Origin of the sequence: Nocardioides sp., from assembly GCF_030149505.1 — a bacterium.
In the GTDB taxonomy this organism is placed as follows: domain Bacteria; phylum Actinomycetota; class Actinomycetes; order Propionibacteriales; family Nocardioidaceae; genus Nocardioides.
In genome coordinates, this window is record NZ_JASBRN010000047.1 from 1 (window position 1) to 56,250 (window position 56,250).

Consider the following 56,250-nt stretch of genomic DNA (forward strand, 5'->3'; position numbering starts at 1 on the left):
GTGAAGACCTCGCCGAGATCGCCCGCGAGCTCAACAACAGGCCCCGCAAACGACTCGGCTTCTACACCCCAGCAGAGGTCTTCGCTAAGTTGCTCGCCGAAGACCAAACCCAGGGTGTTGCGACCGGCCCCTGAATCCGCCAGAGGGCACCAGCGAGTGGAGCCGGCGCCGGTTGCTCGGCATCCTTGCCGCCGCCGTCGCCGTGGCTGCGCTCCTGCTCGGCGGCCTCGTGTACGCGGTCTACCTGGCGGTCTCCGGTATCGGTGGCGAGGCCAGCGCGAACACCGGCGTGGCCACCGGAGAGACCGAGCGCTCGACGGTGGCCCGCGGTGCCGCGCATCGCGACGACATCGCGGCCGAGCCGATGCTGACCGTGCCCGAGAGCGCGGCCTTCCCGGCCGAGACCACCAGCGCCAAGGCCCCGGAGATCAAAATCCCGGCCGGTACCGGCGTCAACGGACCCGCTTTCGTGATGACTGGGTTCCCGCAGACCCCGGAGGGCGCGATCGGCCAACTGGCCCAGATCGACCTCGCGGTGCTGCAGTCGATGAGCCTGAGCACCGCCGAGGAGGTCTACAACGCCTGGGCGCTGCCCGGCGGGGTCCGGGCGGAGGACTGGTGGATCACCGCCAGCGTCCGCGCGTTCCTCTCCAGCACCGGGATGGGCGAGGTCAAGGACCCCAGCGCCTCGGTCTCCCTGGAGCCGGCCGCCGCGCTCGTCAAGGGCACCGACGGCCCCGACTGGGCCACGGTCTGCGTGCTGATGAAGGTCAGCGCCACCTACAAGTCCGAAGGCCAGATCGCCTTCGCGCACTGCGAGCGCATGCAGTGGGTCGGCGGCCGCTGGATGGTCGCCCCCGGCACCCCGCCGGCACCCGCGCCCGCGACCTGGCCCGGAACCCAGCTGGCACACGAGGCCGGCTGGCGCACCTGGTCCACCGACCACACCGAACCCACCAACCCCGGCGAGACCGAAGGGGAGCACTGAGATGAGCAACCGCATGAACGACTCGATGGGGGAGTCCCGCACCACCCTGCTGCGCGTGGGCGTCCTGGTGGCGATCGCCGCCCTCGTGGCGACCGCCGTCTGGCTCGGAGCGCGCGGCCGGACCGACGACAGCGGCGGCACCGACAACACCACCGGCGACTCCTCGAGCCAGACCGGGCAGCAGGGGCAGAACGCCTCCGTCGACCAGGTCGCCCCGGAGACCGCACCCGCAGACGGCGTCGTGATCCCGACCGGCGCCGAGGTGGTCGACGGCTACCCGACCCGGTTCCCCCAGACCGACCTGGGCGCGGTCGCGCTGCAAGTCGAGGTCGCCAAGGCGCAGGTCGGGTTCGACTACGACCAGGCCGCCGCCGTCGCCGGCCTGTACGCCAACCCCGAGGACAAGGCCGTCTTCGAGCAGCGCGCCCGCGACGCTGTCGCGCTGCGCCGCCAGCAGGCCGGCGTCCCGAAGGAGGGGGACGTCCCGCCGCCCGCGTCGTACGCCGTGACGCCGATCGCCTACACCCTCGAGGAGCTCGACACCGGCTACTACGCGGTGAACCTGCTCAGCTACGTCACCCTCACCACCGCCAACGGCAAGGTCAGCGATGGCCTCTACGCCGGCACCCAGCTCATGCGGTGGCTCGAGGTCGACGGCGTGGGCGACTGGCGCCTGGTCCAGGGCAGCGATGAGGACATCGAGCACCTGGTCTCCACCGGCCAGCCACAGGCGGTCGCGCCGGGCACCCCGGAGTACAAGCAGGCCGGCTGGATCCCGATCAACGGAGCACCCCAGTGACCGCCGGCGACCTCTTCCACCGGGTGACCAGGCTGGGCATCGGCGCCCTGGCGGTCCTGGTTCTCACCACGCTCCTCGGTGCCGCCACCGCGCTGCAGCCGCCCGCCGCGGCCGCGGCCGAGCCGGTGGCCCGCACGGCCGCTGCGACGGCCCAGTCCGCTCCGGTGGCGGCCACCGGCCAGCTGCCGGCCCGCGACGTCAAGATGGGCTGCCCCGGCCCGGACGCGCTGTGCGACCTCGGCGGCGACGCCGTCGACTGCGCCAAGGACCCGATCGACTGCGGCAAAGACGCAGCCGGCGGCGTCAAGGACGGAGCTGGCAACCTGATCAACGGCGCCGGAGACGTCCTCGACGGGGCCGCCGGGCTGCTCCCGGACGGCTGCGGCATCCTCGACGCGATCTGCGACGGCGGATTGCCTGGACTCCCGGGCCTGCCGGGTGTCCCCGGGATCCCCGGCATCCCTGGCCTCCCGAACGTCGGCGACCTGTTCGGCGGCGGCATCCCCGGCCTGGGTGACATCCCCAACCCGTTCGAGGCCATCGGCGACGTCATCGCCAAGGCCGCGGCCGATGCCTGGACCGCAGCCATGCTCGCGGTCTGGAACTCCGGCCTGTTCGTGTTGCGCATCGTGCTCACGTTCAGCGAGCTGTTCTTGACCCCCGACCTGCGCGCCGACGGACCGGGCAAGGACGTCTACGCCTTCACGCTCTGGCTCGCCCTCTCCCTGGTGGTCATCTTGGCGATGATCCAGCTGGGAGCTGCCGCCTTCAAGCGCGAAGGGAAGGGGCTCGCGCGGGCGTTCATCGGCGCCGGCCAGTTCGTCGTGGTGTGCGCATGCTGGTTCGGCTACTGCGTGATGATCGTCGCCGCGTGCGGCGCCATCACCAAGGCGCTGATGAAGTCGCTGCTCAAGGTGCAGACCTGGCCCGACTGGGACCCCCTGGGCGGTCTCGGCATCGACGACATCACCGACGCCGGCGTGGCCACCGCGCTCGCGTTCCTCGGGATCTTCCTCTGGCTGGCCGCGATCGGGCACGTCCTGGTCTACCTCGCGCGCGCCGCGTCGCTGCTGGTGCTGACCGCCACCGGCCCGCTGTCGGCGGCCGGGCTGGTCTCCGACTTCACCCGCTCCTGGTTCTGGAAGTCGCTGCGCTGGTTCCACGCCGCGGCGTTCACGCCGGTCCTGATGGTGATGGTGCTGGGCATCGGCGTGCAGTTCGCCAACGGTGTCGCCGCCCACCTCGCCGACGACACCGCCAAGGCGTTCGGCACCGCACTGCCGGCGGTGATGACGATCCTGATCAGCGTCGTGGCGCCGCTGGCGCTGTTCAAGCTCCTGGCGTTTGTCGACCCGGGCACCCCCAGCGGAGCGTCGTTCCGACAGGGCATGGCCATCCAGGGCGGCCTCCAGGGCCTGCTCGGCGGCGGTGCCGCCGGCGGCGGTTCATCGGCCGCGTCGACCACGGACGCCAACGGTCGGTCTTCGGGTGAGCAGAGCGCGGAGGCCTCGACCGGTGACCGGTTCAACAAGTCGACCCAGGGCCTCCTCGGCAGCTTCGGGCCGGTCGGACAGGCGCTGTCGACCGGCATGGGCTGGATCAACTCCGCCGGCGCCAAGGCGACCTCGCTGATGTCGGACGAGACCAACCAGGCCGGCGTCGGGCAGAGCACCTACGGCCCGGACTTCAGCGGCATGGGAGGCCGTCAGTCCGGCGACCAGAGCAGCGGAACGCACCCCGGTTCGCAGAGCGGTGGCGACGACGACCCGCAGATGCCGACTCCGCCCATGCCGCCGGCACCCCCGACCCCGCCGACGCTGCCCACCGGTGGCGCACCGGGCGGCGGCTCGGGTGGCGGCCAGAGCGGGTCCGGAGGAGCCGCAGCTACGCCCAAGACTCCCGCCGCCGGTGGCGGGGGAGCGGCCGGCGGCGCCGGTGGGGCTGGTGCGGCCGCCGGCGGGATCCCCCCGGTGGCGGTGTAGCGATGCGCCGCCCGATCCGCCTCACGCCCCTGCCGACCCACCCCGACCTCACTGACATCCAGATTGACCCGGAAGGAAGCCGACGATGACCATCTACGCCGACTACCAGCGCGACCGCATCGGCTGGTTCTTCGGCCTCTCCGGAGGCCAGCTGATGTTCCTGGCGCTGGCCAGCCTCCCGGCGTTCTGGGCGATCAGCCGCGGAGCGTGGTTCTCCGCGTTCCTGTTCGCCCTGGTCTGGCTGTTCCTGCTGGCCATCACCGTCATCCCGGTCCGGGGCCGCTCGGCCACCGGCTGGGTGTTCGCCTCGACGGCGTACGCCGTAGGTGGGCTGCTGGGCTGGACCTCGTTTAGGGCCAAGGCCACCCAGGGCCGCGGCGAGGACCTCGACACCCCGGACCTGCCCGGGGTGCTGCAGGGGGTCCAGATCCACGACGGCCCGCCGCACGGCTCGCAGCTGCAGCGCGTCGCGGTGATCCAGGACCACGCCACCAAGACGTGGGCGGTCACCGCCGCGATCGTGCACCCCGGCATCGGCATGAAGGACGTCGAGGAGCGCAACCGCTACGGCGAGGCGCTCGCCGGCCTGCTCGACGTCGCCGGCCGCACCGAGAAGGTCGACGAGATCCTCTTCATGGTCCGCACCGTCCCCGAGGACGGCGCCGAGCGCGATCTGTGGGTCACCAAGCACCGCCGCGCCAACGCCCCGGAGCTGGCCGAGGTGGTGAACAGCGACCTGGCCCACGGCCTCACCCAGGCGTCGGTGCGCACCGAGACGTTCGTGACGATCGTCGTCCCCGACACCCGGATCGCCCGGTCGGCCAAGGAGTCCGGCGGCGGCTTCGAGGGACGCTGCCGCGAGATCTACCTGCTCATGGCCGAGATCGAGGCACAGCTGCGCGGCCCGATGGGCATGACCTCCGTCCGGTGGCTCACCTCGCCCGAGCTCGCGCTGGCCTGCCGGACCGGCTTCGCCCCCGGCGATCGCGCCGGCATCGTCGAGGCCCTGGCCATGCGGGAGAAGGAGCCGGGCGTGAACGCCGACGTCCCGTGGGCGATGGCCGGCCCGTCCGGTGCCGACGCCACGGTGCGGCACTACAGCCACGACGCCTGGAACTCGATCAGCGCCACCATCAAGCTGCCCACCCGCGGCGTGGCGATGGGCGCACTCGCACCGATCCTCACCCCGAGCGAGTCCGGCGAGCGGCGCTCGTTCCTCGTCGCCTACCCGATCGTGTCCCAGTCCAAGGCCGACCGGCAGTCCGGCAACGCCGAGTGGGCCGCCGACCTGGCCGAGGGCATGAACGAGAAGCTCGGCCGCAAGACCCGCGCCAAGCAGCGCGACGAGGCCCACAAGGCCCGCGGACTGGACGCCAAGCTGGCCCGCGGCAACTCGCTGACCCGCCCCTACGCGGTGTGCACAGTCACCGTCCCCAAGACGCTGCGGATCACCGAGTTCGGCCGCCGCCTGGACGCATCGGTCCGCCGCGCCGGGTTCGCGCCGCTGCGCCTCGACCTCGCCCAGGACACGGGCTTCGCCGCCTCGACCATCCCGCTCGGAACGAGCCTGACCCGGAGCGGAGACGCCTGATGACCACCTCTCGCCGCAACCGCCGCGGCGGCCGCGACATGGCCGCCCTGCTGTCGGACTTCGGTCACGACCTGCCCACGATCCCCGCCCTCGAGCCCGAAGCTAAGGAGCCCCGGATCTTCAAGTACTCCCCGCGCCGCGGCGCAGCTCGTGGCGGCCGCGGCTGGGCGGCCGCCACGGCGCCGGCGTCGGCCTGGCGCATGACCAGCGACCAGGCGCCGGTGTTCTGGCCGTTCGTCTCCGCGCCCGCCCTGCCCCCGACCGGCGCACAGATGGGCGTCGACCAGCTCTCCGGCGGCTCGTTCTACTGCGACCCGTTCGGGTGGGTGCTGCGCGACGACGTGCCGGCGACTAACCCCAACATCTTCCAGTTCGCCAAGCCCGGCAGCGGCAAGTCCGGAACCACCAAGGCTTTCTGCACCCGGATGATGCCCTTCGGCTACCGCACCCTGGTCACCGGCGACGTCAAGGACGAGTACGAGTCCCTGTGCCGCGCGCTCGGGGTCGAGCCCTTCGTCATCGCCCCCGGCTTCTGGGCCCGGGTCAACCCGCTGGACATGGGCCCGCTCGGCGACGGCTGGAAGGACCTCTCCGCCGAGGAACAGCAGCGCCGCGCCACGATCATCTTCAAGCGCTGGCTAGTCCTGGTCCGCGGCCTCGTCGGATCCATGAAGATCGACGACGAGCACCGGGTCCCGTTCGGTCCCGACGAGAGCGACGTCGTCCGCAACGCACTGCAGATCCTCACCGGCTACGCCGCCGGCAACACCGTCCTCAAGGAGACCACCATCCCGCGTCTGTGGGACCTGCTGCGCAACCCCACCGAGGAGCTCGTCCGGGCCTGCGAGTACGCGAACACCCGCGTGTTCCTCGACGACACCCGGCTGCTGCGCAACGCACTCGGCGAGCTCGTCACCGGCACCCTGGCCGGCCTCTTCGACGACTTCACCAACATCGAGGTCGACTGGCGCGCCCCGATCCAGTCGTTCAGCCTCTCCCGGCTCGACGGCCTGGGCGATGAGGCGGTCGGCATCGCGCTGCTGTGCATGAACTCCTGGGGCCGCGGCCTGCGGGAGATCGCCGAGCCCGGCGACCTGCGCATCGTCGTGCGCGACGAGGTCTGGAAGCAGATGCGTCTCGGAACCGCTGCGGTGGCCAGCTTCGACGCCGACCTGCGGCTCTCCCGCGGCATGGCCGGCAAGGGCGGCGACATCCAGTTCTGCAACCTCCACAAGCCCTCCGACCTGCTCTCGGTCGGCGATGCCGACTCCCAGGCCGCGATGATCGCCAAGGACCTCCTCGAGCTGGCCGACATCAAGATCCTCGGCGCCCAGAAGCCGCGCGTCGCCCGCGAGCTCGACTCGATGCTCGGGCTCGGCCCGATCGCCCAGGACCTCGTCTCCGGGTGGGCGATGCAGGACAAGGGCCGCGCGCTGTGGTGCATCGGAGACGCCACCTACAAGGTCCAGACCGTGCTGCACCCGCTGGAGAAGAAGCTCTACTACACCAACGAGGCCATCGAGGCCGCGGCCTGAGCCGTCCGGGACTGACCTGTCGTGAAGAAGCTGCTGCTCGCCGGACTGCCGGTCCTGATCGTCTTCATGGGGCTGCCGTTCGTCGTGACCCTGATGGTCGTCATGACCACCACGGCGGCCGCCGAGTGCCGTACCCAGACCACCCAGTCAGCACCCACCCAGCTCGGCGACCTCGGTGCCATCGACGGCCCCGTGGGAGGCCCGGTCAAGGGCAAGATCACCATGGCCCAGGCCAACATCCCGCGCCGCTCCGGCCTCGACGGGTTCCGGGCCTCTATGCCCAAGGTGCTGTCCAAGAACCCCGACTTCGTCACCCTGAACGAGGCCGGCGGCTGGAGCCTCGCCCAGATCGAGGCCGCAGCCCCGGGCTACGACGCCTTCCGAGTGTCGACACCGTCGGAGTCCGGGGCCGGTGCCGAGCAGGCCATGGGCAACGTCGTGCTCTGGAAGCGGTCGACCTGGACCAAGGCCAACGGCGGCCGCGTCCAGCTCGTCGACGACGACAAGACCTACTACAAGGGCCGCCCGGTCACCTGGGACCGGTTCGCCACCTGGGTGATCCTCGAGCGCGCCGACGGCGCCGTGGTGTCGGTGATCGCGACTCACCTCATGACCAACCCGCACCGCTGGCCGAAGCAGCACGGCAACCCGCCGCTGACCCGCCCCCAGCAGTACGCCGCGGGGATGGACATCCTGCTGCAGCTGCGCAACTCGCTCGCCGCCCACGGCCCGGTATTGATCGGCGGCGACATGAACACCCAGGCCTCCTACACCAACCTGCCGTGGGCGGCGGCGGCGAAGATGAAGGCCGCCGGCTACGGCTGGCAGAACCAGGGCGTCGACTTCATCTTCTTCCCCCAGTACCAGGGCGTGCGCCTCGAGCAGGGGTGGGACGGCACGATGGTCTCCGACCACCGCTGGATCTCGGCCCGCATCGCCATGAACGGCGCGGGCCCGGAGAGCGCCCCCGGGCCCGCGGCTACCAGCGGTGGCGTGGTGAACGCCGCGGACACCGCCCGGCCCGCCGAGCCGCCGTCCGGCGACGTGCTCGCCCAGTTGATGCGACTGCGGTTCGCCTCGAGCTACCCGGCCATGACCGCCGAGCAGGCCCGCAACGCGATCACTATCGCCCAGGTCGCCCGCGATCTCCAGGTTCCCCGTTACGGGCTGCAGATCGCGATCGCCACCGCGATCCAAGAGTCCAAGCTGGTCAATCTCACCGGCGGCGACCGCGACTCCGGAGGCCTGTTCCAGCAGCGTCCCTCGACCGGCTGGGGGAGCCGGGCTGAGGTCACCACCCCGGTGCTCGCCGCGCGTGCCTTCTTCGGTGAAGCCCAGCACACCGGAAACCCCGGCCTGCTCGACATCCCCGGCTGGCAGAACATGACCCTCACCCAGGCCGCGCAGGCCGTGCAGCGCTCCGGCTACCCCGACGCCTACGCCCAGTGGGAGGACGTCTCCGGCGACATCACCGACCTGCTCGGCGGAGACCTGCCCGACCTGCCCGACGACGGCTCCACCACCAACGTCGCCAACTGCCAGGGCGACACCGTCAACCCGATCACCGTCGGCACCCTCAACCTGCTCGGCGCCGGCCACACCGACCAGCCCGGCGAGCGGCCGGGCTACGACACCTGGGACAAGCGACTGCCCGGCGCCATGCGGACCATCGAGAACGCCGGCGTCTCGATCGCCGGCCTCCAGGAGGTCCACCCGCCCCAGGCCAAGGCCCTGGCCAACCAGTACGCAGCCAAGTGGGGCATGTACCCGGCCACCGGGAAGGCCCAGAACCGGGTCATCTGGGACCGCAACGAGTGGAAGCAGACCGACGGCCGCCTCGTCGACATCCCCTACTTTGGCGGCAAGGACGTCGGCACGCCGCTGGTGCAGCTGACCTCTACGACCACCGGTCAGGTGATCTGGGTCTGGAGCATCCACAACCCGGCCGACACTCGCGGGAACGCCGCCGGGGATCGCAAAGAAGCGCTGCGGCGACAGCTGGCCACCATGACCGACCTCGCCGGCACCGGCACCCCGTCAGTCATCCTGGGCGACTTCAACGACGGCAAGGACGGCAACAACTCCTCGCACTGCGCCCTGACCCCTGAGCTGACCAACGCCTTCGGCGGATCGGCAGAGCCCTGCAAGAAGCCCAAGCAGGACGCGCCGATCGACCACATCTATGGCGCCAACCTCACCTGGGCCAGCGCCGAGGTCGACAGCAGCACCCAAGCCAGCAAGATTGCTGACCACCCGCTGGTCGTCGCGACCACCGCCGGCAGCAGCGCCGGCTGCGCGGTCGCGACCGAGACCAACTACAACCTCGGCCCGGTCAAGCCGCAACTGGCCAACCTGGTCAACATCCTCGGCCCGATGTTCGGCATCAAGACCATCGGCGGCTACCGCGAGAACGCCACCGACTCCAACGGCCACCCCGCCGGACTCGCGGCCGACTTCATGGTTGGCAACAGCCCCGCAGGCAAGGCCAAGGGCGACGCACTTGTGGCGTACGCACAGCAGAACGCCGAGGAGCTCGGCATCGACTACATCATCTGGCGCCAGCGCATCTGGTCCGTCGCCCGCGCAGACGAGGGGTGGCGTCGGATGGAGGACCGGGGGTCGGCAGTCGCGAACCACATGGACCACCCCCACATCAACGTGCTCCCCGCCGCACTCGCCAACCCCATCGGGACATCAAGCGACGCGGAGTGCGGCGAGGTCGTCTACCCTGTGCCTGCGCAGTACGCCGACAACGACGCCCGCAACTGGCGCGAGACCGGACCGTATTGGTCCAACTGGCACTCCGGCACGGACCTCGCCGCACCGTGCGGGACACCGGTGTACGCAGCCAACGCCGGCATGATTGAGATCGACACCAGCCAGACCTGGGCCGGACCTTGGCTCGTCAAGGTCACCAGTGGGCCGGGGGCGCTAACCACCTGGTACGCGCACATGCAGAAGGTCACCGTTGCCCGCGGCGAGACCGTGCAGCCCGGCCAGCAGATCGGCGTGGTAGGCAACGAGGGCAACTCCGGGGGCTGCCACCTCCACTTCGAGGTCCACCTCGAGAACGGCTCCATCTACGGACCCGACAACGTGGACCCCTCGACCTGGCTGGCTGAAAACGCCTCGAAGCCGAGTCAATCTGTGTGATCGCTGCCGAGCCCTCCCGACACATAGGTGACCAGCCAGAACTTCGACCACCCACGATTCCTGGAGGTGGAATCCAATGCAGCGAGAGCGACGACGCGACCCCTACCCCTGGACCTGGGAGATCCCTGTAGCCGTGGCCCTGGCGGCCCTGTTCGTCATCGTCATCGGCATCCAGCTGGGCCGCTCCGTCGCGAACCTGCTCGCCGGCGCCGGGTGGACCTGGCCGGACGCCAACGCCGGCGCGTTCCCCTCGCCGATCGGGACCGCCTTCTGGACCAGCCTCCCCGGCGTGGTCGGCGGGCACGCCGACGCCGGCCTGCCCACACCGACACCGGACGGCCTGGCTGGCCGCGGACTGGTGTGGGTCAGCCTCGCGATGACCGAGGTCGCGCTGCTGAGCGCCACCATCTGGGTCGGCGTCTGGGCCTACCAGCGGTGGGGCCCGGGACGCATGCGCGGCATGGCCACCGCCGCAGAGGCCGAGAAGATCCTGGGCGTCACTCGGCTGCGCAAGGTCGCCGGCATCGTCCGCCCCGACCTCTACGGCAAGCACGCCACCGCCGCGGCGGCACCCGTTCAGCGCACCGCCGGCGACCTCACCGAACAGACCGGGCCGCAGCTCGGCCACGGGCTCAGCCCCTGGCTCCTGAACGGCCGCCGGACGAAGGAGGAGCGATGAAGCTGAGGTTCAACCCGTGGGACGTGGGCTGGCGTATCGGGGACGCGCACGAGCCGCGTGGCGGCGAGCTGTGGGTGCCGTGGGACCGCACCGCCGGGGTGATCGGACCGCAGGGCTCCGGCAAGACCCTCGACCTGCTCACCCCGGCGCTGCTCAGTGCCCCGGGCGCTGCCCTGGTGACGTTGACGAAGGTCGAGGACCTGCTGCTCAGCCTTACCGAACGCTCCCGTGACGACCGGCCGTGCGTGGTGCTCGACCCGTTCGGGCTGGCCGAGGGCATCTGGGGCTATCGGGTCGACGAGCTGATCTGGGACCCGATCGCCGGCTGTGTGGACCCCAAGGTCGCCGAGCGTCGAGCCAAGGCCTTCACCGCCGGCACCGTCAAGGGTGCGATCACCGGCGGCACCGGCGACGATGCCGCCCGGTTCTACGCCGCGGAGTCGGCGAAGGTGCTGCAGGGCTACTTCCACGCCGCGGCCCTGACCGGGAAGACCCTCGAGGACGTGCTGCAGTGGGTCGCGAACCCGACCGCGGCCAGCCAGCCGATGGAGATCCTGCGCCGGCACCCGCACGCCGAGCCGTTCTGGCACGGCCTGCTTCACGGGGCGCTCAACGGCGACGACCGCACCGCCGGCAACACGATCACCACGGTGCAGCAGGCGGTGTCGTTGTTCTTCCAGGCCGACATCCGCCGCCGCTGCGTCCCCAGCCACGGGCACCCGGCTACCGACCTGGCCGACGTGATCCGTCGACGCGGCACCATCTACCTCCTGGGCCGCGAAGACCCCTACGCCTCGGCCAGCCCGCTGATGACCGCGGTGGCCGAGCACGTCTTGGACACCGGGCTGCTGCTGGCCAACAGCTCCCCGTGGGGCGGCCGGCTGTGCCCGCCCCTGGTCTCGGTGCTCGACGAGCTGCCCTCCACCGCACCGCTACCGACCCTGCGCACCCGGATGGCCAACGAGCGTGCCCTTGGTCTGTCGTTCATCTGGGCCGCCCAGACCCGCCCCCAGCTGACCAGCATCTTCGGTGAGCACGAGGCCCGGGCGCTGCTCGGGCTCACTAACGCCCTGGTGATGTTCGGCGGGTCCAAGGACGTCGCGTTCAACCAGGAGATCTCCGACCTGCTCGGAACGGTCCGAATCGGCCGAGTCACCCACTCCACCGGCGGGTTCAACGGCGGCGGCCGCAGCTTCTCCGGCGACGACATCCCGATCATGCGGCCCGAGGAGGTCCGCCAGCTACCCGAGCGGCAGGCCCTGGTGATCGCCGAGAACGGCAAGCCGATCATCGCCAAGCTCCACCGCTGCGTAGAAGGCAAGGCCGGCGAACGGCTGCTGGCCGACCAGCGAGCGCTGCGCGCGCGCCTCACCAACGACCGCCGCATGGTCATCACCCCCGAGGCCCGCGCCACCGCGGCACTCGTCGAGGCACGCCGTCTCGGCTTCGTCGACGACGACCACGCAAGGAGTGATGACCTGTGACCACCGAGCAGCAGACCCGCCGGGCGGCGCCCGCGCTGATGGTCTTCCCGTTCCCGATGCCCGGCGACCAGGTGCGGCTGGCCTATCGCGAGCTGCACATCGCCATCAACGGCACCGAGGAGGAGAAGAAGGCTCTCGGCAACCACGCGCTGTTGCCGCGGCCGTGGGAGCCGGCCTCCTGCCTGGACCCCGATCTTCGGCACGACCTGTGGGAGTGGCTCGAGGACGTCGTGATCTGGCTGAACCGCGAGTACACCTGGGACGTCTCCGGGCTCATTCCCAGCTGCTGGCCCCTACACCCGCACTTGGTCCACGAGATCGCGGTGCTGGCCGACCAGCGCCGCCGCGCCGGGCTGGCGATGACCAGCGACGCGCTTGAGGAGTGGCACCGCTACTGCCTGCCGGCGTTCACCGACCGCATGCGCAACAGGCTGCGGGCCCACTGCGACGACGAGCACAAGACGTGGCCGGCGAAGCCGAGACACAACGAGCACCTGGCCGAAGCCAGCCGCCAGCGGCGCGAGAACGCCTTCGCCCACGACGTCGACGCGCTGCCGGTCAACAGGCGGGCACACGCGCAGCCGTCGGCGCCGGCCGGCCCGCCGCGGCTCGGGCTCGTCGACCTCGACACCGGCGAGCTCCAGGACGACGAGCTCGACGGCCCGCAGCCGCGTACCCGCACCGAGAAGGGACCGAGGGAATGACAGAGGCACCGATGCAGATGAAGGAGCGCTCCGAGGCCATCCAGCGAGCCCAGCGCGCACTCAAGGCGCTCGGCGAGCACCCGCGCTCGAGCAAGAAGGAGCTCGGCCACGCGCGGGAGCACGTCAACGCCTGCTACTCCCACGCCTCCGGGGAGCACGTGTGGAACGCCGTGGCGCAGGTCGAGGCGATGGCTGAGCGCCGCTACGGCGTGCCGAGCACCGAGGAGCAGCGACAGCTCGTCGAGGCGAGCGAGGACCTCGAGGAGCCTGCGACAGCCTCCCGCGGCCGCGCGGCGGAGGACCGGGCGATCCCGGCCGCGGACGTGGACCGCGCTCCCGCTCCATCGCGATGAAGGGCGCGCGGAGGGCTCGAATCGGGCTCAGAACGCCGCTGGGCGACGCCGAACCACCGCTTGCGGGCACTCGGGCCCGTTCGGTTGTCAGGGAGCGATTCTGAGCGCTCTCCTCACCTCCAGCACCCCGGCGTAGAACGTGGCCGATCCCGTGACCTCAGCGCTCCTTGTCATCGTGGCGATCGCCTACCTCGCCGGCGCCTTCTTGGTGGTCACAGCGCTGGCGAAGGTCCTCGGCGCGTGGGCCACCAGCTGGCGCACGCGCCGACACCCTGAGCCGGTCGACGCCGGGCTGCAGCACCAGGCGGCCGCGGCGATGGCGGCCGTCGCAGCCCTGGTGAACGTCACACCTCCGGCCACCGACGTCGTCGCCTACCTCGGTGCGCCCACCGGAGACGACGCCCGGCCGGTTGGCGATGGTGGTCTCGCGGTGACCCGCTTCCGGGCCGGGCGGCCCACGGTGGTGTTCGCGCAGGCCGCCCTCACCGGCCTGAGCCCCGCCGCGGTGCAGAGCTTGGCCGCGCACGAGCTCGCGCACGTCATCCGACGTGAGCGCTCTTCGGCCGCGGCGCGCTACGGCTGGCTCGTCGGCTACCTGGCTCTTGTGCTGGCGGGTGCCGCGCTCACGGTCGCGGCACTGGTGGCCGCGCCCCGGCTGGCCGGGCCGGCGCTGCTGGCCACGATGAGCGCAGCGGTGGCGTTCCTCGCCCTCCAAGTCGCGTTCGACCGGCGCGAGGAGATCGCCGCCGACCGTTTTGCGGTAGACCTGACCCGCGACCTCGAGGCTGCCGCCGAGCTGATGCGGTTCTACGAGACGTACGTCGCGAAGCCCCTCCCGGCCGGCGCTCTCGCGCGCGTGTGGGCGCAGCTCGAGCTCCGCTGGTTCGCGACCCACCCGGACCCCCGGGCCCGGCTCGCAGCGATGCGCCGGCACCTGGTCGACGAGCCGAGCGACTAGCTCTCGGCCCTTCCGGCGGCCGCGGCCAGCGACCGCGGCTGGGTGCTGTAGGTCAGGACCCCGTCGTTCGCGAGCAGGCGGATGATCCGGGCCCGCAGCGCCGGCGACCAGCCGAGCTCGTCGCCCAGCTCGGTCCAGGTCGGTCCCGCACCAGTGCGCTCCCACACGCCGGCGACATAGGCCGCGGCCCGCTCTGCGTCCCGCGTGGCCGTGTCTCGAGCCGCGGCGGAGGCCTGCGCGCGCGTCTGCTGCTGCTCGCGCCGAGCGGCCTCGAAGACCGCCACGGCGGGCGCGGCCCACCCCGCGGACTGGGCAGTCAGGTGCACCGCCAGTCGGTGCCGGGGCAGCCCGGGCCGGCCCGCGGCGCTCACCAGGTCGACGTACTCAGTCACCAGGTCGTCCGGGGGAGTGCCCTCGTAGCCGGCGGCCGCGAGGAACTGCCGTACCTGGGCACGCGTCGCGCGCCGGGGCTGCTTCGTGTCGGGCATGGCACCTTGATCGGCCGGGGACGGGGCCGCCCAAGGCTAGCGACCGGACCGGGGATCGGGTCGATTTCAGCGGCGCGGAGTGCCGGGGCGCGGCGGCCGCGGACGGTTGACGTCCTGCCGGTCCCGTGCCGCACCCTGCGACGTGGTCGACGGCGGGCTGCCGGCGCCGGTGTCGTCGATCGCAAGCTCGAGGCGGGACATGACCCGGTAACGCAGGTCACGGGCGGGGCTGTCTCCCAGCGGCTTCTCGGCGACCAGGCCGCGCGTGGCGGCGTCGACGTCGTGACCCTGTTCGTGGGCCTGCTGCAGCATCGCCGCGGTGGCGGCCCAGTCGCCCTGCTCGAGCAGTCGCGGATCGAGTTCGCGAGCCAGTGGCGCCCAGCGCTCGGCCGGGGTCTGCTCGGCCGCGGCCGCGAGCCGTGCGCGGACCTCGCTGCTCTTGTGCAGCTCGGCCAGCGCCGCCTTCCGCGGGTCGGCATCCCAGCTCTTGACCGCGTCGCGCAGGTCCCGGCGGGCCTGCATTTGGGAGAGCTGCAGGCGAGTCCGCACCTGGTTCACGCCCGGCTCCCAAGCGCGGCTGGGCCGCGCCGACAGGATCCTCATGGCGGCCACCCGCGCCTGCTCGGGGGCGAGGTTGTCTAGCCGCTCGGTGAGCAGATGGTCTCCCAGCGATCGGAAGGCCGGCTGGCCGCTGGCCACTGCGGCGGTGAGCGCTGCGGGCCCGTGCTGGGCGAGCAGGTCGGCCGGGTCGAGGCCGTCAGGGAACCGGGCGTAGCCGGGGTCGAGGCCGTGCGGGGTGAGCATCCAGAAGTCCCGCTCGGCCGCGACCTGGCCGGCGAGGTCGGCGTCGGTGGCCACGATCGGGTCGCGGCCGACGGCGGCCAGCTGGGCGGCCTGCTCGTCGGTCAGCGACGTGCCCAGCGGGGCCACGCCGACGTAGAGGCCGGCGCTGGCGATCGTGACGGCCACTGCGTCCATCGGGCCCTCGACGATCACCGGTACGGCGCCCTCGGCGAGCAGCTCGTCGACGACGCCGAACAGCTGAGCGCCCTTGTGGAACAGCGGGGTGTCGGCGGTGTTGAGGTACTTCGGGCCGCCCTTGTCTGCGTCGGTGAGGTCGGGTCGGCGGCGGCCGACGAAGCCGAGCACCTCGCCCTGGTGGATCACGGGGAACATCACCCGGTCGCGGAACCGGTCGATGAGACGGCGGTTGCTGGCCTCGGTCGCCACCCCGGTGGCGATCATCTCGGTGTCGCTGACGCCGCGGCCGCGCAGGTGGTCGACCAGGTTGGTCCACCCCGCCGGCGCCTGCCCGGGCCGGAACCGCTCGTCGCCGGCGAGGTCGACGCCGAACCGGCCGGTGAGGTAGTCGCGACCCCACGAGTCGGCGAACCGGGCCTCGAAGAACGCCTGCGCCATGTCGTTGATCTCGACCATGCGCTCACGTGAGACGGGGGAGGACTGCCACTCCTCGGCCCGCTGGTACATGAGCCGGAGGTCGGCATCGGTGGGTTCCAGACGGGTGCCGCCCAGGTCGCGGATGTAGGCCGACAGGGTGAGGTCGGGTTCGACGTACTGGTCCTCGTCGGCCGCCTCGAGCGCGTTGACCTGGTGCTCGTCGTACTGGCCCTCGTCGACCGGCTCGTGCTCCGGGCCGGGGTCCTCCGTCAGCGGCCACGGGACGTCGTCGGGGTGGTCGACGAACGCCGCCGGGTCGGGATCCACGCCCTCCCACAGGTCGGCCGGCGGCTCGTCGAAGTGGACCTCGTGCCCGTGCTCGTCGGGTGCGGTCTCCAGCGCGATCGAGGTCCGCCAGACCAGCGCCTGGCACTCGTCGACGCCGTCCCAGCCGTCGCTCGGCATCGCCCGCCCGGCACCCAGCAGGGCGTCGACCTGCCAGCCGCGCTGAACGCCGTGGTCGACGTTCGAGACAAGAGCGGGCCACCAGGTGCTGGCCTGGATGCTTGCGGCGCGCTCGGGGCCGAACAGCTCCGCGAGTCGGGGAGTCCACTCGGTGGTGACGCTCTCGCCGTGGGAACCGTCGCCGATCTGGGCGGCGACGGCCGGGGTCAGCTGGCGGGCCATGCGCCACCACACGGCCGCTGCGGCGTGCTCGTCGGGCAGCGGGCCGGCCGGGTGGTCGGGGGCGGTGGCGGTGCGCAGCAGTTCGTGGGCGGTGACGCCTGCGCGGGACATCGCGGCGAGACGCTCGGCCAGGAGCGGGGTGAACTCGTCGTCGCGGACCTGCGGGGCCAGCGAGTAGAGCAGCTGGCGCCATTCCTTGAGTGCCGGGGTGTGGTCTCCGGTGACGGACTTGTTGAGTCGCCGCTGCCAGGTCGCGGAGATCTTCTGCAGCTGCGGCGCGCCGGTCGGGCGTCGGTCGTCGCCGGGGACCTGCATGGCGGCTCGCCAGACCTCGACGTCGGCGATGGTGGCGGTCTCGGGGCGGATGCCGTTCTGGGCCCAGACCGGCAGCGCGCCCTTGTCGGCCTGCTCGGTTGCGCGGGTGCTCACCTGGTCGGCGAGCTCGGTGACCAGGTGAGCACGCTGGGCGAGGTAGGCACCCCAGTGCGGGTCCTCGGCCAGGCGGGCCGGGACCGCGGGCATCCAGGGCAGCGGTCCGGTGCCGGCGTTGCGCAGGCCGGAGGCGTCCAGGCGCCAGTCCAGGACAGCGGCGCGGTCGTGCGCGGTCTCCAGCTCGCGGTCGCCGGCGGCGGCCCGGAGCGCGTCGACGGGGTTTTCTCCGGCGGCGCCGAGCAGCAGCAGGTGGGCGCGCAGGGTCGGCCACGCTGCCTCTTCCGAGAGCCCCGGGACGAGCGTCTCGACGGCGCTGTCGAGCGCGTCGACCACGTTGAGCGTCGTCCCGTCGGCCGCGGTGATGGTTTCGTGGCGCAGGAGGTCCTCGGCGGCGACGTAGAGGCTGTCGAGGTAGCGCTGGGCGGCCTCGCCGAGCCGGGTGGCCGGGTCGGCCTGCTCGCGGATCAGGCTGGTCGCGGACCGCTGGGCGTCGTCGCGGGCCAGCATCGACTCGAGGATGTCGGTGGGGGTGAGCGGTCGGACCAGCGTCGGGTGGATCACCGAGTGGGGGTCTCCGTCGCCCACGACCTCGAGGTAGACGTGGTTGGCGTGCGCGCCGCGGGTCATCATCGTGTAGAGCTGCTGGCGCGACTCGGTGCCGGTGGCCAGGCCGTGCATGGTGTCGGCGGTGACGCCCTGGGCGGTGTGGACGGTGCACGCGTAGCCGAGCTCGGTGGATCGGGCGACGTAGTCGGCGGGCAGCCGCACGGTGCGGCCGTGCTGGGTGTGCTGGACGGTCAGGTCGCCGCCATCGTGGATCTCCAGCACGTGCCAGCGATCGCCGTTCTTCACCCAGTCGGTGGCTGAGGTGCGCAGCCGACGGTCGTTCTCACGGGTGATGATCAGCTCGCCGATCGAGGCCTCGTTGCCGTCGCCCAGCCGGCGCACCGGTCCGAGGCTGGCGCGGTCGGCCGGGTCGATCCCGTCGAGCCGGTGGGCGCGGGCCTGCTGGTTCAGCTCGCTGACCAGGTCGCGGGTGGGGGCGAGCATGATCGAGTCCAGACCGGTCGCGCGGTCGGCCTGCCAGGCGGCGAAGACCTCCTCGGTCATCGACGCCAGGTCGCCGACGTGGACCCGGTCGCGGTCGAGGTAGAAGCCGAGCGCTTCGGCCTTGCCCTCGCGCAGCGCGAGCGAGGCGGCACCCTCGGCGGGGTCCTTGAACCGGACGAGCTCGGTCAGCTGCAGCGCCCCGTGGGTGGCGCGGATGTCGCGCAGCACGCCGCCGGCGCCGATCGCGGAGAGTTGCTGGTCGTCGCCGATCAGGCGCACGCTGCCGCCACGCTCGAGGATGTAGGACACCGCGGCGTCGAGGGAGAGGGTGTCGGCCATCCCGGCCTCGTCGATGACCACGAGCGTGGAGGAGTCGATGCCGGCAACCCACGCGGGCATCGCGGCGCCGGACTCGCGGGCCTCCTGCAGCGAGTGCGTGAGCTTGGCCAGGGTGTCGGTCTGGGTGTCGATCTGCGAGCGCAGCGCGTCCGCGGCCGCGGCCGACGGTGCGAGGCCGATGATCGTGCCGCCGCCGTCAGCCCACGCGCTGGCGAGCGCCCGCATCGCGGTGGTCTTGCCCGATCCGGCGGGCGCGATCGCGAGCTGGAGCCGTGCCCCGGAGGTGGCCATCTCCTTGACGAGGGTGGCCTGACCGGCGTTGAGGGTGATGCCGTTGGCGGTCGACTCGAGCAGCGCCAGGTCGACCGAGTCGGTCGAGACGGCGTACCCGTCGTGGCGGCCGGCGGCCGCGACCAGGCGCTCCTCGGCGCCCAGCACCTTGCTCGAGGTGAACATCTCGGCGCCGCTCTGGGTGTAGACCGAGGCGCCGTCGGCGCGGCACAGCTCGGCCGGCTCGCTGATGGTGTCCCACGGGCGGGCCATGCTCACCGAGCGTCCGTCGAGGACCTCGCTGACCAGCAGGTCGACCACCTGGGAGACCTGGTTGGTCGGCACGTTGGCGCCCCTGACCTGCCGCTGTGCCTCGGCGTAGACGTGCCAGTACTGCCAAGTGCTGCGGCCGCCCTCCATTGTCGACACGATTCGGTCGGTGGTCTTGGCGAACCACGCGGAGTCGGCCAGGGACCGGGCCGCTGCCTTCGGGTTGAGGGCGCCGTGGACCATCTGCTTGACCCGCTGCGGAGTGCCGAGGACCTCGACGGCCTCGCGGTTCCAGGTCTCGCGCTGCTCGGCCAGCGAGCGGGGCTCGTGCTTGGCCTCGCGGGTCTCCAGCGTTGCCTGCTGGGACAGCTGGATGGTCTCCACCGGCGTCGGCGGCCGCCCGTGGGTGGCCTGGAAGGCGGCCGCGAGGACCTTGCGGCGGTCCTCGACGCTGGCGCGGCGCTTGGAGAACCGGCGGTTCAGCTCGGGGTCGACGCCGACGATCTCGCGCACCGGCCGCTTGCGGGCGTCCTCGTTCGGGCGCTCCTCGAAACGCACGCCGAGGGCGTCGACCAGGTGCCGCTCGAGCGCGGTGTTGTAGGTCTCCGAGGCCGAGACGACCGCCTTGTGCAGCGGTCGCCCGTCGATGGCCAGCCACTTGCCGTCGAGGGTCTGGACCTTGTTCGCCACGGCCACATGGGTGTGCAGGTCGGGGTCGCCGGCGCGTGAGTCGCGGTGGGTGAACGCGGTGGCGATCAGGCCGCGGACGTCGACCTGACGTACGCCGTTGGTGCCCTGGCGGGTGAACAGGGCCTTGGACTCGATGAAGTCCAGGGCGTCCTTGATCGCCGCCTGGTGGGCTCGCTCGATCACCGCGGCGGTCTTCTGGTCGGAGATCGCCCACAGCACCGAGACGCTCTTGACCGGGGAGAAGGTCAGGTCGTAGCCGGCCACCGCGTTGGTCTTCGGGCGGGAATGCTTGGCGATCGTGGCGGCGAGCTCGCGGGCGTCGGCCGGGTCGCGGCCGTGCTCGGCACGGAAGAACTCCGCGGCCACCTCGGTGCGGATCTTGGCCCGGTCGGCCGCGGGGACCGGCCAGTCACCGGGCAGGCCGGCGGCCTCGTTGAGGGCCGCGATGCGCTTGGCGACCTCGATCCGGAACGGGCTGATGTCGTTGTCGTAGACCTTGTACGGGGTGCCGAGGCGGACCGCGGTCTTGTAGTCGGCCTCGGTCGGGCGGCCGGCTTCGTCGCGGCCGATGCGCAGGTCCAGCTCCTTGGTCCGCTGGGTGGCCAGCGGGTGGTGTCCGGAGCCGAACAGGCTCTGCATGTGGTCGGCGGTGACGATGTCGCCGGCGTCGAGTCCCTCGATGCCGTCCATGCCCGATCCGAGCCACACGCCGGGCGTCTCGCCCTTCTCGGTGTAGTAGCTCGCCAGCCCGGTGTGGCCCTTGTCGGTGGCGTCCATCGCTGCGACCTGGCGGGTCAGGTAGTCGTACCCCGACCCGGCCGTCAGCTTGTGGAGGCTCATCGTCACGGTCACCTACGTGCGCACGCGCGTGGCAGGCGATCACTTTCGGCCGGATTTCTGATGTGTTCTTTCTATTCGGCAAACCGAGAATGCAAGAGGTGTGTGGCACTTCGTCGGTCGCGAGAAATCGGGGGGACGCTGAGGGGAGTCGGTGACGGCTGGGGCGTCGGGTTCGGATCGGGCTGGCTGGACGGGTTCGGCTGGGTCGGTGGGGGAGCGGATTTCGAAGGATTCTGGGGTTCGGTGATCGCTCGGGGACCGGGAAATGTCGTAGGTGACTGTCAGAGTCCATGTCGACACGAGTGAGGACCGGATGAGTCAGCAGACGATCAAGCAGCAGGCGCGGCGTACGGCACGGGAGATGGCCGAGAAGCGGCGCAAGGAGCGCGAGGAGCGAGAGCGCCGGGTGATCGACCTGGCCGAGCAGGTCATGGTCGCAATCGGTGAGCGAGACGCGGCAGTGGCCGAGACCGAGAAGCGCGCCGGTGCTGCGCTGCGGGAGTTGACCGAGCGCGAGGGCCTGTCCCTGAGCGAGGCCGTCGAGTGGTGCGGCGAGACCGTGAGCGTCCGGGAGGCCACGCGGCTGCGGCGGCTCGCCAGTGAGTCCCAGGCCGAGGACGACGGCGAGCAGGACGGCGACGGCACGACCGCGCTCGCGACTGCCGGGAGCGGGGGAGCGGGTGCCGGTTCGGCGGCTTGATGACGCCGGCCTCGCGGCGGTCGCGGCAGCGATCGCCGATCCGGCGGTGCTCACGCGGTACCGGGCGAAGGTCGCCACGGTGCCGGGCAGTGAGTGCCTGTGGTGGACCGGCGCGGTGGCCGGTCGGTCCGAGCGCGAGCGCACGGACGGCGGCGGTCATGGCCGGTTCTGGTACGCGCCGGGGCGGGTGATCATCGCGCACCGGTTCGCGTACGCGGTCATGCACGGTGTGGACGCGCTCGCGGAGGCGCGGCTGCTCGGGCATCGCTGTCACAACCCGCTGTGCCAGCGGATCGCGCCCGATCACGTTGTGGTGTCGAGCGCGGCGCAGAACCGGCGCGAGTGGTCGGTGCAGCGACGGCTGCCCTACAGCCCGTTGGCCGACCCGCGCGGGCCACGTCGGCGGGCGCGGGAGCTGCGCGACCTGGCGCGTGAGGACCCGCAGCTCGTGGCCGACGACCTCGCGCGGCTGCAGGAACTGCTGGGCGAGCAACTGACCCTGTGGTGACCAGCCGGACGCAGAAGGCCGCCCGCACCGTCGATGGTGCGGGCGGCCTTGCGGTTGTTGGTCAGGCTGGCTCGCCGTCAAGGAGCCGACCGAGCGTCTCCCACAGGTCGAGGTAGCCGTCCGCGTCCTCGGGCGACTGCTCGCCCCACTTGGCGTGAAGAGCGCGGATGCGGTCGAGACGGTCGAGGCGGTCGGGCAGGGCGTCGCGGGCAGCGGCCATGAACTCCACGTCGGGCGCGTGCTCGGGAACGTCGCCCCCGCGCGGGTACTTCTTGATCCCGAGCCGCTGCCAGTGAGCACCGGCGTAGGCGACGAGGATGTTGTCCGGGAGCAGGGCGTCGGCAGCGGTGGCGCGGATCTTGTCGCCGTGAGGTGTCCACGGGCCTGGGGTGGCGCGGGCCTCAAGGGCGCGGAGCGTGGCGTCGTCGCTCATGCTGGCTGGTCCTCCCGGTCGGTCGAGCGGTCGAGCCTTGTGGACGCGGCCGCGACGACGACGCTGATGCGGGCAGCCAGCGCCCGCAACTCGGCAGGCGTGCCCTGGATCGCAACCACGTCGTCACCGGCGAGCGTCAGGACCGGCTGACGGTGCTCACCGGCTCCCACCCAGTCCTCGCCGGGAGTGAAGACCTGGAGGCTGGTCTCGCGGGCGGCCAGCCAGGCGGTGTGCGCGCTCACGGGGTCACCTCGGCGGGTGCGGCGCCGATCAGGCGGCGGAACGCCTCCACGTCGGCCTCGAGCGAGAACAAGCGGCGCCGGTGCTGGTCGTTCTCGGCGCCGACCTCGGCCAGGACTTCGGCGAGGCCGTCGAGGAACGCCACGACGGCACCGGCGGTGACCGTCTCGCCCATCGCGGTCCACGGCTTCGGGACGCGGCTGCTGGCGGCGTACGGCATCTTCATCATGGCGGCGAGGATGCGGCGCTGGCCGCGCTCGCTGATCACGGTGCCGGTCGGGTCCGGCTGGGTCTGCTCCGTCATCACTGCTCCTGTTCGGTGGTGCGGGTGGCGTACTCGGCGTGCAGGGCGTCCAGCCCCGTGGCGACGCTGGACAGGGCCGCGTCCAAGTGGGCGCGGGCGCTCTCGGGAGTCCACCGGCGCACGTCGCGCAGCCGGTGCTCGATGACGATCAGGTCGCAGGCCGTCTCGCTGAGGGTGTGCCGGTCCTTGGCCGCGCTGGCCGCGACGTCGGTGGGGGTGGCGGTCGGCTGGCTCATCGCAGGACGTCCTCGACTGCGCGGCGCTTGGCCTCGTCGAGCGTCGCGGTGCGCATCCCCCAGCGCTGCCCGTAGCCGCCGTCGATGTCGGCGTAGAAGCCCGGCGCGAGGTAGGTCGCGTGGTCGCCGGGGGTGATCCGGATCAGGTACGTCCGCCCGTGTGCGTGCACGCTGGCGGTGTGTGCGGTCCAGCGACCCGGCCAGCGGTCGTCGGCGTCCACGGCGTGCCACTCGACGGGCGCGGCCTGCGCCGTGGTGTGGGTGGTGGTGGTGTCGGTCATGGCTCCTCCTTCGGTTGGGCCGGTGGCGGGCCGGACTCGGGGGTCTCAGCCCGCCACCGGAGGAACTGGCGTGTCGGTCAGGCCGGGGCGAGCGCGGTCCAGGCGCGGCGCTTGATCCGGTCGGGGTCGTCGCTGGTGAGCACCCGCGCGGCCCGGGCGGTCTGCTCGTCGCCCTTGGTGCGGACCGGGGCGTAGTGGTCGACGTACTCGGCCACGGCCTGGTAGCCGGCCCACGCGGTGTCGCGGATGCCGGCCTGCGTCTCGGCGTCGGCGAAGAGCCAGTGCAGCCGGGAGCGGCGACGGCGCTCGGTCTCGCGGACTCGCTCGGTTGCGTTGGCCTCGGCCTTGCCGAACGTGGCGTCGATCAGGGCGTCGAACGCGGCGTCGGTCATGGTCTGCTGGATCAGCCGCTCGGCCTCGACCCGGAACGCGTCGACGTAGGTGAAGGTCAGCCCGAGCGCGTCGCGGGCGGCCTGCACAGCGGCCTTGGCGTTGCGGGTGTGCCGGATCGAGAACGACGACTCGTGGTTGCGCAGGGCCGCGCTCTGGGTGTTCGCGCACACGACGCGGACCGGGGTCACGAGGATGCGGAACGCGCTGGACCCGTCGTGGCTGTTGAGCGCGGCGATGTTCAGGTCGACGCGGTCGGTGCCGCCGACGGTGAGCGAGTCGGGCAGCTGCATCGTGATGAACACCTGCCGCCCGCCGCGCAGCGACCCGGCGGTGTCGAAGATCGCGCCCGACTCGTCGGCCAGCAGGTTCAGGAACTCGGCGTGGTCCTCGTTCTGCAGCGGGGTGTAGCCGCCACCCACGACGCCGAGCGCCTCGGGCTCGCCGGTGAACGGGTTGGTGCGCACCGTGGCGAAGCCGGGAACCTCGATCGCGGTGACGCCGCCCTCGCTCACCTCGGCGGTGGTGAGCGGCAGCTTGCGGACGTCCCAGCCCCCCAGGTGGCCGAGTCGCATGGCCTCTTCGGCGGTGAACGCGCGGTCGCGGACGGTGGTGCCCAGGCGGTGCCAGGCGTCCTTGCGGGCGAAGACGGCGGCGGCCTGCGAGCCGTGGGTCTCGATCTCGTGTGACATGTCGGGGGTCCTCCCGGGTAGCGGATCAAACGAACTGAGTTCAGTCTATGGTTTCTATTCCACTGAGGGCGGTTCTCCACAGGAAGAACCGCCCTCAGGTGGGGGAGTGGGGGCCGGTCAGGCGGCGCTGTCGCTGGCCTCGGCGTCGCTGGCCTCGTCCTCCGGCTCGTCGCTGCCGGTGCTCGACGGCGGCTCCTCGCCGAGCAGGATCCGCTCGACCTCGCTGGGCTGGTAGCCCCACTCCACGAGCGCGCCGAGCACGCGGGCATCCCACGCGGTCGGGTTGCGCCACGAGTGCTTGCCGGTCGTGGCCTCCCACGCGGCGATGACGGCGGCGAGCGTGGTCATGGTCGCGGCCTTCGGCGTGCTCGCCTTGGTCGCGATCTTGTGGCACTCGTCGTGCCCCGCGCCGTAGTAGCCGGTCGGACGGTCGACGCCCAGCAGCGTGAACAGCATCGGGTGCCGGTGGTCCATGGCCTTGCTCAGCGAGTGGTGTCCGGTGACGACGGCCTCGCAGATCAGCGCCTCGGCACCCTTCGGGGCGGTCTTGCGGGCGACGAACGTGGCCAGCCACTCGCGGCGCACCGTCTCCGCGCTCGCCCAGGCCTTGTTGTTGGCGATCACGCGGCGGCGCTCCTCGCGGCGGGCCTCGGCCTGCGCCTCGCTCTCGCCCTCGTCGCTGCTGTCGCCCGTGGTGCTGCCGGAAGCGCCGCGACGGCGCAGACCGGAGGCGGCGAGGTCGGTCACGACCCACACCGGCACGTACTGCTGGTGGGGCTCGGCGGGCACGTAGTCCTCGTCCTCCGACTCGTCGCCGTCCTCGCTCTCCTCGTCGTACTCGTCCTCGGGGTAGACCCACTCCTTCACGACGTGGACGCGAGCGCCCGGGACGCTCGGCCACTCCTCCTCGGGCAGCGGCTCGCCGTCCTCGGTGACCAGCCGCTCGATGCGCAGCACCTCGTCGGCCTCCTCGAACTCCTCGGCGCTCAGCACCGGCAGGCCCTCGGCGCGCAGCCGCTCGACCTCGGCGGCGTCGGCCTCGCGCTCTGCGGCCTCGTCGCGCAGCCGCTGGGCCTCGTGGGCGAGCGAGCGCCGCCACCGCTTGGCGGATTCCAGTCGCTCGACGGCCTCGGGGTCGTGCTCGAACTCGGCGAAGATCGCGGCCTCCTCCAAGGTCAGGTCGCCGGAGTCGAGCCGGTTGCGGCTCTGGTCGGCCTTGGTGACCGCCAGGGCGGCGTTCACGGTCGGGCGGTCGATGCTGGTGCGCTTGGCGATCTGCGCGGCGCTCACGCCGAGCAGGGCCAGCTGCTCCACGCCTGCGACGATCTCGGCCTCGCGCATCCCGGCGCGGTGGATGTTCTCGACCATCTGGTCACCGATCCGGTCGGCGTCGGCGGGCCGGGGTACGACACGGGCCGGGATCAGCCCGGTCGGGGTGCCGACCTCGGCGGCGGTCACGGTGCGGCGCTGGCCGCGCAGCAGGACGTACTGGCCGTCCTCGTTGCGGTAGACCGTGACTGCCTCCAGCACGCCGCGCTCCTTGATCGACTTGCGGAACTCCTTGTGGTCGGCGCGCAGGTCGGTCCGGACGTTGGTGCCGATGATGATGTCGGCGGGGTCGAGGTACAGGAACTCCTCGGCCTGGACGACCTCGGTGACCTCGTCGGCGGCGGTGTCGGCGGGGGCCTGGATGGTGTCGGTCATGCTGCTGTCCTCCATGAGTAGAATAGAAAGAACTGACATGACCTAGTCTCCCAACGGGGACCGACGTCTACCGGGCCGCAGGGCGAACCTGTGGAAAGGTGGGCACCCGGTGAGGGTGGGGATAACCCCGGCCTCTCCGGGCGCGGACTCCGCTGCGGCGGCGCGGCGCAGCTGCACCTCGTAGCTGGCTGGAACGGAAGGAATCGAGCGAGGGTGGGAACGGCTGCGCAGGGCCCGACCGGGAATGCAGCGGCGTTGGTGTTAGCCGCTGCAGCTCAACGCCGGCGGCCGAGGCCAGGGGAGTGATCCGGTGACGAGCCAGACCACGATCCCGGTCGGGATCTACTGGAAGCCCGGCGTGTGGGACCTCGCCCGATCGGCCTACATCGCCGACCTGGACAAAGACGCCGACTCGCCCGGCTCGTTCGTCGGATGGCTCGCCCAAGCGCTCGAGGTGCACGCCAAGCGCTCACCGCAGAAGCGGGCCGAGCTCGCGGCCGCCTGCGAGAACCATCCCGCCCTGGTCAGCGTGACCCGCAAGAGCTTCAACAAGAAGCACGACCTGCCCGCCTCGACCATCGAGGCGGTCGAAGACGCACTCGTGGCCGATCGCCAGGAGCTCGGCCGGATGCTCGCCCGCTCCGCGTTCGCCCAGGAGGCAGTCATCGCCGCGGCCGAGGAGGCCCGCCGGCGGCTGGGCCGAGACCTGCCCCCGCCACCGCAGAAGCTCAGCAACCGCCCGCCGCGGCGCCGGCCGGCACGGTAGCCGGCGAGGACGACGCCGGCAGTTTGGGTCGGCACCTGGTCCTAGCGCGCTTTCCCAGCGCCCCGATCCGGTACCCGAGAGCCGGTCGGGGCGCTTTCGTGCGCCGTGGGGATGACCGGGCGCACGCGAGCTCGAGCAACAAAGTTCGACAGATGTGATCGCTGCCGGACCCCGACGGGACCTAGGTGACTGCGGGACTCAACGTCCTCGCCGTCACCTAGGAGGAAGTCATGTCGACCACCGTCACCTTCGCCGGCAACCTGGCCGAGGCGCCAGAGCTGCTCTACACCCGCGAGAACAAGCCGTTCGTCAGCTGCCGGGTCCTGGTCAACCGCCGGACCCAGAACGACCAGGGGGAGTGGGTCAACGACGAGCCCACCGCCCACAACGTCAAGATCTTCGGCTCGGCCGCCACCCACGTGCACGACAGCTGCGGATCCGGCGACCCGATCTTCGTCCACGGCCTCGAGCGCACCGAGACGTGGCCGGACAAGGAGACCGGCGAGAAGCGCACCAAGGACGTCGTGGTCGTCGACAACCGCTTCGGCGAGGTCGGCCTGTCGCTCAAGTACGTCTCCGCGCGCATCGAGCGCGCCCCCCACACGGCCCAGGCCAGCTGAGGAGGTTCGCTCCGATGGATCTCGTCGTACAGTCCCCGGACGAGCTGCTGGCCGCGGTGCCGCACGTCCTCGGCTTCAAGCCGGAGGAGTCGATCGTGCTCGTGCCCTTCCGGCCCGGGCTCCCCATCACCCGCGTCGACCTGCCGAAGACGGCCGCAGACCGTGAGGAAGTGTGGGACGCCCTCAGCGGCCCGTACGGCCGCCACGCCCGCCCCGGAGCCCGCCTGGCGATCCTCTGCTTCACCGAGGACCGCCGCAGCGCTGAGCTGGCCAGCCAGCATCTGTCCAACCGCCTCGAGACCGTGGGCATCACCACCCACATCCGGCTGTGGGCCGACGGCGAGCGGTGGCGTGAGTTCAACACCGGCCAGACCGGGCTGCAGACCCAGGCGACCGCCGAGCGGATCGCGGCCGCCACGGTGCTCACCGGCGCCGCACAGCCGGCGGCCAACCGCGCCTCACTGGCGGCCTCCATGGTCGGTGACCGCGAGCCGATCGCCCAGCTGATCCCCGCAGCTCGAGCAGCAGCCGCCGCCAGCAGCCCCGCCGTTGAGCAGGACTGGGCACTGGACCGCCTCGAGCAGTTCCATGCCGACGGCAACCGGCTCTCCGACGTCGACGGGGCCCGGATGCTCGTCGCGCTGGAGACGATCAACACCCGCGACGCGCTCTGGGAGGACATGAACCGGGAGAACCACACCTCTCACATGGCGATCTGGAACGACCTCACTCGCCGCGCGCCGGACGAGGTCCGCGCGGCGCCGGCCTCCATGCTCGGCTTCGCCAGCTGGCTGCACGGCGACGGTGCCAAGGCCTGGTGCGCGCTGGACCAGGTACCCGCCGACCGGCCCTACTCCATGGCCGCCATCGTCGCCTCTGCCCTGCAGAACGGCATCCACCCGCGCGAGTGGGAGAGGTACCAGACGCAGATGCGCGACCTCGCCGGCGAGCTCGACGAGTCCTTCGTCCCTCAGCCTCCGAGCCAGCAGCGCGACCTACCGGGCACCCGGCCCGCCACCGACCGCCCCGTCCCGGGCCGCTGAGGAGGAAACCGCAATGAACCACGACGACACCGACCCGACCACTCAGGCCCAGCCCAGCGCCACTGAGCGCCAGCTGCGCCGCCTGGTGGTGCCCGAGCCCGCGGCCTACGCCCCAGACAAGCGCCTCGACGTCATCCACGAACCCGACCTCGAGCTGCTGTGGGGAGGCCAGGCATGAGCGGCGACGTCGATGAGGCCGACCGGCTCGCCAGAGTGACCCTGAGCCGGGTGATCGAGCCCGGCGACCTCCGCGTCACCGGCCTGGTCAGCGAGCTCGGCGCCGGCAAGGTCCTCGGCTACCTCGAGGCCGCGGCCGAGGTCGAGTCCCACTGGGGCTTCGCTCTTGCCCAGGAACTCGGCCGCGTCGACCCCGCCCAGGTGCTCGAGCAGGCAGCCGCCCGCGGCATCCGCTTCATCGTCCCCGGCGACGCCGAGTGGCCCACCCAGCTCGCCGCACTCGCCGGCGCCGGCGCCCTCCACGGCCGCGGCGGTGAACCCGTCGGCCTGTGGGTGTTCGGATCGCACGACCTGCGCCACCTCGCCGGCAACGCCGTCGCGGTCGTCGGCTCCCGAGCCGCGACCAGCTACGGCACCGAACAGGCCACCGAGCTGAGCCGCGACCTCGCGATGATGGGCCACACCGTCATCAGCGGCGCCGCGTTCGGCGTCGACCAGGCCGCACATCGTGGCGCTCTCCTCGCTGGCGGCCCGACCATCGCGGTCATGCCCGGCGGCGTGGACCGGCCCTACCCGGCCGCGCACGCCCAACTGCTCGAGGCGATCGCCGAACGCGGCCTGGTCGTCTCCGAAGCACCGCCGGGCGCCGGACCAACCCGGACCCGATTCCTGGCACGGAACCGGATCACCGCCGGCCTCGCCGAGGGCACCGTGGTCGTCGAGGGAGCCGTACGCAGCGGCGCGATGAACACCGCCCACTGGACCACCAACCTGCACCGGCCGCTCATGGGCGTCCCCGGCCCCGTCAGCAGCGTGGCGTCCACCGGCGTCAACCAGCTGACCCGGCTCGGCTCTGCCAGCGCGGTCGCCAACGCTCAGGACGTCGTCACCGACGTCATGACCCACGCCGCCCGGGCCGCCGGCGACGGCGCAAACCTGGTCGACGAGTCGTTCGTCCCCGGTCCGGTGCGGTCCGGCCCGCAGGCGGTCCCTGCGGGCGCATCACCGTCCGCCACACCGCGGCGATGACCCCTCCGCGGCCCCCTGTGGATAACCCGATTCGTGTCGGGATCCGCACCTACTCTGCTGAGAGTTCCTAGGCCCGGCCGGCCGACGTCGACCAGGACCGCACTCGGGAGGAAGAGACCATGAATCACCCACCGCACAACACGCCGCAGCGCGAAGCGACGTCGCGCGGATCCGCCGACCGGCCGGCCCCGTGGCTCCTCGATCTGGGCCTCGATGTCGCCTCTGGGCGGCGGCCGTGGCTGTCCCCGGTGGCCTTCGCGTTGTTCATGGGCACCGGGCCGTTCCTGATCAGGTGGCTCACCCAGGGCGCTCCCACGTCAGCAGACGCGCCGGCCGAGCTCGCCGCGATCACCGAGCGGTTGAACGGCGTGGTGGCGGTCGTCATGTGGGTTCTGGCGGGAGTCTCCCTGGCAGTCGGCGTGGGCTACTGGTTCGTCTGCCGGCGCGCCCACCGCGCCTGGCGCTCGCTGCCTGAGCACGAGCGCGAGGAGCTGACCCGCAAGCGCATCGACCGGCTGAACCAGGCGCTGGTGGCGCTGGGCGGGATCGCCCCTGACGCGCTGCCGATCAGGCTGGAGGACCTCGACGGACTCAACGACCGACACCGCCGCCTCCTGGAGGGTCTGCGGGCCAAGGCCGAGAAGACGACGTCGCCCATCTGCGGCGGCGCTCGAGCACGGACCGAGGACCTGGTCATGGCCGGCCGGCTCCACCGAGCGCTCTCCAACGACACCATCGTGCGACCGCCGCACACCGCCTCCGCCGCCACTGACCCCCGCGTGCTCGCCCTGGTCGAGCTCGACGACGAGATCCAGGCTGCAGCTGCAGCGATCGGCGAGGCGCTGGAAGCCGGCCGGTGCAACTGCGATCAGGACACCCACCGCCGCCTCATCCGCGCCGGCGATCGCGCCCATGCAGTCCTCCACGGCCTCGACCCCGAGACCCCGGAGCTGACACGGCCGCGGCCGCGCTGGATCGGTCGCCTGACCTGGACGGGCGTAGCGCTCTGCATCGCGGCGCTGCCGATCGGGCTGCTGACCGCCGTTCCCTCGGTCCTCATCAGCGCCGCCGGGATGACCGTCGCCGGCGTCGGGTTCATCGCCGCGAGCTGGCACAACCCCGGGAACCCGCACCCCATCAGCGCCTTGCGGCGCGGCCTGTTCGTCGCCGTCTGGATCGCCGTGCTGGCCGCCGCTGCCCTCGCGCTCCTGGCGTAGCTACACCGAACCCAAGCCCCAACGTCACAGGAAGGAACCACCCATGATCACCCTGACCACCCAGCCGCCGGCTGTCCGCGTCGACTGGATGTGGACCGTCAGCGTCGAGCGCGTCCTGGACGCAGCACCCGACCTGCTCACCTGGGCCGACGCACCTCGCACCGAGTGAGCCGACGATGCGCAGCGCCCACACCGAACGGTCGATGCTGGACCGGCTGACCGTCCGCTACTCGAGCCGCGTCACCAACGGCGGCTGGAGCGGCGTGAAGTACCTCCGCGCCGAGCACGTGCCGGCCGGGCTGCGGCTGCAGCGCCACCGCATCTGCGACTTCGTCGCCACCTCGATGCACTCCACGCCCTGGGCCCGCGAGCAGCCCGTCGCCTTCCCGCCGGTGTTCCACGGCCACGAGGTGAAGGTGTCACGCTCGGACTGGCTCGCCGAGCTGCGCGACCCGTCGAAGGCCGCCGCCTTCCGGCCCCACATGCACTACTGGTGGCTCGTCGCGGCCGCGCGAGACATCGTCCGTGACGACCTCCCCGACGGTTGGGGCCTCCTGGTGCCCCACGGGCCGCGAACGCTGCGCGTCGTCGTGCCCGCCGAGCTCAACCCCGAGCCCGAGCCCATGCCGCACACGCTGCAGGGAGCCCTACTGAGGGCAGTGGCCACCACCGAGGCGCGACTGGCCCAGGCCGAGCCGGCCACGCGGAGAGACGTCAGCTGATGGCGGCCCGGGCGGTGTGCGGGTGCGGCTGGTCGCGCCAGTACAAGACGAAGGAGAAGGCGAAGGCGGCCGCCACCGACCACGCGTGCGCCGCCGGCGTACGCCGGGCGACCCGCCGGCACCGATGCGCCCGCTGCGGCTTCCAGGCGGTCTACGAGAACGCCGGCGCCGCCGAGGCCCGCTACTGGTTCGCCCGGCACTCGTGCCGCAAGCAGGAAGAGGCGATGCTGCGCGCCGCCCTGGCCGAGGAGCGCGCCGCCGCGGTCGACCGGACCCCGAAGCCCTGCCACCACAAGCAGGCCAACCACGAGCACGGAACCCGTGCCTGCTACGTCCTCGACCGCTTGCCGCTGCACCCCGTGCGCGGAGGCCAACTCCGCCGCGCAGAACGAACGCAACCGCCTTGAAGGCCTACGGGCGCTACCACCGGTACGCCGACGCCTACCCGCTGCGGCTGCACGTCCAGGAGCTGCGCGAGGCCGGGATGGGCCTCAAGACCATCGCCGTGCGCTCGGGCGTCTCCCACGGCGCGCTGTGGAAGCTGATGTACGGCAAGCGCCAGCCCGACGGCTCCCAGACGCCGTCGCGGCGGATCCTGCGCGAGACCGCCGAGAAGCTCTACGCCTTCGACCCCGCCTGGTCGACGCCCCTGCGCCTGGCCGATGGCGCGGTGCTGGACCAGGAGCGGTCGGCCGCGGTGTCACGCGGCACCCCGCGAACGTGATCCCGATCGTGCGTGGGGAACGTCGGCTGACCGTCGCCACGGCCAGCAAGGCCGACGCCCTGTTCGAGGAGCTGTGCATGACGCTGCCGCCGGAGACCACGCGGCCGCAGCGGGTCAGCGCGACCCGGGCCCGGCGGTATGCGACGGAACAGGGCTGGGTGCCGCCGCTCGCCCTCGAGGACCTCGACGACGAGGCCACGGTCGCCGAGCTCGACGTCGCATGAGGAGGCCGATCCTGGTGGCTGATGACAAGCAGGGTCGATTCGATGCTCCTGGGATGCCGTCGAGCGACGCGGCGTTGTCCAGCTGCGGCCAGTACCGCTACCGACTCACCCGCACCTGGCGCCCCGAACAGCCGCGAGCCACGTTCATCATGCTCAACCCGTCCACCGCCGACGCAGAGCACGACGACCCCACGATCCGGCGCTGCATGGGCTATGCCCGGGACTGGGGCCTGGGCGGCCTGATCGTGGTCAACCTGTACGCCTACCGGGCTACCGATCCCGACGACCTATGGAAGGCCGCGGACCCCGTCGGCCCGGACAACGACGCGCACCTTCGCGCCGTCCTCGACGCCGCGGCGATCGCGGGAGCCCCGGTGGTGGCGGCCTGGGGCGCGAACGCACGCTCCGAGCGCGGTGCTGAGGTGATGCAGTTCGCGGGCGCGGTTACCGCCCTGGGGCTCACGAAGGCAGGGCAGCCCCGACACCCGCTGTACCTGCGCAAGGACGCCCAGCCGACCCGGTGGGAACCCGTGCTCAACAGCGCAATGGCGACACACGCCTAGCCACCCTGGCCGGTCCAGTTCGGGTCGACCGGGACCGGGATCAGGTCCTCCATCCGCAGCCAGTCCATCTTGACGACCGGCTTGAGCGCGGCGTCGTCGTGCCAGACCACGAGCGCCTCCCATCGCCGGCCTTCACGCTTCCAGTCGAGGATGAGGCCCCGGGACGGCTTGAGCCGGCCGGTGTTCCGGATCAGCACGAACCGCACGTCGCCGTACGGCCGCCACGCGTCGTTCTTCGGCGGGTTGGCAGACACGTCGGCGCTCACTCGGTGCTGAGCAACTCGGCCGGGATCCACTCCTCGACCGTGGCCCACCGGCCCGGGCGCAGCTGCGCGACGTAGACGACCCGTCCCTCCCACAGGTGCCCGGCTCGCCGCCACTCCAGGAGCAGTCCCGGCCGCGGCTGCGACGTGTCGACGGGAACGCTGACCCAACAGTGACGCCCGGGATGCTCGGGACCAGCGGCAACTGACGGCGGCCGCGATGCGCCGTGACCGGTGTGGTCGACGCGCACGCGATCCTTCAAGGGGATGCCTGCCCCGCGCCCGTAACCGCCGCCCGCCATGACACCTAGGGTAGAACAAGTGTTCGAAGGCTGAACCGACCTCTTGTGTCGGCCGAGTGCCGTAGTTTCGGGCCATGAGCAGTCAGGGCCGTGCGGCGATTCGGTTCACCTTGAACGGTCAGCGCCACGAGCTGACGCGCGAGGACGTCGAGGCTCGCCTGGTCGACGTTGCCCCGGACGCGATCCGCAAGCATGCGGTGAGGGTCAACGACACATGGTTCCCGGCCGTCCAGGCCTTCGAGGTTGCCACGGGCATCCCGCGCTCGGAGTTCATCTCCCACACCGCGCGCCGGCATCTGGCCGCGCTGGGGTTCGAGGTCGCCGGCGACGTCGAACCACGCACGACGCCGTTGCCCGCCGGCGCTGCCCCTCCGGTGCCTGCTACGCCGGCCGCGCGACCTGCCGCTGCGGCCCCAGTGGAGCTCGGAGCAGGGGAGTGGCACACCGAGGCGAACGTCCAGGCCGCCCTGGTCACCGCCCTGGCCGGCGAGGGCTGGCGCATCCTCTCGGTGGCCAACACCGCCACCAAGGAGCACGGCGACGTCATCGCCTCCCGCGATGGCCGCACCGTCGGCGTGGAGGTCAAGGGATTCCCCAGCCGCAGCTACGCCGACCCCGCACGGGCCGGCGAGGCCAAGCGCACCAGCCCGAGCACCCAGGCCGGCCACTGGTACTCGCAAGCTGTCCTGGCCGCGATGCGGCTCCGCGGCAAGGAGCCCAGCTGGGGCAGCGTGATCGCCCTGCCGGACTTCCCCCGCTACCGCGACCTGCACGCCGAGACCGCTGGGTCGCAACGCGCAAGGTGCCGTGGCCAACTTTTGGCGCATTGACGTGTGAGTCGACTCCCGCGGCGGGCCCCCGCCCGGCGGCGGGCAAGGTGGCGTTTGTCGGCTGCGCGGTCCCGCCTGTCTGCCGCGTGGTCTCGTTCGTCGGAGGCACGGTCCGCCGCGCGTCCACGAGGGGTCCGGTTGGGGCACCTCGCGGTGGTTCGCCGCGCGGACACGCTCGTCGGCTTCACTGTCTCGTTCGTCCGCGGTGGGGTCGCGCCGGTCAGCGACTCTCGATCCGCACAGCTGGCGGGTAGTACACCGCCGAGCCGGCCCGCCGTCGGTGTCGGGAGCCGGGTGCACGAGACTTCAGCTACGAATGCGACAGCTCGCGGGTGATGCCCGCCGTCGCGACGCTCAACGCGGCAAACAGCCGCTGCCTGGCGTGACGCAGGGAAGGCACGACAACGCCCAGTGCGGCCACCACCTCACGACTCGAATCACGAACGGGAACGGCGACGGAGCATGCCCCGAGCGTCATCTCCTCCTGCGTCGTGGCATAGCCGTCCTTGATCACGCGATCGAGCTGGCGTGCAATCGTCCCCGGCGCGACGACCGTGTACGGCGTGTGGCGGCTGAGGCCGGCGAGCACGCGTTGCTGCACGTCGGCGGGCGAGTGGGCGAGTAGGACCTTGCCGACTCCGGTCGCGTGCATCGGCAGTCGCGATCCGACGCGGCTGACCACCGGGACGGACGTGACGCCCGACAGGCGGTCGAGGTACAGGACTGCGTCGCCGTCCCGCTCCGCGAGGTGCACGGTCGCGCGCGTCGCCGCTTGGAGGTCCTGCAGGAAGGGTGCGGCCACCTCGCGAAGTCCCGTCTGCACGGGCGCCAGCAGGCCGATGTCCCAAATCAGGCGGCCGACGGTGTAGTAGCCGGCCGTGTCGCGGTCGAGCGCGCCTGTGGCAACAAGCCGGCGAAGGATGCGCAGGGCTGTTGGCGGTGTGAGACCACTGCGCGTCGCGAGGTCGGCCAGTCGCAGCCGTTGGTGGCGTTCATCGAAGGCGGCGAGCACGGCAACGGTGCGGTCGACCAGAGACGCTCCCGGTGCCGACCCTCCCGCCATGACGGGATCGTATTCCACTCAGTGACATTCAGGTGGTGACGGGTGTCGCGCCGCTCCCTACGGTCGCGGCATGACCAGTACCCGAACCCAGGTCGCGATCGTCGGCGGCGGACCGGCGGGCCTGATGCTCTCCCACCTGCTGGACCGCGCCGGCGTTGACAGTGTGGTCATGGACAACCGGGCAGTCGAGGAGATCCGCACCACCCACCGGGCGGGCATCCTCGAGCGCGACAGCGTGCGCTTGCTCGCCGAGACCGGCGTCTACGAGGCTGGCCGCGAGGGCGTCATCACCGACGGAGATCGGCATGGCGGCATCTACCTCCGCTTCGGCGGGGAGAGCCATCACATCGACTTCGAGGAGCTCGTCGGCGCCTCGGTATGGCTCTACCCGCAGACGGATGTCTTCGTCGACCTCCACGCGGCCCGGGTGCGCGACGGCGGCGACGTGCGCTACGGCATCAGCGGCACCGCGGTCCGCGACCTCGGCGGCGACCTTCCCCGGGTGACGTACGACGACGCAGAAGGCGTACCGCACGAGGTGAGCGCCGATCTCGTCGTTGGCGCCGACGGCTCCCGCTCGATCTGTCGCGACCTCGTCGCGCAGCGGGAGCCCGGCCACCGCCGCCACTTCCGCGAGTACCCGTTCGCCTGGTTCGGGATCCTGTGCGAGGCGCCGAGGTCGAGCCCTGAGCTCGTCTACGCGCGCTCCGACCGTGGCTTCGCGCTGATCAGCCAGCGCACCGACTCGGTCCAGCGGATGTACTTCCAGTGTGACCCGTCCGAGGACGCGAGCTCGTGGTCCGACGACCGGATCTGGAGCGAGCTGCAGGCCCGGCTCGCCGGGTCGGACGGGTTCCAGCTCAAGGAGGGCAGGGTGATCGAGCGCACGGTGCTCCCGTTCCGGTCCTTCGTGCAGACCCCCATGCACAGTGGGCGCCTCCTGCTCGCCGGCGATGCCGCGCACACTGTGCCCCCGACAGGCGCCAAGGGGCTCAACCTCGCGCTCGCCGACACCCGGGTGCTGGCCGAGGTCGTGGAGCAGGCCCTGCGCAAGGACGACCTCGAGGTGCTCGCCAGCTACACCCAGCGTGCCCTCGCCCGCGTCTGGAAGGCGCAGCACTTCTCCTACTGGATGACCACGATGCTCCACCGGGCCCCGGGCGAGGAGGCGCACCGCGGCTTCGACGAGCTGCGCCAACTCGGGGAGCTCACCAGCCTGGTCTCGTCCGAGGCCGGCTCCACCTACCTCGCGGAGGGATACACCGGATGGCCGACGGCATGACCACCGAGCGCGACCCGGCGACCGGGCTGGAGCGGCAGCCGGTGATCGACGAGGAGATCCGGGAGACGTCGCACAAGTACGACGTCGCCGGCTTCGAGGAGCTGCAGCCGCGGCGCGACTACCCGCCGTACCGCTCCTCGCTGCTGCGCCACCCGACCAAGGACCTCCAGCAGGTCGACCCGGAGGGGATCGAGTTGTGGGCACCGGTGTTCGGCCGCCGCGACGTCGGTGAGCTGGAGTCGGACCTGACGATCCAGCGGGGCGGCGAGCCGATCGGCGCGCGCATCGTGGTGACCGGCCGCGTCGTCGACGGCGAGGGCCGCCCGGTGCGCCACCAGCTCGTCGAGGTGTGGCAGGCAAATGCGGGCGGCCGCTACATCCACCAGCGCGACCAGCACCCCTCGCCCCTCGACCCGCACTTCACCGGCATGGGCCGGTGCCTCACCGACGCCGAGGGCCGCTACCGGTTCACCACGATCAAGCCGGGCCCCTATCCGTGGCGCAACCACCACAACGCCTGGCGGCCGGCCCACATCCACTTCTCGGTCTTCGGGACCGACTTCACCCAGCGGCTGGTGACCCAGATGTACTTCCCCGGGGACCCGCTCTTCGCCCTCGACCCGATCTACCAGTCAATCGTCGATCCGCGGGCCCGCGAGCGCCTCGTCGCGACCTACGACCACGACCTGACCCAACACCAGTGGGCCACGGGTTACCGGTGGGACATAGTGCTCACCGGGACGCACCGCACCCCGCTCGAGTCCGACTTCGAGGAGGACCAGTCGTGACTGCCACCCCGACGCCGATCCCGACGGCGGGCCAGACGGTCGGGCCGTTCTTCCACTTCGCGCTGACCTACGACGGCGACAGCGAGCTGGTGCCGCGAGGTGCCCCCGGATCCGTGCGCCTCCACGGCACCGTCACCGACGGCGCCGGGGAGCCGGTGCCGGATGCGCTCCTCGAGCTGTGGCAGGCCGACGAGTCGGGTGCGGTCGTGCAGCGGGCCGGCTCGCTGGGGCGCGACGGCTGGACCTTCACCGGCTTCGGGCGCAGTGCAACCGACGCCGAGGGCCGCTACTCCTTCACCACGCTGGTGCCGGGGGAGGCCGCGCCGTTCTTCGCGATCGCCGTCTTCGCCCGCGGCCTGACCCACCGCCTGTTCACTCGCGCCTACCTTCCCGGCGCGAGCGACGCGCTGCTCGAGCGGCTGGACCCCGCGCGCCGGGCGACGCTCCTCGCAGCCGCCGACGCCGACGGCCTCGTCTTCGACGTACGCCTCCAGGGCGACGGTGAGACCGTCTTCCTCGACTTCGGCGATGAGTGAGCTCTTCTGGCCCGGTGACTCCCGGGCTGCTGACCTCTTCACTGACGCCGCCTTCGTCGCGGCGATGGTGCGCGTGGAGGAGGCCTGGGCCGGCACCGAGCTCGTCGTCCCCGACGTGCGCCTCGACGCCGAACCCGGCGGCAACGCGGTGATCCAGCTCGTCGCGGCGCTGTCGGAAGCCAACCCGGTCGTCGACGTCCACTCTGGGCTCACCAGCCAGGACGTCGTCGACACCGCCGTGGTCCTGATGCTGCGCGACGCCGTGCAGGAGGTGCGCCGCCACCTCGCCGCCGCCCTCGGCGCGCTCGACCACCTCGCGGAGTCCCACGGCGTCACCCCGATGGTCGGCCGCACCCTGACCCAGTGGGCGCTGCCCATCACCTTCGGCGACAAGGTCTCCTCGTGGCGACGAGGGTTCGCCGACGCCGACGACGACCTCGCCGGGCTGGTCTACCCCGTCCAGTGCGGCGGCCCGGTCGGCACCACCCGCGATGGCCGGCTCGCGGCACGCCTAGGCCTCGCCGACGTGCCGGCCTGGCACACCGACCGCCGACCCCTCACCCGAGCCGCCGATGCGCTCACCGCCACCACCGATGCCTGCGGGCGCGTCGCGCGCGACGTCCTCGAGCTCTCCCGCCCAGAGATCGGCGAGCTGTCCGAGTCGACCGGCGGGGGGTCGTCGTCGATGCCTCACAAGGCCAACCCGGTGCTTTCGGTGCTGGTGCGCCGGGCCGCCCTGACCGCGCCCCACCTGCTCGCCAACCTGCACCTGTGCGCGGCCGACCAGGTCGACGAGCGCGCCGACGGCGCTTGGCACGCGGAGTGGGACACGCTGCGCCTGCTGGTGCGGCGCACGACGGTGGCCACCAGCCAGGTCGCGGACCTCCTCAGCGGGCTCCGGGTCCACGAGGACCGGATGGCCGCCAACCTCGCGGCGGCGGAGGCGGCCCGGTGACCACCCTCGTGCTCGGCCCCTCGCTCGGCACGACGGCGGCCACCTGTTGGGGGCCCGTGACCCGGCTGCTCGGGTGGGACCTCGACGTCGTCGCACTCGAACTGCCAGGGCACGGCGGCGACACCTCACCGGTCCCCGAAGCCCTCACCGTTGCTGCCCTGGCCGAGCGGGTCCTCGCCTTGGTGAAGGGCCCCTTCCTCTACGCCGGCGACTCCATCGGCGGCCAGGTGGGGCTCCAGCTCCTCCTCGACGCGCCCGACCGGGTGCTCGGCGCGGTGCTGTGCTGCACCGGCGCGCGCATCGGCACCCCGGAGTCATGGGCTGAGCGCATCGCCCAGGTGCGCGCCTCCGGCACGGCCTCGCTGGTCGCCGCGACCGCGAGCCGCTGGTTCGGCCCCACCTTCATCGAGCGCCACCCCCACCGTGCCTCCGCGCTGTTGCACGCGCTGCGCGACACCGACCCGACCGGCTACGCGGCCCTCTGCCACGCGCTCGCCGCGTTCGACGTGACCGACCGCCTCGGCGAGATCTCCGCGCCGGTCATCGCGGTCGCCGGCGCGCACGACGCGGTCTGTTCGCCGGAGCTCGTGGGTCAGGTCGCCGCCGGAGTGCAGCGGGGACGCCTGGTGGTCCTCGACGACGTCGCCCACCAGGCGCCGGCCGAGGCGCCCGAACGAGTCGCCGAGATTATTCGATCTCTCGCCGAGCAGATACAGGAAGAAGGCCGACGATGACAAAGTACGACGACGGGATGGTCGTCCGGCGTGAGGTGCTCGGCGACGAGCACGTCGACCGCGCCACGGCCGACACCACCGGCCTCGACCAAGACTTCCAAGCGATGATCACGGAGTACGCCTGGGGCACCGTCTGGACTCGCCCGGGACTCGACCGGCGCAGCCGGTCCCTCATCACCATCACTGCGCTCGTCGCGCGCGGGCACCACGAGGAGCTGGCGATGCACCTCAAGGCGGCGATCCGCAACGGGGTCACCCGTGACGAGATCCAGGAGACCTTGCTGCAGACCGCCATCTACTGCGGCGTACCCGACGCCAACACAGCGTTCCGCATCGCCAAGGAGGTCCTGTGAGGGACGCATTCGTCTACGCCTACGCCCGCACGCCCTTCGGCCGCTTCGGTGGCGCACTCGCCGACAGCCGCCCGGACGACCTCGCCGCCACGGTGATCTCGGGCCTCATGGACCGGGCTCCGGCTCTCGACCCCACCCGGGTCGACGACGTGTGCTGGGGTTGCGCGAACCAGGCCGGTGAGGACAACCGCAACGTCGGCCGGATGGCCGTGCTCCTGGCGGGACTGCCGACCTCGGTGCCGGCCACGACCGTCAACCGGCTGTGCGGCTCATCGTTGGACGCGACGATTCAGGGCTCCCGGGCGATCGAGTCCGGCGATGCCGACGTCCTGCTCGTGGGTGGCGTCGAGTCCATGACCCGCGCCCCTTGGGTGCTGCCCAAGCCGTCTCGCGCCTATCCCGCTGCCAACGCCGAGCTGGTCTCGACCACGCTGGGTTGGCGGCTCGTCAACCGGGCGATGCCGGAGGGATGGACCGCCTCGCTGGGCGAGTGCAACGAGCTGTTGAGCGAGCGCTTCGGCATCTCGAGGAAGAGGCAGGACGAGTTCGCCACCCGCTCGCACCGGCTCGCGGCCGCGGCGTGGGACGACGGCTTCTACGACAGCTGGGTGGTGCCTGTCGGTGGCCTGACGCGTGACGAGGGCGTGCGCCCCGACTCCACTGTCGAGAAGCTGGCCGGCCTCAAGCCATCGTTCCGGGCCGAAGGGACGATCACGGCCGGAAACGCCTCGCCACTGAGCGACGGCGCATCCGCAGTGCTGCTGGGTGCCGCCGGCGCGATACCCGACCTCGATCCCATCGCACGGATCGCTGGTCGGGGTGTGTTCGCCAACGATCCCCGCGACTTCGGCTACGCGCCGGTCGAGGCGACCAACCGAGCCCTCGCCCGCGCGGGCATCACGTGGTCGGACGTGGCCGCCGTCGAGCTCAACGAGGCCTTCGCCGTGCAGTCGCTGGCGTGCCTGGATGCCTGGGACGTCGATCCCGAGGCGGTCAACGCCCGCGGCGGCGCGATTGCCATCGGCCACCCGCTTGGCGCCTCCGGCGGCCGAGTGCTGGCCACCCTCGCGGAGCGACTGCGCGTCAGCGGCGACCGCTGGGGCGTCGCAGCGATCTGCATCGGTGTGGGCCAAGGGCTGGCCGTCGTCCTCGAGAACGTCGCTGGGAGCACGTCGTGAGCGCCAGGCTGTGCGTCAGTCCCGACGAGGCGGTCGCCGAGGTCGAGGACGGCTCGACGGTCCTGATCGGCGGCTTCGGGATGGCAGGGATGCCGGTCCAGCTGATCGACGCCTTGATCAGGCAGGGCGCGACCGGCCTGACGGTTGTCTCCAACAACGCCGGTAACGGGGATACCGGGCTGGCGGCCTTGCTGGCGAAGGGGCGGGTGCGCAAGATGATCTGCTCCTTCCCGCGACAGGTCGACTCGTGGGTCTTCGACGGCCTCTACCGCGAAGGACGGATCGAGCTCGAGCTCGTCCCTCAGGGGAACCTGGCCGAGAGGATGCGCGCCGCTGGGGCGGGCATCGGTGCCTTCTTCACGCCGACCGGTGCGGGCACACCGCTGGCCGAAGGACGTGAGACGCGCGAGATCGACGGACGACTCCACGTCCTCGAGGCGCCGATCCGAGGGGATGTCGCGCTCATCGGGGCTCATCGGGCCGACCGCATGGGCAACATCGTCTATCGCAAGACCGCGCGGAACTTCGGACCGGTCATGGCGACGGCCGCAAGGTCGACCATCGTGCAAGTACACGAGGTCGTCGACATCGGTGAGCTCGACCCGGAGGCGGTCGTGACACCTGGGCTCTATGTGGACAAGGTAGTAGCGGTATGAGCGGACTGACGAAGGACGAAATTGCAGCGTTGGTGGCGCGCGACATCCCGCCCGGGTCCTACGTCAACCTCGGAATCGGTCTGCCGACCCAGGTGGCGGACCACCTCGTCGACGGGTCCGGCGTTGTCCTCCACACGGAGAACGGCATGCTGGTCATGGGCCCACGTCCTGCCGAGGGTGAGCACGATCCCGACCTGACCAACGCTGGCAAGCAACCGGTCACCGAGCTCCCAGGGGCTTCCTACTTCGACTCAGCAGCCTCCTTCGCAATGATGCGTGGTGGCCACCTCGACGTGTGCGTGCTGGGCGCCTTCCAGGTCTCTGCCACCGGCGACCTCGCTAACTGGCACACCGGCGCGGCCGACGCGATCCCGGCAGTCGGCGGCGCCATGGACCTCGCCATCGGCGCTCGGAGTGTCTTCGTGATGATGACCCTTTTCGCTAAGGACGGATCCCCCAAGCTCGTCCCCGAGTGCACCTATCCCCTCACCGGCGTGGCTTGCGTGACCCGCGTCTACAGCGACCTCGCGGTCTTCGACCTCGTCGGCGGCGAGGCCATCGTGCGCGAGACCTTCGGAACGACGTACGACGACCTGGAGCGGCGGCTCGACGTACCGCTCCGCGACGGCACCCGAGCGCCCGATCCACCCCACCCCTCGAAGGAGATCCGATGAGCAACCCCTAGGACGGCAGCATCTTCAGTGGCGCGTTCGTGGCCGGCGGTGCCGGCACCACCGAGGTCCTGGCCCCCGCGACGGGACAGGCGATCGCCACGGTCAGCGCTGCCGACATCAACGACCCCGATCGAGCCGTCGCGGCAGCGTGGGCGGCGCACCCCGGCTGGGTGGCTCTGCCCTACACCGACCGAGCCGCGGTGATGGCGCGCGCTGCTGCGTTGCTCGAGGCCGATCCCGAACGCCTCACCCCGATGGCTGGTCCCCGAGTCCGGTGCTCCCGATGCCGACATCGACGCGGCTGCCTCCTCCGGGACGTGGGTACCTTCCAGCAGCAGGGCCAGATTTGCGTGGCCACCGGTCGCCACCTCGTTCCCGAACGACAAGCTGGCCGAGAAGGTCGCAAAGCCGGCCGAGAAGGCCGCACACCTCCTCGTCGGTGACCCGACCGCCCCGGCGAATGCGCTGGGCCCGATCATCGACCAGGCCCAGCTGCAGAAGGAGCGCGGCGTCGTTGAGTCCACCGTCGCCGCCGGCGCGACGCTGCTCGCCGGCGGCACCCACGACGGTCCGTTCTACCGGCCGACCGTGCTGACCGCCGTCCCCCTGGACAGCCCGGCCTTCTCGCAGGAGATCTTCGGTCCCGTTGCGCCGGTGGTCGACTACGAGACGGTCGACGAGGCCATCGAGATCATCAACTCCTCCGACGGCCTCTCCGTCGGGATCCTCACCTCCAACCGGTTCAAGGCCCTCGAGCTCGCGGACCATCGAGGCGGGCGCGACCCACATCAACGACCAGGCCGCCGATGACGAGTCGGGCGCACCCTTCGGCGGACCCTTCGGCGGAGCCCAAAGCCTCGGGTGTCGGTGGCCACTTCGGGAGCTCGGTGAACTTCGACACGTCCTGCGAGGTGCAGCGGGTGATGGTGCAGTCGGAGGTACCAGGCGGAGCGCGAGGTGCGCGAAGCCGTGCGCCAGCAGGGCGTCTGGCTGTTGAGTGTCATGCCTGCTTCGATACCCGCGGGCGCAGACGCGTCGGCCAGCACCCTCGAAGGTGGGCGCCTCGCCGAGAGCCTCGCGCCGGGGCATGAGCGCGGCCTCGAACGCGCTTGCAGGCCGGCTCGGGAGTCGGTCCCACTGTCGGGGCGGGCACTGCCGCTGATTCGCCGGTAGGCGGGCACTTCGCTCGGTCATGAATCGGATGCATGACACCACGACAAGTTTGCATTGGACGGTCGCATGTAGGGCAGCACACGCTGTGGCGGACGACACATCAACCACCGCGGTGCGGTGGCTTCACCCCGATGCTGCCCCTACTCGGGCCGGGCGCATCCGTCAGCGAATTCGTTCGCCCAGGAGACAGCATGACCACCAAGCGTGTGGGTGCCTTCGGCGCCCTCATCACCGTCCTCGCTCTCAGCACGTCGGCGTGCGGCGGGTCGACCACCTCGTCGCCGGCCAACGCCGGCGCGGAGGGGGCGAGCAACGTCGACGCGCAGGCCAGCCTCGCCGCCGCGTACGAGGGGATCGCGGGCAAGCCGCCTACTCAGAGCGTCCCTGCGGAACCGGGCGTCAAGGCATGGGTCGTGTCATGCGGGCAGATGCTATCGACCTGCTCGGTCCCCTCAGACGCGATCGTCGAGGCCGGCGAGACCATCGGCTGGGACACCACGATCTGCGACGGCAAGCTGGCCCCCGAGGGCTGGTCGGCCTGCATCCGCCAGGGCGTCGCCGAGAAGGCACAGGTCATCTTCGTGATCGGCCAGGACTGCTCGAGCTTCGTAGGTCCCCTGCAGGAGGCCAGGAGCGCCGGCATCACGACCATCGGCGTCGGCGCCAACGACTGCGACGTGAGCGGCGGCGAGAAGCTGTTCTCCGCGATCACCCAGCGCTACGAGAACATGACGAACGAGCAGTGGTGGAACGAGCTGGGCAAGCTCCAGGCGAACTGGCTGATCGGGAAGACCGACGGCAACCTGAAGCTCCTCGAGGTCAAGATGGAGGACGCGAGGTTCGGTCCGTGGATCAGTGAGGGCCTCGAGGCCGAGCTGAAGAAGTGCGCGACGTGCGAGGTCACCTCCGCGGTCACCCTCACCAACCTGGACAGCGCCTCCGGTGCGCTCGGGCAGAAGTTCTCATCGGCCCTGCTCGGGGCCCCCACCGCGAACGCGGTCGCAGTCCCGCTGGACCCCTGGTTCCTCGTCGGGCTGTCCCAGGCCATCCAGTCCTCCGGCCGGGCGGACGGCCTCGCAGTCATCGGGGCCTTCGGCCAGGAGGCGAACACCGACCTGGTCCGAGGCGGCCAGGCCCAGGACGCGACGGCCGCGTTCGACCAGGTGTGGGAGGGCTGGTCGGGCGTCGACACCGCACTGCGCGTGCTGGCGAAGCAGCCGGTGCTGCCGGCCGGTATCGGCATCCAGGTCGTCGATGCCGACAACAACCTCCCCGCGGCGGGCTCCACGTTCACCTATGTCCCCGAGGTCGACTTCAAGTCGCTCTACGGGGCGGTCTGGACCCAGAAGTGACCTCTCCGACGGCCGTCGACAGCGTCCTGGCTGTCGGCGGCCTCCGGAAGACCTTTGGCGGCACCGTCGCGCTGCGGGGCGTGGACCTGCAGGTCGGGGCGGGAGGCGTCCATGCGCTGCTCGGCGGCAACGGGTCGGGCAAGTCGACGCTGATCAAGTGCATCGCCGGGGTCTACACCGCCGACGCGGGGGAGGTGCGGATTGGGCAGCACACCATCGAGGCGGCCCACATGACCCCGCACGCGGCCCGGGCTGCGGGACTTCGGTTCGTGCACCAGGACCTCGGGATGTTCGACGACTTCTCGGTCGCGGAGAACATCGCCCTGGGGACGCGCTTCCCGGCGCTCGGACGCGTCCAGGTGCGCTGGAGCGGCCTTCACCGCCAGGTCAGACGCCTCCTCGACGACTACGGGATCGAGGCCCGGCCGCAGGACATGCTCGGCTCGCTGCGTGGCAGCCAGAGGACGATGGTCGCGATCGCGCGCGCCCTCGCCGATCAGGAGGACAACGAGATGATCCTTCTCCTCGACGAGCCGACGGCGGCCCTCCCGGAGAAGGAGAGCCAGGAGCTGATGCACGCGCTGCGGCTCCGCGCGGACCGGGGCCAGACGATCGTCCTGGTCGATCACCGGCTCGGCGAAGTCGAGCAGATCGCCGACGTCGCCACGGTGCTGCGCGACGGCCAGGTGAGCGCCGAGATCGACCACGACTTGCGGGCCACCAAGCTGGCCGCGCTGGTAGCCGAGGCCGAGCTGGCCGAGGTGCGGCGCCCGACGACCTCCCCTGACCGAAACGCACCGCCCGTGCTCCGTGCCACGGGCCTGGTCGCCGGCGGCGTACGGGGAGTGGACGTGACGGTCGGGCCCGGCGAGATCGTGGGCCTGGCCGGGCTCGCCGGTGCCGGACGCTCCACCATCCTGCGCGCGCTCTTCGGCCAGCACCCCGTCCAAGACGGTCGCATCGAGCTCGACGGCCGCCCCTACAGGCCGTCCTCGCCGCGCGACGCGGTTGCGTGCGGCGTGGCGTACGTGCCGGAGGAGCGCCTGACCGAAGGACTGTTCGCCGACCTCTCGGTCCGGGAGAACATCGCGGTGACCACCCTGGCGGGCTACTGGCGGTGGTTGCGGATGGACCGGCGCGCCGAGCAGCGCGACGCCAAGGAGGTGGTCGCCCGGCAGACGGTCCGGACGGCGAGTGTCGACACCCCGATCGGGCAGCTGTCCGGCGGCAACCAGCAGAAGGTGATGCTCGGCCGCTGGATGCGCCGCAACCCGCGGCTGATGCTGCTCGACGAGCCGACCCAGGGCGTCGACGTCAGGGCGCGCAGCGAGATCTACGCCAGCATCAGGTCGCTGTCGGCCTCTGGCAGCGGTGTCGTCGTCGCCTCCACGGACTTCGACGAGCTGCTCGCACTCTGCGACCGCATCCTCGTCCTCGCCGACGGTGTCGTGGCCCACGACCTCGACGCAGCCACGACCGCCCGGGACGAGCTGGTCGCCGCTGTGATGCGCACCCCGTCCGATCTCTCACCTACGGAGCACCCATGACAACCCAGGCACCCGAGGCATCCCGAACCGAGACGACACCGGCCGCGACCGCCTCCGCGACTCGGCGTAGCGGGTCGCTGGCGGCGATCGAACGACTGGCGCTACCGGCGCTGCTGGTCTTGGTCGTGCTGTTCTTCACGGTCTACCCGGCCAGCCGCGAGATCTACGCCACCAGCGCGAACGTCAGCGTCGTCCTCGGCAATCAGTCGGTGGTCCTGCTGGTCGCGGTCGCGATCCTGTTCCCCCTCGTCGCCGGGCACTTCGACTTCTCGGCCGGGGCCACGGCGATCTTCGCCAGCGTCGTCGCGGCGGCCGGCATGGCCCGGTTCGACTTGCCCGTCGTCGTGGCGTGCCTGCTCGCCCTCATCGCCGGGGTCCTGATCGGGACCGTCAACGGCCTGGTCGTGTCACGGTTCCGGATGAATGCGTTCGTGTCGACCCTGGGCATGGCGACACTCCTCGGGGGGCTGATCCAGTGGTACACCGGCGGCCTCGCCATCGTGGGGATCAGCCAAAGCATGACCGACTTCGGATCGGCCAGCTGGCTCGGGCTCCCGCGTGTGGTGTACGTCGTTGCCGTCGTCCTGATCGCCAGCTGGTACGTCCTCACCCACACGCCGTACGGACGCTCGCTCTATGCACTCGGATCCAACGAGCGAGCCGCGGTACTCGTGGGCATCCCGCGTCCTCGCTACACCTTGATCGCCTTCGTGACGGCCAGCGTGCTCGCGTCGATCGCCGGCATCATCGTGGTCGCCCGCACAGGCGGCGCGAACGCCGACAACGGCATGTCGCTGCTCTTCCCGGCGCTGACCGCTGCCTTCCTCGGGACGACAGGCTTCCAACCCGGCCGCTTCAACGTCCTGGGCACGGTCGTCGGCGTCCTCTTCGTGGCTGCATCAGTCAGCGGCCTCACGCTCAGCGGCGCCCATGACTGGGTCGACCAGGTGTTCAACGGTCTGGCGTTGCTGATCGCCGTCGGGCTCTCCAGCTATCTGCGCCGCCGCCGCGAGGGGGCTACCTCCTGACAGGTCCTGTGCCTGCCCGGAGTCGGCACCACGAGGCGACGGCGGATGATGTGTGTCAGCACACACCTACTCTGGGCAGGCACGGACGACATGGAACTGCGAAACCTCAGGCACTTCGTGGCGGTGGCGGACACCTTGAACTTCCGCGTCGCCGGCGAGCGGCTCTTCCTCACCCAGTCGGCGATCACGCGGTCCATCGCCGTCCTGGAGCGTAATCTCGGCGTCCAGCTCTTCGTCCGCGACCGCCGCGGCGTGACGCTCACCAACGACGGCGCGCAGCTCCTCGAGCGGGCCCGCAGGATCCTGAGCAGCGCGGACGAGTTCAGCTATGCCGCCCGAACGCTGACGGCGACCTCCAAGCGACATCTGCGGATCGGGCTGTACGGTAACGGGTTGGCCGAGCTCACCCACCGCGTGCTCCGGGAGTTCTGCGACCGGTTTCCCGACACCACCCTCCAGATCCGGGACGCCGACTTCGCCAACGGGATCGAACCGCTCCTCAACGGGGAGTACGACGTGGCCTTCCTCCGGGCGCCGGTCGATCTTCCGGTCCTGCACACCGTGCGGCTCTTCAGCGAGCCGATGAATCTCCTCGTGCACGAAAGCCACCGCCTCGCGTCGGCGCCGAACGCCGACATCCGCGAGATCTTCGACGAGCCGTGGGTGACCCTCCCGCCGAGCATCCCGAGTGCATGGGGCGCCTCGTGGTTGGCGGTCGACCAGCGCCACGGGGAGACACCACAAATCGGGGCCGTCGCCCGGACAGAGGTCGAGTTCGGGGCCGCCGTCGCCTACCGCAAGCTCAGCGGCATCGTACCGGCCTCGGTGCCCCGACTTCGCCCGCACCCCGGCGTCGCTGCTGTCCCGGCGCTCGGTGCGCCGCTCTCCCATGTCGCGGTCGCCTACCCCGCGGTCGGCTACCGACCGGACGCGGCGGCGGTGGCCGAGGTGGCCCTGTCCGTGACCAGCCGCACGCTCCACCTGGTGCCGGACGCCGAGCCGGCCTGACGGCGACCTGCCCGCGGACGCACCTACCGCGGGGTCATTCCCTCGCCTCATGACGCCGTGCGTGTTCGGCATTGGCGCAGGGTCGGCCCTGTAGTGCACGTTACAGAGGTCGCGAGATTCGCGACGTCGACCCGCGGCAGCGACATGCCGCGGAGCGGCCGAGTCATGCAGGAGCTCTGCGGATGAGAAACCCCACTGTGATCGTGGCCGGCGCGGGGCCTGTCGGCCTCGCGACCGCCTACGGGCTGGCGAAGGAGGGCGTCGACGTCCTGGTCCTCGACCAGGAGGAGACCGTCAGCACCGCCCCGCGCGCGATGGCCTACCTCTTCATCGTCCACGACGGCTTCGAGCGGCTCGGCATCCTCTCCGACCTCCAGGCCGAGGGCCTGCGGGGCGACGGCATGAACCTGATCGATCACGCCACCGGCGAGCACTTCCACAGCACCCTCGACGCCATCACCGACGACGTGCGCCACCCTTACACGCTGCACCTCGGGCAGGGCCAGGTCAGCCGGGTGCTCCTGCGTCACCTCGCGACGCTGGAGAACGCGGAGGTGCGCTACGCCACCGAGGTCACCGGGGTCACCCAGGACGAGTCCGGCGTGACGGTGCAGGTGTCCGGTCCGGACGGGCCGCAGACGGTTCGCGGGGACTGGCTGGTCGGCGCCGACGGTGCCAACAGCGCGGTGCGCCAGACCCTCGGGCTCGGGTTCGACGGCATCACCTGGCCCGACCGCTTCGTCTCCACCAACATCCGCGCGGACCTCGGCGCCCAGGGCCTGAAGATCGCCAATTGGCGCATCGACCCCCACTACGGCGCGATCATCGCCAAGATCACCGCCGACGACCTGTGGCGCTTCACCTTCCGCGAGTCCGCCGAGCTGCCCCTCGATGGCCTCGAGGAGCGCATCCACGAGCACTTCGCGACGGGGATGCCCGGGGGAGCGGCCTACGAGCTCGTCCAGTTCGCGCCCTACCGCATGCACCAGCGCGCCGCCGACACCTTCCGCCTCGGGCGGGTGCTTCTCGCCGGCGACGCCGCCCACATCACGAACCCCGTCGGCGGCCTCGGCCTGACCGGCGGCTTCCTCGACTCCTTCGTGCTCACCGAGGCCCTCGCGGCCGTGATCCACGGCACCGCGGACGAGGCCGTGCTCGACCGGTATGCGGAGGAGCGGCGGCGGGTCTTCCTCGAGGTCGCCTCGCCGGCCGCGACCGCGAACAAGCGGATGCTCTTCGACGCCCACTCGCCGCAGGAGAAGGCACAGCTGCTCGGCGGGTTGCGCCACATGGCGACCGACCGCGAGTTCCGCCGTTCGGACCTGCTCGCGATGCGGGGTCTCATCACCCCCTCGCTCCTCGACGCAGCGGAGGCGGTCCGATGACCCGCGGCTCGTTCTGGGTGACCGGCGACCGGGTGCAGAGTCCGGCCGGGTCCGTCCTGCTCGCCCCGATGTACGTCGAGTGGGAAACCCCTGGCGCCGAGAGCGACCGCCCGCCGATCGTGCTCGTCCACGGCGGCGGCGGCCAGGGCACCGACTACCTGAGCACGCCCGACGGCCGTCCCGGCTGGGCCCCGTTGCTCGTCGAGGCCGGCCACCCGGTCTACGTGGTCGACCGTCCCGGACACGGTCGCTCTCCACATGACCCGGCCGTCCTCGGTCCGCTCGCCCCGACGTGGGGTGCGGAGGTCCTCCAGATGGTCTTCCTCGGTGGCCCCGACGGGCCGCCCTTGCCCCCCAACACCCGGTGGCCCGGTGCTCTCGACGGCACGGACGAGGTGTTCTCGCAGTTCATCGCCTCGCAGGGTCCTCTGCTCGCCGACACCGAACGGATGCACGCCCTCGAGCGCGACCGGCTGGTGAGCCTGCTGGAGCGGATCGGTCCGGCCGTGGTCGTGGCGCACTCCGCCGGCGGGCCCGGCGCCTACCTGGCCGCCGACACCCGACCCGACCTGGTGCGTGCGCTGGTCGCCGTGGAGACCATCGGGCCGCCGTTCCTCGGCCAGCCGCAGACCGGCATGACCCTGCCGTGGGGCCTGGCCGCCGCGCCCATGAACTACGACCCGCCGATCTCGGACGTCGCCGAGCTCAAGGTGCACACCGTCGAGGAGGGGCCGGTGCCCAAGATGCTCCAGGTCGAGCCTGCGCACACCTTGCCCGGGCTGGCGCAGGTGCCGATCGCGGTCGTCACCGCGCAGGCCTCGCCGTTCCGGTTCTTCGACGGTCACCTCGTGGACTTCCTCGACCAGGTGGGCTGCACCAGCACCTTGCTGCGGCTGGAGGAGCACGGCATCGAGGGCAACGGCCACGGCATGATGCTGGAGACGAACAACGTCGAGGTCCTCGCAGTGATCACGGACTGGCTCGCGGCACTGGCGGCGGAGGTCGACGCATGAGCGGCCTCGCCGACGTGGAGGGGCGCGTCGCCGTCGTCACCGGCGGTGCCTCCGGCATCGGACGTGGCATCGCGGAGGCGCTGGTGGCCGCCGGTGCGCGGGTGGTCATCGCCGACGTGGAACCCGGTCCGCTCGAGGCCGCCGCGGCCGAGATCGGCGCCTTGGCGGTGCGCACCGACGTGCGCCTCGGCGACGACGTACAGGCCCTGGCCGAGCGCGTGCTCGCGGAGTACGGGCGGGTCGACATCGTCGTCAACAACGCCGGAGTAGGCCACCTCGCGCCCTTCGACCAGCTCGGGCTCGAGGACTTCCGCTGGGTGCTCGACGTGAACCTCTGGGGCGTCATCCACGGCGTCAAGACATTCCTGCCGCTGATCGAGAAGACCTCGGACGCCGGCTGGATCGTCAACACCGCCTCGATGGCCGGCCTGTTCAACGCACCCGGGATGGCGGCGTACGCCGCATCGAAGGCCGCCGTCGTGGCCCTGACCGAGACCGTCGCCCAAGAGCTCGCACAGGCGCGGTCGCGGGTCGGCATCTCGGTCCTCGTGCCGGGCCTCGTGCGCACCGCCATCGCCGACAGCGAGCGCAACCGCCCCGGTGGACGACGTACCGCCCCACCGCAGCTCGACCAGATCCCGCCCGGTCGGACGCTCGAGCCCGCCGCCGTCGGCCGACTGGTCGTCGACGGGCTCACCCGCGGCGACCTCTACCTCGTCACCCACCCCGAGATGCTGCCCGTCGTCCACGACCGGCACGCCCGCATCGAAGCAGCCTTCGGCTCCGCCGGATCAGAGAAAGAGTGAAACATGACCATCGACACCGAGCCCGCCCTTTCCGCTTCCTTCACTGAGGCACTGGAGAAGTTCCGTGCGGCGATCGGGGCGGAGCACGTCGCCACCGACCTGCCGACCCGCCAGGAGTTCGCCGACCCGTACTCGCCCCTGGAGTGGACCGACTACGTCCCGCCGGCGGTGCTCCAGCCGGCCAGCACCGAGGAGGTCCAGGCGATCGTCCGGATCGCTAACGAGCACGGCGTGGAGCTGTGGGTCAACTCCCAGGGCCGCAACAACGGGTACGGCGGCTCGGCGCCACGTAACCCGGGCGCGATCGTGGTCAACCTGCGCCGGATGAACCGCATCCTCGAGGTCAACGAGGAGTTCAGCTACGTCGTCGTCGAGCCGGGCGTCTCGTTCAACGAGCTCTACGACTACCTCCAAAAGCACGGCCACAGGCTGTGGGCAGACTGCCCCGACATCGGATGGGGCAGCGTGATCGGGAACGCCCTCGAGCACGGCTTCGGCTACACCGTCAACGGCGACCGCGCCAACAGCGTCTGTGGCATGCAGGTCGTGCTGCCCGACGGCGAGCTGCTCCGCACCGGCATGGGCGCGATGACCGACAACCCGTCGTGGCACCTGTCGAAGCGCGGCTTCGGCCCCATGGTCGACAGCCTCTTCATGCAGTCGAACTACGGCATCGTGACCCAGGCCGGCATCTGGTGCATGCCCCAGCCGGAGACCTACCTCACCGGCTGGGTCACGATCGAGGACGACGAGCACCTGCCCGCGTTGCTCGACGCGGTGCGCCCGCTGATGATCGACCGGACGATCCCCAACTACCCGTCGGTCTTCACGGCCTCCGGCGCCCTCGCGGTCGTCGGCAAGCGCCGCGACTTCTACGACGGCGAGGGGCCGATCCCGTTCGAGGTCTCCAAGGCGATCGTCGCCCAGATCCCCAACCTCGGCATGTGGAACATGCGCTTCGCCCTCTACGGTCGCGAGAACACCGTCGACGCGCAGTTCGAGAACATCAAGGAGGCGCTGTCGGTGGTGCCCGGCATTACCGTCACCGGGACGAAGATGCGCGGTGACGCACTCGACGTCTCCGCGCTCGACCAGAGCGGCAAGGTCCAGGCCGGCATCCCCGACATGGAGATGCTCAACACCAGCGACTGGGTCGGTGGCGCGAAGGGCGGCCACATCGGCTTCTCCACCGTGCTCCCGCTCACCGGCCGCGACGGCCGAAGGATCATCGACCTCGTCCGTCCCGCCTCGGAGGAGGCCGGCTTCGACTACATCGGCGGCTTCCTGCTGCGCGAGCGGTCGATGATGCACGTGACGCTGATGGTCTATGACACCGCCGACGAGCCGGCCGCAGCGCGGGCGCGCGACCTCTGCGGCGATCTCGTCACCACCACCGCGAAGCTCGGGTACGGCGAGTACCGGTGCCACCCCTCGAACATGGACACGGTGGCCGGCACCTTCGACTACAACGACCACGCGATGCTGCGCTTCTACGAGCGGCTCAAGGACGCCGTCGACCCCAACGGCATTCTCGCCGCCGGCAAGCAGGGCATCTGGCCGCAGCGTCTGCGCCAGACGCGATAGCCCCGCTCCCGGCCTGGTCCCGCCCGCGCACGGCGCCGGCGGGACCAGGCGGGACACACAACTCTCGAGCCATCGCCATAGAGAAAGGTCTGCTCCATGCCGGAGTTCAACGACGGTCTTGCCGAGACCGAGACCCCCGACGGGTCCGTCGTCGAGACCGACGTCCTGGTCATCGGGTCGGGCCCTGCGGGCGCGGCCGCTGCGCTGTTCCTCAGCGAGCTGGGCGTCTCCAACATCATGATCACCAAGTACCGCTGGACGGCGAACACGCCGCGGGCGCACATCACCAACCAGCGCGCGATGGAGATCTTCCGGGACATGCGGATCGAGGACCAGGTGTTGGCGGACGCGACGCCGCACGAGCTGGTCGGCGACACCGTCTTCTGCACCAGCATCGCCGGCGAGGAGATCGGCCGGATCCACACCTGGGGCACGCGCCCCGATCGCGAGGCCGACTACCAGCTCGCCTCGCCGTGCTTGACCGTGGACATCCCGCAGACGTACCTCGAGCCGATCCTGGTACGCAACGCTACCGAGCGCGGCACCCAGACGCGGTTCTCGACCGAGTACGTCGCGCTGAGCCAGGACGAGGACGGCGTCACCGTCGACGTACGCGACCGGCTGACCGGACAGGAGTACAAGATCCGGGCGAAGTACGTCATCGGCGCGGACGGCGCTCGATCGAAGGTCGCCTCCGACATCGGCCTGCCCTTCGAGGGCGCCATGGACATCGCCGGCTCGATGAACATCACGTTCAAGGCCGACATCTCGCCGTACGTCAACCACCGTCCGTCGGTGCTGTACTGGGTGATCCAGCCGGGCTCGAACGTGGGCGGCATCGGGACCGGGCTGGTGCGGATGGTCCGCCCGTGGGACGAGTGGCTGATCGTCTGGGGCTACGACATCGCCGACGAGCCGCCGACCCTCGATGAGGCGGCGGCCACGAAGATCGTCCGCGACCTGCTCGGGATGCCCGATCTCGAGCCCGAGATCACCGGCTACAGCCTGTGGGGCGTCAACGAGATGTACGCGACCCACCTGCAGCGCGGCCGCGTGTTCTGCGCCGGCGACGCCGTGCACCGGCACCCGCCGAGCAACGGCTTGGGCTCCAACACGTCGATCCAGGACTCCTACAACCTGGCCTGGAAGCTCGCCGCCGTCCTCCAGGGGTACGCCGACCCGGTGCTGCTCGACTCCTACACCGCCGAGCGGGCACCGGTCGCCGAACGGATCGTGACCCGGGCCAACACCTCGGCGCGCGAGTTCGCCGACCTCTTCGACGCCCTCGGTGTCGCCGGGCTGGACGGGGACGCGATGGCTGCTGCGCTCGAGGAGCGCAAGGCCAACACCCCGGAGGGCGCCGCCAAGCGGGCCGCGCTGGTGCGGGCGATGGAGACCAAGAACTACGAGTTCAACGCCCACGGAGTCGAGCTCGGCCAGTTCTACGCGTCGAGCGCGATCCTCAGCGACGGCACCCGGCCGGTCCAGCCGGCCGGCAAGGAGGACGCAGACCTCTACCACGCGGCCTCGACGAGCCCCGGCGCTCACCTGCCGCACGCGTGGGTCGGCGACAACGTCACCAAGGTGGCCACGATGGACCTGGCGCCGTACACGCGGTGGACGTTGATCACCGGCGTCGCCGGCGAGGCCTGGGAGGAGGCGGCGGCGAAGGTCGCCGCCGACTTCGGGCTGCCGCTGGAGGCGGTTGTGATCGGCCCGGGCCGACCGATCACCGACCTCTACTTCGACTGGGCCAAGCTCTGCGAGGTCGAGGAGTCGGGGGCGCTGCTCGTGCGGCCGGACAAGCACATCGCATGGCGCGCGATGGCGCTGCCTGGCGACCCGGAGGCGGCGCTGCGCGAGGCCGTCCGGCAGGTGCTGGGGCGAGCGTGATGCGGTTCGTGCACGAGACGCTGCCGCAGCGGGTGGTCTTCGCCGCCGGCGATGCCGCCGCTGCGACGGCGGCCGAGGTCGCCGTGCTGGGCGCCAGCCGCGCCATGCTGATCGCCGGCAAGGCGGAGGCGGCCCTGGCCGACGAGGTCGGCGCCGGGCTGTCGGTGGCGGTGCGCCACGACGAGGTCGTCATGCACGTGCCCGCCGAGGTGGCCGAGCGGGCGCGCGTGGCGGCCTCGGCGAGCGGCGCCGACGTCCTCGTGTGCGTCGGTGGCGGCTCGACGACCGGGCTCGCGAAAGCGGTGGCGCTGACCACCGGCCTCCCGATCGTGGCGGTCCCAACGACGTACGCCGGATCCGAGGCGACGAACGTGTGGGGTCTCACCGAAGGCGAGGTGAAGACCACCGGCGTCGATGCCCGGGTACTGCCACGCTCCATCGTGTACGACGCCTCGCTGATGCTCGGCCTGCCGGTGGAGATGTCCGTGGCGAGCGGTCTCAACGCGCTGGCGCACTGCGTCGACGCCATGTGGGGCCCGCGGGTCGACCCCATCGACCAGGCGCTCGCCGGCGAGGGCATCCGT

At 71.4% G+C, this 56,250-nt stretch carries 58 protein-coding genes (1 of these 58 only partly in view); 47 read left to right on the top strand and 11 right to left on the bottom strand.

The genetic code is table 11. The annotated features are described in order from the left end of the window. Window positions 1-172: 172 nt before the first annotated feature. The 11 genes from Q1V71_RS10475 to Q1V71_RS10525 all read left to right on the top strand — a co-directional run bounded on the left by Q1V71_RS10475 (window position 173) and on the right by Q1V71_RS10525 (window position 14,226). Window positions 173-988, top strand: coding sequence for a hypothetical protein (locus Q1V71_RS10475; RefSeq protein WP_300643588.1), 816 nt, complete (start codon window positions 173-175; stop codon window positions 986-988). Window position 989: 1 nt separating this feature from the next. After that, a complete protein-coding gene (locus tag Q1V71_RS10480; protein WP_300643590.1) occupies window positions 990-1,787 on the top strand; it encodes a hypothetical protein in 798 nt (265 codons plus the stop codon). Next, a complete protein-coding gene (locus Q1V71_RS10485) occupies window positions 1,784-3,769 on the top strand; it encodes a type IV secretion system protein (RefSeq protein ID WP_300643592.1) in 1,986 nt (661 codons plus the stop codon). The genes Q1V71_RS10480 and Q1V71_RS10485 overlap by 4 nt, the downstream gene beginning before the upstream one ends. 85 nt (window positions 3,770-3,854) lie before the next feature. Continuing rightward, complete coding sequence (locus tag Q1V71_RS10490) at window positions 3,855-5,360, top strand: SCO6880 family protein (RefSeq protein WP_300643594.1); 1,506 nt, start codon at window positions 3,855-3,857, stop codon at window positions 5,358-5,360. Then, entirely contained in the window at window positions 5,360-6,895 is a 1,536-nt protein-coding gene (locus Q1V71_RS10495; protein WP_300643595.1) for an ATP-binding protein, read from the top strand. Before Q1V71_RS10490 ends, Q1V71_RS10495 begins: the two co-directional genes overlap by 1 nt. Before the next feature lie 21 nt (window positions 6,896-6,916). After that, entirely contained in the window at window positions 6,917-10,048 is a 3,132-nt protein-coding gene (locus Q1V71_RS10500; RefSeq protein ID WP_300643597.1) for a peptidoglycan DD-metalloendopeptidase family protein, read from the top strand. A 76-nt stretch (window positions 10,049-10,124) separates the two neighbouring features. Beyond that, window positions 10,125-10,727: a hypothetical protein gene (locus Q1V71_RS10505; RefSeq protein WP_300643599.1), complete on the top strand. Its 603-nt coding sequence runs from the start codon at window positions 10,125-10,127 to the stop codon at window positions 10,725-10,727. Next, window positions 10,724-12,211, top strand: a complete 1,488-nt coding sequence (locus Q1V71_RS10510) for a TraM recognition domain-containing protein (protein WP_300643601.1) — start codon at window positions 10,724-10,726, stop codon at window positions 12,209-12,211. The genes Q1V71_RS10505 and Q1V71_RS10510 overlap by 4 nt, the downstream gene beginning before the upstream one ends. Continuing rightward, on the top strand, window positions 12,208-12,915 hold the full coding sequence (locus Q1V71_RS10515) for a hypothetical protein (protein ID WP_300643603.1): 708 nt from the start codon (window positions 12,208-12,210) through the stop codon (window positions 12,913-12,915). Before Q1V71_RS10510 ends, Q1V71_RS10515 begins: the two co-directional genes overlap by 4 nt. Continuing rightward, on the top strand, window positions 12,912-13,268 hold the full coding sequence (locus tag Q1V71_RS10520) for a hypothetical protein (RefSeq protein ID WP_300643605.1): 357 nt from the start codon (window positions 12,912-12,914) through the stop codon (window positions 13,266-13,268). The genes Q1V71_RS10515 and Q1V71_RS10520 overlap by 4 nt, the downstream gene beginning before the upstream one ends. A gap of 151 nt (window positions 13,269-13,419) precedes the next feature. Beyond that, a complete protein-coding gene (locus Q1V71_RS10525) occupies window positions 13,420-14,226 on the top strand; it encodes a M48 family metalloprotease (protein ID WP_300643607.1) in 807 nt (268 codons plus the stop codon). Here the strand turns inward: Q1V71_RS10525 and Q1V71_RS10530 are convergent. Continuing rightward, window positions 14,223-14,714 carry a hypothetical protein gene (locus Q1V71_RS10530; RefSeq protein WP_300643609.1) on the bottom strand — a complete coding sequence of 164 codons (492 nt, stop codon included), beginning with the start codon at window positions 14,712-14,714 and terminating at the stop codon, window positions 14,223-14,225. The two genes, Q1V71_RS10525 and Q1V71_RS10530, sit on opposite strands and share 4 nt — an antisense overlap. Window positions 14,715-14,780: 66 nt before the next feature. Next, window positions 14,781-20,690 (bottom strand): MobF family relaxase, encoded by a 5,910-nt coding sequence (gene mobF / locus Q1V71_RS10535; RefSeq protein ID WP_300643611.1) that lies wholly within the window; start codon window positions 20,688-20,690, stop codon window positions 14,781-14,783. 313 nt (window positions 20,691-21,003) lie between these two features. Here mobF and Q1V71_RS10540 point away from each other — a divergent pair, with 313 nt between their 5' ends. Beyond that, window positions 21,004-21,390 (top strand): hypothetical protein, encoded by a 387-nt coding sequence (locus Q1V71_RS10540; protein WP_300643613.1) that lies wholly within the window; start codon window positions 21,004-21,006, stop codon window positions 21,388-21,390. Next, on the top strand, window positions 21,371-21,898 hold the full coding sequence (locus Q1V71_RS10545) for a hypothetical protein (protein WP_183595610.1): 528 nt from the start codon (window positions 21,371-21,373) through the stop codon (window positions 21,896-21,898). Before Q1V71_RS10540 ends, Q1V71_RS10545 begins: the two co-directional genes overlap by 20 nt. Before the next feature lie 61 nt (window positions 21,899-21,959). Here Q1V71_RS10545 and Q1V71_RS10550 read toward each other — a convergent pair whose 3' ends face one another. The 7 genes from Q1V71_RS10550 to Q1V71_RS10580 all read right to left on the bottom strand — a co-directional run bounded on the left by Q1V71_RS10550 (window position 21,960) and on the right by Q1V71_RS10580 (window position 26,178). Further along, entirely contained in the window at window positions 21,960-22,331 is a 372-nt protein-coding gene (locus Q1V71_RS10550) for a hypothetical protein (protein ID WP_300643616.1), read from the bottom strand. After that, window positions 22,328-22,573, bottom strand: a complete 246-nt coding sequence (locus Q1V71_RS10555) for a hypothetical protein (RefSeq protein ID WP_300643617.1) — start codon at window positions 22,571-22,573, stop codon at window positions 22,328-22,330. The genes Q1V71_RS10550 and Q1V71_RS10555 overlap by 4 nt, the downstream gene beginning before the upstream one ends. Further along, window positions 22,570-22,875 (bottom strand): hypothetical protein, encoded by a 306-nt coding sequence (locus tag Q1V71_RS10560; RefSeq protein WP_300643619.1) that lies wholly within the window; start codon window positions 22,873-22,875, stop codon window positions 22,570-22,572. Before Q1V71_RS10560 ends, Q1V71_RS10555 begins: the two co-directional genes overlap by 4 nt. Beyond that, window positions 22,875-23,111, bottom strand: coding sequence for a hypothetical protein (locus Q1V71_RS10565; RefSeq protein WP_300643621.1), 237 nt, complete (start codon window positions 23,109-23,111; stop codon window positions 22,875-22,877). The genes Q1V71_RS10560 and Q1V71_RS10565 overlap by 1 nt, the downstream gene beginning before the upstream one ends. Continuing rightward, window positions 23,108-23,392: a hypothetical protein gene (locus Q1V71_RS10570; protein WP_300643623.1), complete on the bottom strand. Its 285-nt coding sequence runs from the start codon at window positions 23,390-23,392 to the stop codon at window positions 23,108-23,110. Before Q1V71_RS10570 ends, Q1V71_RS10565 begins: the two co-directional genes overlap by 4 nt. A 77-nt stretch (window positions 23,393-23,469) precedes the next feature. After that, window positions 23,470-24,474 (bottom strand): DUF932 domain-containing protein, encoded by a 1,005-nt coding sequence (locus tag Q1V71_RS10575; RefSeq protein WP_300643625.1) that lies wholly within the window; start codon window positions 24,472-24,474, stop codon window positions 23,470-23,472. A 117-nt stretch (window positions 24,475-24,591) separates the two neighbouring features. Continuing rightward, the gene (locus Q1V71_RS10580; protein ID WP_300643627.1) at window positions 24,592-26,178 is read right to left on the bottom strand and encodes a ParB N-terminal domain-containing protein; all 1,587 of its coding nucleotides are present in this window, start codon (window positions 26,176-26,178) and stop codon (window positions 24,592-24,594) included. 310 nt (window positions 26,179-26,488) lie between these two features. Between Q1V71_RS10580 and Q1V71_RS10585 the strand changes: the two genes are divergently transcribed. The 12 genes from Q1V71_RS10585 (at window position 26,489) to Q1V71_RS10640 (ending at window position 33,263) form a co-directional block, all read left to right on the top strand. Then, window positions 26,489-26,944, top strand: a complete 456-nt coding sequence (locus tag Q1V71_RS10585) for a hypothetical protein (protein WP_300643629.1) — start codon at window positions 26,489-26,491, stop codon at window positions 26,942-26,944. A gap of 230 nt (window positions 26,945-27,174) precedes the next feature. Next, complete coding sequence (locus Q1V71_RS10590) at window positions 27,175-27,564, top strand: single-stranded DNA-binding protein (protein WP_300643630.1); 390 nt, start codon at window positions 27,175-27,177, stop codon at window positions 27,562-27,564. A gap of 14 nt (window positions 27,565-27,578) precedes the next feature. Continuing rightward, a complete protein-coding gene (locus tag Q1V71_RS10595) occupies window positions 27,579-28,607 on the top strand; it encodes a DUF4192 domain-containing protein (protein WP_300643632.1) in 1,029 nt (342 codons plus the stop codon). A 13-nt stretch (window positions 28,608-28,620) separates the two neighbouring features. Then, complete coding sequence (locus tag Q1V71_RS10600) at window positions 28,621-28,785, top strand: hypothetical protein (protein WP_300643634.1); 165 nt, start codon at window positions 28,621-28,623, stop codon at window positions 28,783-28,785. Then, window positions 28,782-29,813: a DNA-processing protein DprA gene (dprA, locus tag Q1V71_RS10605; RefSeq protein WP_300643636.1), complete on the top strand. Its 1,032-nt coding sequence runs from the start codon at window positions 28,782-28,784 to the stop codon at window positions 29,811-29,813. Before Q1V71_RS10600 ends, dprA begins: the two co-directional genes overlap by 4 nt. Before the next feature lie 248 nt (window positions 29,814-30,061). Further along, window positions 30,062-31,030: a hypothetical protein gene (locus Q1V71_RS10610; RefSeq protein WP_300643638.1), complete on the top strand. Its 969-nt coding sequence runs from the start codon at window positions 30,062-30,064 to the stop codon at window positions 31,028-31,030. A 43-nt stretch (window positions 31,031-31,073) separates the two neighbouring features. Then, window positions 31,074-31,199 (top strand): hypothetical protein, encoded by a 126-nt coding sequence (locus tag Q1V71_RS10615; RefSeq protein WP_300643640.1) that lies wholly within the window; start codon window positions 31,074-31,076, stop codon window positions 31,197-31,199. Between the two features lie 7 nt (window positions 31,200-31,206). Next, window positions 31,207-31,752: a hypothetical protein gene (locus Q1V71_RS10620; protein ID WP_300643642.1), complete on the top strand. Its 546-nt coding sequence runs from the start codon at window positions 31,207-31,209 to the stop codon at window positions 31,750-31,752. Beyond that, window positions 31,752-32,159: a hypothetical protein gene (locus Q1V71_RS10625; RefSeq protein WP_300643643.1), complete on the top strand. Its 408-nt coding sequence runs from the start codon at window positions 31,752-31,754 to the stop codon at window positions 32,157-32,159. The genes Q1V71_RS10620 and Q1V71_RS10625 overlap by 1 nt, the downstream gene beginning before the upstream one ends. After that, window positions 32,156-32,476: a hypothetical protein gene (locus Q1V71_RS10630; RefSeq protein WP_300643644.1), complete on the top strand. Its 321-nt coding sequence runs from the start codon at window positions 32,156-32,158 to the stop codon at window positions 32,474-32,476. Before Q1V71_RS10625 ends, Q1V71_RS10630 begins: the two co-directional genes overlap by 4 nt. Beyond that, window positions 32,473-32,700, top strand: a complete 228-nt coding sequence (locus tag Q1V71_RS10635; protein WP_300643646.1) for a hypothetical protein — start codon at window positions 32,473-32,475, stop codon at window positions 32,698-32,700. The genes Q1V71_RS10630 and Q1V71_RS10635 overlap by 4 nt, the downstream gene beginning before the upstream one ends. Before the next feature lie 14 nt (window positions 32,701-32,714). After that, window positions 32,715-33,263: a DUF1643 domain-containing protein gene (locus Q1V71_RS10640; RefSeq protein ID WP_300643648.1), complete on the top strand. Its 549-nt coding sequence runs from the start codon at window positions 32,715-32,717 to the stop codon at window positions 33,261-33,263. On the opposite strand, the gene Q1V71_RS10645 is transcribed toward Q1V71_RS10640, so the two are convergent. Further along, a complete protein-coding gene (locus Q1V71_RS10645; RefSeq protein WP_300643650.1) occupies window positions 33,260-33,517 on the bottom strand; it encodes a hypothetical protein in 258 nt (85 codons plus the stop codon). The two genes, Q1V71_RS10640 and Q1V71_RS10645, sit on opposite strands and share 4 nt — an antisense overlap. A 385-nt stretch (window positions 33,518-33,902) precedes the next feature. Between Q1V71_RS10645 and Q1V71_RS10650 the strand changes: the two genes are divergently transcribed. After that, the gene (locus Q1V71_RS10650; RefSeq protein ID WP_300643652.1) at window positions 33,903-34,658 is read left to right on the top strand and encodes a hypothetical protein; all 756 of its coding nucleotides are present in this window, start codon (window positions 33,903-33,905) and stop codon (window positions 34,656-34,658) included. A 310-nt stretch (window positions 34,659-34,968) separates the two neighbouring features. Here Q1V71_RS10650 and Q1V71_RS10655 read toward each other — a convergent pair whose 3' ends face one another. Beyond that, complete coding sequence (locus Q1V71_RS10655; RefSeq protein ID WP_300643654.1) at window positions 34,969-35,739, bottom strand: IclR family transcriptional regulator; 771 nt, start codon at window positions 35,737-35,739, stop codon at window positions 34,969-34,971. A gap of 52 nt (window positions 35,740-35,791) precedes the next feature. Here Q1V71_RS10655 and Q1V71_RS10660 point away from each other — a divergent pair, with 52 nt between their 5' ends. The 21 genes from Q1V71_RS10660 to Q1V71_RS10755 form a co-directional block, all read left to right on the top strand. Next, entirely contained in the window at window positions 35,792-37,003 is a 1,212-nt protein-coding gene (locus tag Q1V71_RS10660) for a 4-hydroxybenzoate 3-monooxygenase (protein WP_300643656.1), read from the top strand. Beyond that, window positions 36,988-37,791, top strand: coding sequence for a protocatechuate 3,4-dioxygenase subunit beta (gene pcaH / locus Q1V71_RS10665; RefSeq protein WP_300643657.1), 804 nt, complete (start codon window positions 36,988-36,990; stop codon window positions 37,789-37,791). The genes Q1V71_RS10660 and pcaH overlap by 16 nt, the downstream gene beginning before the upstream one ends. Next, window positions 37,788-38,327, top strand: a complete 540-nt coding sequence (gene pcaG / locus Q1V71_RS10670) for a protocatechuate 3,4-dioxygenase subunit alpha (RefSeq protein ID WP_300643659.1) — start codon at window positions 37,788-37,790, stop codon at window positions 38,325-38,327. Before pcaH ends, pcaG begins: the two co-directional genes overlap by 4 nt. Beyond that, the gene (locus Q1V71_RS10675; RefSeq protein WP_300643660.1) at window positions 38,320-39,282 is read left to right on the top strand and encodes a lyase family protein; all 963 of its coding nucleotides are present in this window, start codon (window positions 38,320-38,322) and stop codon (window positions 39,280-39,282) included. The genes pcaG and Q1V71_RS10675 overlap by 8 nt, the downstream gene beginning before the upstream one ends. Continuing rightward, window positions 39,279-40,016, top strand: a complete 738-nt coding sequence (locus tag Q1V71_RS10680; RefSeq protein ID WP_300643662.1) for an alpha/beta fold hydrolase — start codon at window positions 39,279-39,281, stop codon at window positions 40,014-40,016. Before Q1V71_RS10675 ends, Q1V71_RS10680 begins: the two co-directional genes overlap by 4 nt. Then, window positions 40,013-40,369, top strand: a complete 357-nt coding sequence (gene pcaC / locus Q1V71_RS10685; protein ID WP_300643664.1) for a 4-carboxymuconolactone decarboxylase — start codon at window positions 40,013-40,015, stop codon at window positions 40,367-40,369. The genes Q1V71_RS10680 and pcaC overlap by 4 nt, the downstream gene beginning before the upstream one ends. Then, on the top strand, window positions 40,366-41,547 hold the full coding sequence (locus tag Q1V71_RS10690) for a thiolase family protein (RefSeq protein WP_300643666.1): 1,182 nt from the start codon (window positions 40,366-40,368) through the stop codon (window positions 41,545-41,547). The genes pcaC and Q1V71_RS10690 overlap by 4 nt, the downstream gene beginning before the upstream one ends. After that, window positions 41,544-42,203: a 3-oxoacid CoA-transferase subunit A gene (locus tag Q1V71_RS10695; RefSeq protein ID WP_300643668.1), complete on the top strand. Its 660-nt coding sequence runs from the start codon at window positions 41,544-41,546 to the stop codon at window positions 42,201-42,203. The genes Q1V71_RS10690 and Q1V71_RS10695 overlap by 4 nt, the downstream gene beginning before the upstream one ends. Continuing rightward, on the top strand, window positions 42,200-42,877 hold the full coding sequence (locus Q1V71_RS10700; RefSeq protein ID WP_300643670.1) for a 3-oxoacid CoA-transferase subunit B: 678 nt from the start codon (window positions 42,200-42,202) through the stop codon (window positions 42,875-42,877). Before Q1V71_RS10695 ends, Q1V71_RS10700 begins: the two co-directional genes overlap by 4 nt. A gap of 38 nt (window positions 42,878-42,915) precedes the next feature. Next, entirely contained in the window at window positions 42,916-43,320 is a 405-nt protein-coding gene (locus Q1V71_RS20050; RefSeq protein ID WP_367280138.1) for an aldehyde dehydrogenase family protein, read from the top strand. Continuing rightward, window positions 43,265-43,687 carry an aldehyde dehydrogenase family protein gene (locus tag Q1V71_RS10705; protein ID WP_300643711.1) on the top strand — a complete coding sequence of 141 codons (423 nt, stop codon included), beginning with the start codon at window positions 43,265-43,267 and terminating at the stop codon, window positions 43,685-43,687. The genes Q1V71_RS20050 and Q1V71_RS10705 overlap by 56 nt, the downstream gene beginning before the upstream one ends. A 554-nt stretch (window positions 43,688-44,241) precedes the next feature. Continuing rightward, complete coding sequence (locus Q1V71_RS10710) at window positions 44,242-45,402, top strand: substrate-binding domain-containing protein (RefSeq protein ID WP_300643672.1); 1,161 nt, start codon at window positions 44,242-44,244, stop codon at window positions 45,400-45,402. Next, the gene (locus tag Q1V71_RS10715) at window positions 45,399-46,949 is read left to right on the top strand and encodes a sugar ABC transporter ATP-binding protein (protein ID WP_300643674.1); all 1,551 of its coding nucleotides are present in this window, start codon (window positions 45,399-45,401) and stop codon (window positions 46,947-46,949) included. The genes Q1V71_RS10710 and Q1V71_RS10715 overlap by 4 nt, the downstream gene beginning before the upstream one ends. Before the next feature lie 125 nt (window positions 46,950-47,074). Continuing rightward, a complete protein-coding gene (locus tag Q1V71_RS10720) occupies window positions 47,075-47,977 on the top strand; it encodes an ABC transporter permease (protein WP_300643713.1) in 903 nt (300 codons plus the stop codon). Between the two features lie 90 nt (window positions 47,978-48,067). Continuing rightward, a complete protein-coding gene (locus Q1V71_RS10725; RefSeq protein ID WP_300643676.1) occupies window positions 48,068-48,985 on the top strand; it encodes a LysR family transcriptional regulator in 918 nt (305 codons plus the stop codon). Window positions 48,986-49,167: 182 nt separating this feature from the next. Beyond that, on the top strand, window positions 49,168-50,370 hold the full coding sequence (locus Q1V71_RS10730; protein WP_300643678.1) for an FAD-dependent monooxygenase: 1,203 nt from the start codon (window positions 49,168-49,170) through the stop codon (window positions 50,368-50,370). After that, window positions 50,367-51,383: an alpha/beta fold hydrolase gene (locus tag Q1V71_RS10735; protein WP_300643680.1), complete on the top strand. Its 1,017-nt coding sequence runs from the start codon at window positions 50,367-50,369 to the stop codon at window positions 51,381-51,383. The genes Q1V71_RS10730 and Q1V71_RS10735 overlap by 4 nt, the downstream gene beginning before the upstream one ends. After that, window positions 51,380-52,189: an SDR family NAD(P)-dependent oxidoreductase gene (locus Q1V71_RS10740; RefSeq protein WP_300643682.1), complete on the top strand. Its 810-nt coding sequence runs from the start codon at window positions 51,380-51,382 to the stop codon at window positions 52,187-52,189. The genes Q1V71_RS10735 and Q1V71_RS10740 overlap by 4 nt, the downstream gene beginning before the upstream one ends. Before the next feature lie 3 nt (window positions 52,190-52,192). Next, window positions 52,193-53,773: an FAD-binding oxidoreductase gene (locus Q1V71_RS10745; RefSeq protein WP_300643684.1), complete on the top strand. Its 1,581-nt coding sequence runs from the start codon at window positions 52,193-52,195 to the stop codon at window positions 53,771-53,773. Window positions 53,774-53,869: 96 nt separating this feature from the next. Further along, on the top strand, window positions 53,870-55,666 hold the full coding sequence (locus Q1V71_RS10750; protein WP_300643685.1) for an FAD-dependent monooxygenase: 1,797 nt from the start codon (window positions 53,870-53,872) through the stop codon (window positions 55,664-55,666). Beyond that, on the top strand, window positions 55,666-56,250 hold the 5' portion of the coding sequence (locus Q1V71_RS10755; protein WP_300643687.1) for a maleylacetate reductase. Its footprint extends 471 nt past the window's final position; 585 of the gene's 1,056 nt are visible here — the first part of the coding sequence; it begins with the start codon at window positions 55,666-55,668; its stop codon lies beyond the right edge, outside the window. Before Q1V71_RS10750 ends, Q1V71_RS10755 begins: the two co-directional genes overlap by 1 nt.

Excerpts from the sequence above, each read along its gene's own strand:
- dprA (WP_300643636.1), top strand. The coding sequence starts at position 28,782 with ATGAGCGGCGACGTCGATGAGGCCGACCGGCTCGCCAGAGTGACCCTG.
- Q1V71_RS10745 (WP_300643684.1), top strand. The coding sequence starts at position 52,193 with ATGACCATCGACACCGAGCCCGCCCTTTCCGCTTCCTTCACTGAGGCA.
- Q1V71_RS10520 (WP_300643605.1), top strand. The coding sequence starts at position 12,912 with ATGACAGAGGCACCGATGCAGATGAAGGAGCGCTCCGAGGCCATCCAG.
- Q1V71_RS10505 (WP_300643599.1), top strand. The coding sequence starts at position 10,125 with ATGCAGCGAGAGCGACGACGCGACCCCTACCCCTGGACCTGGGAGATC.
- Q1V71_RS10540 (WP_300643613.1), top strand. The coding sequence starts at position 21,004 with ATGAGTCAGCAGACGATCAAGCAGCAGGCGCGGCGTACGGCACGGGAG.
- Q1V71_RS10730 (WP_300643678.1), top strand. The coding sequence starts at position 49,168 with ATGAGAAACCCCACTGTGATCGTGGCCGGCGCGGGGCCTGTCGGCCTC.
- Q1V71_RS10615 (WP_300643640.1), top strand. The coding sequence starts at position 31,074 with ATGATCACCCTGACCACCCAGCCGCCGGCTGTCCGCGTCGACTGGATG.
- Q1V71_RS10750 (WP_300643685.1), top strand. The coding sequence starts at position 53,870 with ATGCCGGAGTTCAACGACGGTCTTGCCGAGACCGAGACCCCCGACGGG.
- Q1V71_RS10575 (WP_300643625.1), bottom strand. The coding sequence starts at position 24,474 with ATGTCACACGAGATCGAGACCCACGGCTCGCAGGCCGCCGCCGTCTTC.
- Q1V71_RS10560 (WP_300643619.1), bottom strand. The coding sequence starts at position 22,875 with ATGACGGAGCAGACCCAGCCGGACCCGACCGGCACCGTGATCAGCGAG.
- Q1V71_RS10480 (WP_300643590.1), top strand. The coding sequence starts at position 990 with ATGAGCAACCGCATGAACGACTCGATGGGGGAGTCCCGCACCACCCTG.
- Q1V71_RS10530 (WP_300643609.1), bottom strand. The coding sequence starts at position 14,714 with ATGCCCGACACGAAGCAGCCCCGGCGCGCGACGCGTGCCCAGGTACGG.
- Q1V71_RS10675 (WP_300643660.1), top strand. The coding sequence starts at position 38,320 with ATGAGTGAGCTCTTCTGGCCCGGTGACTCCCGGGCTGCTGACCTCTTC.
- Q1V71_RS10495 (WP_300643595.1), top strand. The coding sequence starts at position 5,360 with ATGACCACCTCTCGCCGCAACCGCCGCGGCGGCCGCGACATGGCCGCC.
- Q1V71_RS10510 (WP_300643601.1), top strand. The coding sequence starts at position 10,724 with ATGAAGCTGAGGTTCAACCCGTGGGACGTGGGCTGGCGTATCGGGGAC.
- Q1V71_RS10580 (WP_300643627.1), bottom strand. The coding sequence starts at position 26,178 with ATGACCGACACCATCCAGGCCCCCGCCGACACCGCCGCCGACGAGGTC.
- pcaC (WP_300643664.1), top strand. The coding sequence starts at position 40,013 with ATGACAAAGTACGACGACGGGATGGTCGTCCGGCGTGAGGTGCTCGGC.
- Q1V71_RS10595 (WP_300643632.1), top strand. The coding sequence starts at position 27,579 with ATGGATCTCGTCGTACAGTCCCCGGACGAGCTGCTGGCCGCGGTGCCG.
- Q1V71_RS10550 (WP_300643616.1), bottom strand. The coding sequence starts at position 22,331 with ATGAGCGACGACGCCACGCTCCGCGCCCTTGAGGCCCGCGCCACCCCA.
- mobF (WP_300643611.1), bottom strand. The coding sequence starts at position 20,690 with ATGAGCCTCCACAAGCTGACGGCCGGGTCGGGGTACGACTACCTGACC.
- Q1V71_RS10590 (WP_300643630.1), top strand. The coding sequence starts at position 27,175 with ATGTCGACCACCGTCACCTTCGCCGGCAACCTGGCCGAGGCGCCAGAG.
- Q1V71_RS10725 (WP_300643676.1), top strand. The coding sequence starts at position 48,068 with ATGGAACTGCGAAACCTCAGGCACTTCGTGGCGGTGGCGGACACCTTG.
- pcaH (WP_300643657.1), top strand. The coding sequence starts at position 36,988 with ATGGCCGACGGCATGACCACCGAGCGCGACCCGGCGACCGGGCTGGAG.
- Q1V71_RS10650 (WP_300643652.1), top strand. The coding sequence starts at position 33,903 with ATGAGCAGTCAGGGCCGTGCGGCGATTCGGTTCACCTTGAACGGTCAG.
- Q1V71_RS10490 (WP_300643594.1), top strand. The coding sequence starts at position 3,855 with ATGACCATCTACGCCGACTACCAGCGCGACCGCATCGGCTGGTTCTTC.
- Q1V71_RS10600 (WP_300643634.1), top strand. The coding sequence starts at position 28,621 with ATGAACCACGACGACACCGACCCGACCACTCAGGCCCAGCCCAGCGCC.
- Q1V71_RS10660 (WP_300643656.1), top strand. The coding sequence starts at position 35,792 with ATGACCAGTACCCGAACCCAGGTCGCGATCGTCGGCGGCGGACCGGCG.
- Q1V71_RS10565 (WP_300643621.1), bottom strand. The coding sequence starts at position 23,111 with ATGAGCCAGCCGACCGCCACCCCCACCGACGTCGCGGCCAGCGCGGCC.
- Q1V71_RS10570 (WP_300643623.1), bottom strand. The coding sequence starts at position 23,392 with ATGACCGACACCACCACCACCCACACCACGGCGCAGGCCGCGCCCGTC.
- Q1V71_RS10700 (WP_300643670.1), top strand. The coding sequence starts at position 42,200 with ATGAGCGGACTGACGAAGGACGAAATTGCAGCGTTGGTGGCGCGCGAC.
- Q1V71_RS10620 (WP_300643642.1), top strand. The coding sequence starts at position 31,207 with ATGCGCAGCGCCCACACCGAACGGTCGATGCTGGACCGGCTGACCGTC.
- Q1V71_RS10735 (WP_300643680.1), top strand. The coding sequence starts at position 50,367 with ATGACCCGCGGCTCGTTCTGGGTGACCGGCGACCGGGTGCAGAGTCCG.
- Q1V71_RS10710 (WP_300643672.1), top strand. The coding sequence starts at position 44,242 with ATGACCACCAAGCGTGTGGGTGCCTTCGGCGCCCTCATCACCGTCCTC.
- Q1V71_RS10625 (WP_300643643.1), top strand. The coding sequence starts at position 31,752 with ATGGCGGCCCGGGCGGTGTGCGGGTGCGGCTGGTCGCGCCAGTACAAG.
- Q1V71_RS10740 (WP_300643682.1), top strand. The coding sequence starts at position 51,380 with ATGAGCGGCCTCGCCGACGTGGAGGGGCGCGTCGCCGTCGTCACCGGC.